This is a genomic window from Phycicoccus flavus (assembly GCF_004025965.2).
Taxonomy (GTDB): domain Bacteria; phylum Actinomycetota; class Actinomycetes; order Actinomycetales; family Dermatophilaceae; genus Phycicoccus; species Phycicoccus flavus.
Genome location: NZ_SAYU02000028.1, coordinates 1 through 47,737, shown reverse-complemented (window position 1 = coordinate 47,737; position 47,737 = coordinate 1). Strand labels below are relative to the sequence as shown.

At 74.9% G+C, this 47,737-nt stretch carries 49 protein-coding genes and 1 tRNA gene; 13 read left to right on the top strand and 37 right to left on the bottom strand.

Features of this window, described 5'->3' with window-relative positions; genetic code table 11:
- Positions 1–1,061, bottom strand: a 1,061-nt coding sequence (gene guaB, locus EPD83_RS10160) for an IMP dehydrogenase (RefSeq protein WP_235950479.1), incomplete at its 3' end; no start/stop codon positions are given.
- A 258-nt stretch (positions 1,062–1,319) separates the two neighbouring features.
- Here guaB and EPD83_RS10155 point away from each other — a divergent pair.
- Together EPD83_RS10155 and EPD83_RS10150 are read left to right on the top strand one after the other, a co-directional pair.
- Entirely contained in the window at positions 1,320–1,610 is a 291-nt protein-coding gene (locus tag EPD83_RS10155) for a WhiB family transcriptional regulator (protein WP_128367164.1), read from the top strand.
- Positions 1,611–1,916: 306 nt separating this feature from the next.
- Positions 1,917–2,147: an RNA-binding S4 domain-containing protein gene (locus EPD83_RS10150; RefSeq protein WP_205859491.1), complete on the top strand. Its 231-nt coding sequence runs from the start codon at positions 1,917–1,919 to the stop codon at positions 2,145–2,147.
- A gap of 37 nt (positions 2,148–2,184) precedes the next feature.
- Here the strand turns inward: EPD83_RS10150 and EPD83_RS10145 are convergent, their stop codons facing one another.
- The 3 genes from EPD83_RS10145 to groES all read right to left on the bottom strand — a co-directional run bounded on the left by EPD83_RS10145 (position 2,185) and on the right by groES (position 5,124).
- Positions 2,185–2,886, bottom strand: a complete 702-nt coding sequence (locus EPD83_RS10145; protein WP_165566548.1) for an aspartate/glutamate racemase family protein — start codon at positions 2,884–2,886, stop codon at positions 2,185–2,187.
- A 171-nt stretch (positions 2,887–3,057) separates the two neighbouring features.
- Positions 3,058–4,674, bottom strand: coding sequence for a chaperonin GroEL (groL, locus tag EPD83_RS10140; RefSeq protein ID WP_128366166.1), 1,617 nt, complete (start codon positions 4,672–4,674; stop codon positions 3,058–3,060).
- Positions 4,675–4,830: 156 nt separating this feature from the next.
- Positions 4,831–5,124 (bottom strand): co-chaperone GroES, encoded by a 294-nt coding sequence (gene groES, locus EPD83_RS10135; RefSeq protein WP_128366167.1) that lies wholly within the window; start codon positions 5,122–5,124, stop codon positions 4,831–4,833.
- A gap of 277 nt (positions 5,125–5,401) precedes the next feature.
- On the opposite strand from groES, the gene EPD83_RS10130 reads away from it, so the two are divergent.
- Positions 5,402–6,640 (top strand): class I SAM-dependent methyltransferase, encoded by a 1,239-nt coding sequence (locus EPD83_RS10130; protein WP_128366168.1) that lies wholly within the window; start codon positions 5,402–5,404, stop codon positions 6,638–6,640.
- 99 nt (positions 6,641–6,739) lie between these two features.
- Here the strand turns inward: EPD83_RS10130 and EPD83_RS10125 are convergent, their stop codons facing one another.
- The 4 genes from EPD83_RS10125 to EPD83_RS10110 are packed head-to-tail and all read right to left on the bottom strand — an operon-like array spanning position 6,740 to position 11,503.
- Positions 6,740–8,743: an acyl-CoA dehydrogenase family protein gene (locus tag EPD83_RS10125; protein ID WP_128366169.1), complete on the bottom strand. Its 2,004-nt coding sequence runs from the start codon at positions 8,741–8,743 to the stop codon at positions 6,740–6,742.
- Positions 8,744–8,801: 58 nt separating this feature from the next.
- Complete coding sequence (locus EPD83_RS10120) at positions 8,802–9,635, bottom strand: PfkB family carbohydrate kinase (protein ID WP_407676022.1); 834 nt, start codon at positions 9,633–9,635, stop codon at positions 8,802–8,804.
- Complete coding sequence (locus EPD83_RS10115) at positions 9,632–10,606, bottom strand: nucleoside hydrolase (protein ID WP_235950475.1); 975 nt, start codon at positions 10,604–10,606, stop codon at positions 9,632–9,634. Before EPD83_RS10115 ends, EPD83_RS10120 begins: the two co-directional genes overlap by 4 nt.
- Positions 10,607–10,624: 18 nt before the next feature.
- Positions 10,625–11,503, bottom strand: coding sequence for a nucleotidyltransferase domain-containing protein (locus EPD83_RS10110; protein WP_165566547.1), 879 nt, complete (start codon positions 11,501–11,503; stop codon positions 10,625–10,627).
- 237 nt (positions 11,504–11,740) lie between these two features.
- Between EPD83_RS10110 and EPD83_RS10105 the strand changes: the two genes are divergently transcribed.
- Complete coding sequence (locus EPD83_RS10105) at positions 11,741–12,988, top strand: glycoside hydrolase family 3 N-terminal domain-containing protein (RefSeq protein WP_235950473.1); 1,248 nt, start codon at positions 11,741–11,743, stop codon at positions 12,986–12,988.
- A gap of 46 nt (positions 12,989–13,034) precedes the next feature.
- Here EPD83_RS10105 and EPD83_RS10100 read toward each other — a convergent pair whose 3' ends face one another.
- Entirely contained in the window at positions 13,035–14,483 is a 1,449-nt protein-coding gene (locus EPD83_RS10100) for a nitroreductase family protein (RefSeq protein ID WP_164896767.1), read from the bottom strand.
- A gap of 73 nt (positions 14,484–14,556) precedes the next feature.
- Here EPD83_RS10100 and EPD83_RS10095 point away from each other — a divergent pair, with 73 nt between their 5' ends.
- Both EPD83_RS10095 and EPD83_RS10090 read left to right on the top strand, forming a co-directional pair.
- On the top strand, positions 14,557–16,263 hold the full coding sequence (locus EPD83_RS10095) for an FAD-dependent oxidoreductase (protein ID WP_165566546.1): 1,707 nt from the start codon (positions 14,557–14,559) through the stop codon (positions 16,261–16,263).
- A 21-nt stretch (positions 16,264–16,284) separates the two neighbouring features.
- Positions 16,285–16,497, top strand: a complete 213-nt coding sequence (locus EPD83_RS10090) for a DUF1877 family protein (RefSeq protein ID WP_165566545.1) — start codon at positions 16,285–16,287, stop codon at positions 16,495–16,497.
- A gap of 145 nt (positions 16,498–16,642) precedes the next feature.
- Here EPD83_RS10090 and tsaD read toward each other — a convergent pair whose 3' ends face one another.
- The 9 genes from tsaD to glmS form a co-directional block, all read right to left on the bottom strand.
- A complete protein-coding gene (gene tsaD / locus EPD83_RS10085; RefSeq protein WP_165566544.1) occupies positions 16,643–17,686 on the bottom strand; it encodes a tRNA (adenosine(37)-N6)-threonylcarbamoyltransferase complex transferase subunit TsaD in 1,044 nt (347 codons plus the stop codon).
- A complete protein-coding gene (gene rimI / locus EPD83_RS10080) occupies positions 17,679–18,188 on the bottom strand; it encodes a ribosomal protein S18-alanine N-acetyltransferase (protein WP_322095781.1) in 510 nt (169 codons plus the stop codon). The genes tsaD and rimI overlap by 8 nt, the downstream gene beginning before the upstream one ends.
- Entirely contained in the window at positions 18,185–18,856 is a 672-nt protein-coding gene (gene tsaB / locus EPD83_RS10075) for a tRNA (adenosine(37)-N6)-threonylcarbamoyltransferase complex dimerization subunit type 1 TsaB (protein ID WP_128368420.1), read from the bottom strand. The genes rimI and tsaB overlap by 4 nt, the downstream gene beginning before the upstream one ends.
- Positions 18,850–19,338, bottom strand: coding sequence for a tRNA (adenosine(37)-N6)-threonylcarbamoyltransferase complex ATPase subunit type 1 TsaE (gene tsaE / locus EPD83_RS10070; RefSeq protein ID WP_235950471.1), 489 nt, complete (start codon positions 19,336–19,338; stop codon positions 18,850–18,852). Before tsaE ends, tsaB begins: the two co-directional genes overlap by 7 nt.
- Positions 19,335–20,498, bottom strand: coding sequence for an alpha/beta fold hydrolase (locus EPD83_RS10065; protein WP_165566543.1), 1,164 nt, complete (start codon positions 20,496–20,498; stop codon positions 19,335–19,337). Before EPD83_RS10065 ends, tsaE begins: the two co-directional genes overlap by 4 nt.
- Positions 20,498–21,667 carry an alanine racemase gene (gene alr / locus EPD83_RS10060; protein ID WP_128367670.1) on the bottom strand — a complete coding sequence of 390 codons (1,170 nt, stop codon included), beginning with the start codon at positions 21,665–21,667 and terminating at the stop codon, positions 20,498–20,500. The genes EPD83_RS10065 and alr overlap by 1 nt, the downstream gene beginning before the upstream one ends.
- Before the next feature lie 139 nt (positions 21,668–21,806).
- Positions 21,807–23,267, bottom strand: coding sequence for a bifunctional ADP-dependent NAD(P)H-hydrate dehydratase/NAD(P)H-hydrate epimerase (locus EPD83_RS10055; protein ID WP_128367669.1), 1,461 nt, complete (start codon positions 23,265–23,267; stop codon positions 21,807–21,809).
- Entirely contained in the window at positions 23,264–23,626 is a 363-nt protein-coding gene (locus tag EPD83_RS10050; RefSeq protein ID WP_128367668.1) for a holo-ACP synthase, read from the bottom strand. Before EPD83_RS10050 ends, EPD83_RS10055 begins: the two co-directional genes overlap by 4 nt.
- Positions 23,627–23,639: 13 nt before the next feature.
- Positions 23,640–25,499, bottom strand: coding sequence for a glutamine--fructose-6-phosphate transaminase (isomerizing) (glmS, locus tag EPD83_RS10045; protein ID WP_128366869.1), 1,860 nt, complete (start codon positions 25,497–25,499; stop codon positions 23,640–23,642).
- Between the two features lie 212 nt (positions 25,500–25,711).
- Between glmS and coaA the strand changes: the two genes are divergently transcribed.
- A complete protein-coding gene (gene coaA, locus EPD83_RS10040) occupies positions 25,712–26,701 on the top strand; it encodes a type I pantothenate kinase (RefSeq protein WP_205859490.1) in 990 nt (329 codons plus the stop codon).
- 78 nt (positions 26,702–26,779) lie between these two features.
- Here coaA and EPD83_RS10035 read toward each other — a convergent pair whose 3' ends face one another.
- From EPD83_RS10035 to EPD83_RS10025, 3 genes are all read right to left on the bottom strand, one after another.
- The gene (locus EPD83_RS10035) at positions 26,780–27,508 is read right to left on the bottom strand and encodes an aggregation-promoting factor C-terminal-like domain-containing protein (RefSeq protein ID WP_128366871.1); all 729 of its coding nucleotides are present in this window, start codon (positions 27,506–27,508) and stop codon (positions 26,780–26,782) included.
- Positions 27,509–27,668: 160 nt separating this feature from the next.
- Entirely contained in the window at positions 27,669–29,009 is a 1,341-nt protein-coding gene (locus EPD83_RS10030; RefSeq protein WP_128366872.1) for a PhoH family protein, read from the bottom strand.
- A 191-nt stretch (positions 29,010–29,200) separates the two neighbouring features.
- The gene (locus tag EPD83_RS10025) at positions 29,201–29,965 is read right to left on the bottom strand and encodes an isoprenyl transferase (RefSeq protein ID WP_165566541.1); all 765 of its coding nucleotides are present in this window, start codon (positions 29,963–29,965) and stop codon (positions 29,201–29,203) included.
- 164 nt (positions 29,966–30,129) lie between these two features.
- Between EPD83_RS10025 and trhA the strand changes: the two genes are divergently transcribed.
- On the top strand, positions 30,130–30,846 hold the full coding sequence (gene trhA, locus EPD83_RS10020; RefSeq protein WP_165566540.1) for a PAQR family membrane homeostasis protein TrhA: 717 nt from the start codon (positions 30,130–30,132) through the stop codon (positions 30,844–30,846).
- 45 nt (positions 30,847–30,891) lie between these two features.
- Here the strand turns inward: trhA and EPD83_RS10015 are convergent, their stop codons facing one another.
- Positions 30,892–31,179, bottom strand: a complete 288-nt coding sequence (locus EPD83_RS10015) for a hypothetical protein (RefSeq protein ID WP_128366678.1) — start codon at positions 31,177–31,179, stop codon at positions 30,892–30,894.
- Entirely contained in the window at positions 31,176–32,114 is a 939-nt protein-coding gene (gene mca / locus EPD83_RS10010) for a mycothiol conjugate amidase Mca (protein ID WP_128366679.1), read from the bottom strand. Before mca ends, EPD83_RS10015 begins: the two co-directional genes overlap by 4 nt.
- A gap of 94 nt (positions 32,115–32,208) precedes the next feature.
- Here mca and EPD83_RS10005 point away from each other — a divergent pair, with 94 nt between their 5' ends.
- Together EPD83_RS10005 and greA are read left to right on the top strand one after the other, a co-directional pair.
- Positions 32,209–32,583, top strand: coding sequence for a DUF4307 domain-containing protein (locus EPD83_RS10005; protein ID WP_164896374.1), 375 nt, complete (start codon positions 32,209–32,211; stop codon positions 32,581–32,583).
- Positions 32,584–32,803: 220 nt separating this feature from the next.
- Positions 32,804–33,292, top strand: a complete 489-nt coding sequence (gene greA, locus EPD83_RS10000) for a transcription elongation factor GreA (protein WP_128366681.1) — start codon at positions 32,804–32,806, stop codon at positions 33,290–33,292.
- A gap of 89 nt (positions 33,293–33,381) precedes the next feature.
- On the opposite strand, the gene EPD83_RS09995 is transcribed toward greA, so the two are convergent.
- The 5 genes from EPD83_RS09995 to EPD83_RS09975 form a co-directional block, all read right to left on the bottom strand.
- Positions 33,382–34,392, bottom strand: a complete 1,011-nt coding sequence (locus EPD83_RS09995; RefSeq protein ID WP_128366682.1) for an alpha/beta hydrolase — start codon at positions 34,390–34,392, stop codon at positions 33,382–33,384.
- Positions 34,393–34,420: 28 nt separating this feature from the next.
- The gene (locus EPD83_RS09990; RefSeq protein WP_128366683.1) at positions 34,421–35,737 is read right to left on the bottom strand and encodes a glutamate mutase L; all 1,317 of its coding nucleotides are present in this window, start codon (positions 35,735–35,737) and stop codon (positions 34,421–34,423) included.
- Between the two features lie 42 nt (positions 35,738–35,779).
- Positions 35,780–36,754, bottom strand: coding sequence for an intradiol ring-cleavage dioxygenase (locus tag EPD83_RS09985; RefSeq protein ID WP_165566539.1), 975 nt, complete (start codon positions 36,752–36,754; stop codon positions 35,780–35,782).
- Positions 36,755–36,868: 114 nt separating this feature from the next.
- The gene (locus EPD83_RS09980) at positions 36,869–38,047 is read right to left on the bottom strand and encodes a cystathionine gamma-synthase (RefSeq protein WP_165566538.1); all 1,179 of its coding nucleotides are present in this window, start codon (positions 38,045–38,047) and stop codon (positions 36,869–36,871) included.
- A gap of 106 nt (positions 38,048–38,153) precedes the next feature.
- Positions 38,154–38,729 carry a hypothetical protein gene (locus EPD83_RS09975; protein WP_128367710.1) on the bottom strand — a complete coding sequence of 192 codons (576 nt, stop codon included), beginning with the start codon at positions 38,727–38,729 and terminating at the stop codon, positions 38,154–38,156.
- Between the two features lie 251 nt (positions 38,730–38,980).
- Here EPD83_RS09975 and msrA point away from each other — a divergent pair, with 251 nt between their 5' ends.
- On the top strand, positions 38,981–39,676 hold the full coding sequence (msrA, locus tag EPD83_RS09970) for a peptide-methionine (S)-S-oxide reductase MsrA (protein WP_128367711.1): 696 nt from the start codon (positions 38,981–38,983) through the stop codon (positions 39,674–39,676).
- An 82-nt stretch (positions 39,677–39,758) separates the two neighbouring features.
- Here msrA and EPD83_RS09965 read toward each other — a convergent pair whose 3' ends face one another.
- The 3 genes from EPD83_RS09965 to EPD83_RS09955 all read right to left on the bottom strand — a co-directional run bounded on the left by EPD83_RS09965 (position 39,759) and on the right by EPD83_RS09955 (position 42,365).
- Positions 39,759–40,226, bottom strand: a complete 468-nt coding sequence (locus EPD83_RS09965; protein ID WP_128367712.1) for a DnaJ family domain-containing protein — start codon at positions 40,224–40,226, stop codon at positions 39,759–39,761.
- A 56-nt stretch (positions 40,227–40,282) separates the two neighbouring features.
- Positions 40,283–40,882 carry a hypothetical protein gene (locus EPD83_RS09960; RefSeq protein ID WP_165566537.1) on the bottom strand — a complete coding sequence of 200 codons (600 nt, stop codon included), beginning with the start codon at positions 40,880–40,882 and terminating at the stop codon, positions 40,283–40,285.
- Positions 40,883–40,988: 106 nt separating this feature from the next.
- On the bottom strand, positions 40,989–42,365 hold the full coding sequence (locus tag EPD83_RS09955) for a cystathionine beta-synthase (RefSeq protein ID WP_128368218.1): 1,377 nt from the start codon (positions 42,363–42,365) through the stop codon (positions 40,989–40,991).
- 88 nt (positions 42,366–42,453) lie between these two features.
- Here EPD83_RS09955 and EPD83_RS09950 point away from each other — a divergent pair, with 88 nt between their 5' ends.
- Positions 42,454–43,287 carry a class I SAM-dependent methyltransferase gene (locus tag EPD83_RS09950; protein WP_128368217.1) on the top strand — a complete coding sequence of 278 codons (834 nt, stop codon included), beginning with the start codon at positions 42,454–42,456 and terminating at the stop codon, positions 43,285–43,287.
- A gap of 46 nt (positions 43,288–43,333) precedes the next feature.
- Here EPD83_RS09950 and EPD83_RS09945 read toward each other — a convergent pair whose 3' ends face one another.
- On the bottom strand, positions 43,334–43,720 hold the full coding sequence (locus EPD83_RS09945) for a thioesterase family protein (protein ID WP_128368466.1): 387 nt from the start codon (positions 43,718–43,720) through the stop codon (positions 43,334–43,336).
- 133 nt (positions 43,721–43,853) lie between these two features.
- Between EPD83_RS09945 and EPD83_RS09940 the strand changes: the two genes are divergently transcribed.
- A complete protein-coding gene (locus tag EPD83_RS09940) occupies positions 43,854–44,933 on the top strand; it encodes an SGNH/GDSL hydrolase family protein (protein WP_165566536.1) in 1,080 nt (359 codons plus the stop codon).
- A 19-nt stretch (positions 44,934–44,952) separates the two neighbouring features.
- Here the strand turns inward: EPD83_RS09940 and EPD83_RS09935 are convergent, their stop codons facing one another.
- From EPD83_RS09935 to EPD83_RS09915, 5 genes are all read right to left on the bottom strand, one after another.
- Positions 44,953–45,312: a hypothetical protein gene (locus EPD83_RS09935; RefSeq protein ID WP_165566535.1), complete on the bottom strand. Its 360-nt coding sequence runs from the start codon at positions 45,310–45,312 to the stop codon at positions 44,953–44,955.
- Positions 45,309–46,178 (bottom strand): Bax inhibitor-1/YccA family protein, encoded by an 870-nt coding sequence (locus EPD83_RS09930; RefSeq protein ID WP_128368280.1) that lies wholly within the window; start codon positions 46,176–46,178, stop codon positions 45,309–45,311. The genes EPD83_RS09935 and EPD83_RS09930 overlap by 4 nt, the downstream gene beginning before the upstream one ends.
- A 274-nt stretch (positions 46,179–46,452) precedes the next feature.
- Positions 46,453–46,527, bottom strand: a tRNA-Leu gene (locus tag EPD83_RS09925).
- Positions 46,528–46,562: 35 nt separating this feature from the next.
- Positions 46,563–47,552: a hypothetical protein gene (locus EPD83_RS09920; RefSeq protein WP_128368281.1), complete on the bottom strand. Its 990-nt coding sequence runs from the start codon at positions 47,550–47,552 to the stop codon at positions 46,563–46,565.
- On the bottom strand, positions 47,549–47,737 hold a 189-nt coding region (locus tag EPD83_RS09915; RefSeq protein WP_164896749.1), incomplete at its 5' end, for a PadR family transcriptional regulator. The genes EPD83_RS09915 and EPD83_RS09920, both read right to left, overlap by 4 nt.

Genomic DNA, 47,737 nt, shown 5'->3' with positions numbered 1-47,737 from the left:
ACGCCGACGCCGGCGACGACGCGGGTGGTGCAGATCGAGCCCGGGCCGACCCCGACCTTGACCGCGTCCACCCCGGCGTCGACGAGGGCCTGGGCACCGGCGCGGGTGGCGACGTTGCCGCCGATGACCTGCACGTGCCGCAGCGCGGGGTCGGACTTGACCCGCTCGATCATCTCGAGAAGCAGGCGGGCGTGCCCGTGGGCGGTGTCGACGACGAGGACGTCGACCCCGGCCTCGACGAGCGTCGCCGCCCGCTGCCAGGCCTCGCCGAAGTAGCCGACGGCGGCGCCGACCATGAGCCGGCCGTCACCGTCCTTGCTCGCGTGCGGGAACTGCTCGGACTTCACGAAGTCCTTGACGGTGATGAGCCCGCGCAGCCGGCCGTCGTCGTCGACGATCGGCAGCCGCTCGCGCTTGTGCTGCCGCAGCAGCCGCGTGGCCTCGTCGTGCGAGATCCCGACGTGCCCGGTGATGAGCGGCATCGGCGTCATGACGTCGCGCACGAGGGTGTCGGCCCACTCGGCGACGGGGGTGAAGCGCAGGTCGCGGTTGGTGACGATGCCGAGGAGGCGCTCGGTCCCGTCGACCACCGGCAGCCCGGAGACCCGGTACTGGCCGCACCGCTCGTCGAGCTCCTCGAGGGTGGCGTCGGGGCCGATGACGACCGGGTTGGAGATCATCCCCGTCTGGGTCCGCTTGACGAGGTCGACCTGGTAGGCCTGGTCCTCGATCGAGAGGTTGCGGTGGAGGATGCCGAGACCGCCGTGCCGGGCCATGGCGATGGCCATCCGGGCCTCGGTGACGGTGTCCATCGCCGCCGACACCAGCGGCACCCGCAGCGAGATCTCCCGGGTCAGCCGCGCCGTGGTGTCGACCTCGCTCGGGATGACGTCGGTCTCGCCGGGCTGGAGCAGGACGTCGTCGTAGGTGAGGCCGAGCTCGGCGAACGGGCCGGCCGCGGCGGGCTCGGCCGAGGCGGCGGTGGCCGAGGCGGTGACAGGAGCATGCGCGGCACCGGCGGGCTCGGTGCGGGCGGTGGTCTCGTGGAGTCCGAGGCTCATCACCCGATTCTACGGGCCCGGCCGTCGGACCCACGACGGCGTGCCCGATCGTCGGCACGCTCGCCCGCGCGCGGGCGTCGCGCACCGGCGCGGCCCGGGAATGGCGTTCTCCGACGTCGGTTCTTTGCACCGCCTTTGCCTGCGAACTCCTACCTTGACCAAAGGCTTACCTGTGCATTGCCCTTCCCCGGGAAAAGCGACCATACGGTGATTTCCGTGCCGCTCGGGGAAGCGGTGGAATGACTCGTGGAGGTAGACATGGCCGAGATCACCCGGCTTCCGGGCCCCGTGGCCGATCTGTGGGACTGGCAGCTCGAGGGCGCCTGTCGCCGGGTCGGTCCGGAGGTGTTCTTCCACCCCGAGGGCGAGCGCGGCAGCAAGCGCCACCGCCGCGCCACCGCCGCCAAGGAGATCTGCCTCGCCTGCCCCGTCATCCAGGAGTGCCGCACCCACGCCCTCGCGGTCAAGGAGCCGTACGGCGTGTGGGGCGGCCTCACCGAGGACGAGCGCGAGTCCGTCTACTCCCGCGAGCGTCACATCGCGTCCTGAGGGACGCCACATCCGTCGGTGCCGACCACGAGGCACCGTCCCGGCCCCCGGGGGCCGAGAAGCAGGGTCACGGGCCGGGTCGTGGGGGCGAGAGCCCACGACCGGTCCGGAGGGTGGGGGCGAGAGCCCACCCTCCGAGACGTGACCCGCCCGGGTCGCGGGGCGGGTCGTGGGGGCGAGAGCCCACGACCCGCTCCGCGGCCACCGTGGCCTCCGCGTCCGGAGCGGTCGTGCTCCCGCCCGGACGCGGAGGCCCTCCCCGCCCACCGTCGCCACCGGCGGCCGTCGGCACCTAGCCTGGGCGGCGTGACCGGTCCCGACGCCCTCGACGTCCCCATCCGCGACGACGCCATCCGGCTCGGCCAGCTGCTCAAGCTCGCCGGGCTGGTCGACGACGGCGCCATGGCCCGCAGCGTCATCGAGGAGGGCCTCGTGAGCGTCGACGGCGAGGTCGACACCCGCCGCGGCCGGCAGGTGCGCGTCGGCGAGGTCGTCACCGTCGAGGGGGCGGGCTCGGTGCGGGTCGTCTCCGGCTGACGCCGCCGTCCTCCTGCCCCGGTCGGCGGGGCGGTGCTCAGGGGCCGGCGGGTGCGCAGAGCCAGTCGACGCCGGCCGCGACGTGCAGGGCGCTGGTGTCGTAGAGCGGGAGGTCGACGTCGTCCGGGCGCAGCAGGAGGCCGATCTCCGTGCAGCCGAGGACGACCGCCTCGGCGCCGTCCGCGGCCAGCCGGCCGACGACCTCGCGGTAGGCGCTGCGGGACTCCTCTCGTACGACGCCGCGCACGAGCTCGTCGTAGATGACGCGGTGGACGGTGGCGCGGTCGGCCTCCCCGGGCACGACGACGTCGAGCCCCCGCGAGCGCAGGCGCTCGACGTAGAAGTCCTCCTCCATCGTGAACCGGGTGGCGAGCAGCCCGACGCGGCGCCGGCCGTCGTCGAGCAGGGCCCGGGCCGTCGGGTCGGCGATGTGCAGCAGCGGCAGGCCGGCGGCGTCCTCGACCTCGTCGGCCACCTTGTGCATCGTGTTCGTCGCGACGACCAGCGCCTGCGCGCCGCCCGCCCGCAGCCCCCGGGCGGCGTCGGTGAGGATGCGCGCCGTGCCCGCCCAGTCCCCCACGTGCTGGGCCTGCGCCACCGGGGCGAAGTCGACGCTGTGCACCAGCAGCCGGGCCGAGTGCAGCCCGCCCAGCCGCGCCGCGACCCCCTCGTTGAGCCCGCGGTGGTAGACCTCGGTGCTCGCCCAGCTCATCCCGCCGAGGACCCCGAGCAGCCGCATGCCCCGGACCCTACGCCCCCGCCGTCCTGCGGGTCGGGTGCCCGGGTGGTCGCCGGGGCAGCCGGGCGGGCACCCGGCCCGGGGAGACGAGACACCGCCCGGTCCCTGGGGCGGGACCGGGCGGCGCCGGGTGTCGTGCGGTGCCGGGCGGTCCCGGCACGGAGGGGGAGGTCAGTGACCGTGGCCGTGGCCGTGGCCACCGCCGGACTCCGGCTCCTCCTCCTTCTTCTCGACGACGAGGGTGTCGGTGGTGAGCACCATCGACGCGATCGACGCGGCGTTGCGCAGCGCCGAGCGGGTGACCTTGACCGGGTCGATGACGCCGGCCTTGACCAGGTCCTCGTACTCGCCGGTGGCGGCGTTGAGGCCCTGGCCCGCGGGGAGGTCCTGCACCTTGGCGACGGCGACGTAGCCCTGCAGGCCCGCGTTGTCGGCGATCCAGCGCAGGGGCTCGGCGGCGGCCTTGCGCACGATGCTCGCGCCGACGGCCTCGTCACCCTCGAGCCCGAGGCCCTCGATGACGCCGACGGCCTGGATGAGCGCGGAGCCACCGCCGGAGACGATGCCCTCCTCGATCGCGGCGCGCGTCGCGGAGATCGCGTCCTCGATGCGGTGCTTCTTCTCCTTGAGCTCGACCTCGGTGTGCGCGCCGACCTTGATGACGCAGACGCCGCCGGCGAGCTTGGCCAGGCGCTCCTGGAGCTTCTCGCGGTCCCAGTCGGAGTCGGTGCGCTCGATCTCCTGCTTGATCTGCGCGACCCGCGACTCGACCTCGGAGGTGTCGCCGGAGCCGTCGATGATCGTCGTGTTGTCCTTCGTCACGACGACGCGGCGGGCCTGGCCGAGCGCCTCGAGCCCGACCTGGTCGAGCTTGAGGCCGACCTCCTCGGCGACGACCTGGCCGCCGGTGAGGACCGCCATGTCCTGGAGCATCGCCTTGCGACGGTCGCCGAAGCCCGGCGCCTTGACCGCGACGACGTTGAAGGTGCCGCGGATCTTGTTGACGACGAGCGTCGACAGCGCCTCGCCGTCGATGTCCTCGGCGATGATGAGCAGCGGCTTGCCGGCCTGGACGACCTTCTCCAGGATCGGCAGGACGTCGGCGATGGCCGAGATCTTGCCCTGGTTGATGAGCACGTAGGCGTCCTCGACGACGGCCTCCATGCGCTCGGGGTCGGAGACGAAGTACGGGGAGATGTAGCCCTTGTCGAACTGCATGCCCTCGGTGAACTCGAGCTCGGTGGACGCGGTCGAGGACTCCTCGACGGTGATGACGCCGTCCTTGCCGACCTTGTCGAACGCGTCGGCGATGGTGCCGCCGATCTCGCCGTCCTGCGCGGACAGCGCGGCGACCTGGGCGATCTCGTCCTTGGACTCGATCTCGCGGGCGTTCTCGAGCAGGCGCTCGGACACGGCGTCGACCGCCTTGTCCATGCCGCGCTTCAGGCCCGAGGGGGCGGCGCCGGCCGCGACGTTGCGCAGGCCCTCCTTGACCATGGCCTGGGCGAGGACCGTCGCGGTCGTCGTCCCGTCACCGGCCACGTCGTTGGTCTTGGTGGCGACCTCCTTGGCGAGCTGGGCGCCGAGGTTCTCGTAGGCGTCCTCGAGCTCGACCTCGCGGGCGATGGTGACGCCGTCGTTCGTGATGGTCGGCGCACCCCACTTCTTGTCGATGACGACGTTGCGGCCCTTGGGGCCGAGCGTCACCTTCACGGCGTTGGCGAGGGCGTCGACGCCCCGTTCCAGCGCCTTGCGGGCGGAGTCGTTGAACTCCAGTTCCTTGGCCATGGATGTCCTTTGCTGCGGTTGCCGCGGTTGCTGCGGTGACGGGTGGCGCGCGTCAGGCGCCGGCGTCCGTCGCGGGTGGGTGCGAACTCTGGGGGACCGGACGCGTCCCGGTGGCACGTGGCCACCGGGACGCGGTCACGGCGTCGTGCGGACGGGTCAGCCGACGACGGCGAGAACGTCGCGCGCGGAGAGGATGAGGTACTCCTCGCCCTGGTGCTTGATCTCGGTGCCGCCGTACTTGCTGAAGATGACGCGGTCGCCGACGGTGACGTCGAGCGGGACGCGGTTGCCCTTGTCGTCGATGCGACCCGGACCGACCGCGAGGACCTCGCCCTCCTGGGGCTTCTCCTTCGCGGTGTCCGGGATGACCAGACCGGACGCGGTCGTCTGCTCGGCCTCGAGGCTCTTGATGACGATGCGGTCCTCGAGCGGCTTGATGGAAACCGACACGGTGTGCTCCTCCACGGGATGGGATGAGTCGAAGTGGACGGGACTGCGCTGCCCGGGCCGCTCTCGCCGTCGCGGGGGTCGATCCCGACCCGGTGGCGCTGGCACTCACACGAGGTGAGTGCCAATGAGGTCAATCTAGGACCGCCGTTAGCACTCGGTCAACTCGAGTGCCAGCGGGCGTGGCGCCGGCCGCGTCCGGGGGCCGGTCCGGGACCGGCCCGTGCGGCTTGCTCGGGTCGCCGTACGGGGCGTGGTGCCGGGTGGCAGGATGCCCGCCGTGGATGTCGGCACCGTGCGAGCCCTGGCCTCGCCGGACGGACGTCAGCTGCTGCGCTCCCTCCCACCGTACGACGAGAACGAGGCGATCGGCCTTGCGGCCCGGCTGCGGCGCGAGGGCCATCCCCCCGAGCTCGTCGCCGCCGCCCTCACCCAGCAGCGCCTGCGCGCCCGGGCGGTGACGAAGTTCGGCGAGTTCGCGGACGACCTGCTCTACACCGCCGACGGGCTGGAGCAGGCCTCCCGGCTCGAGGTCGCCGCCACCCACGCCGGCCGCTACTACAACGCCTCGCTGGCCACCGTGCACGACCTCGGCTGCGGTATCGGCAGCGACGCCGTCGCCATGTCCGCGCTCGGCGTCACCGTCCACGGCGTCGACATCGACCCGGTCACCGCGGCCGTCGCCGACACCAACCTGCGCCCCTGGCCCGACTCCCGTGCCCGCGAGGGGATGGCCGAGGAGTTCGAGGCTCCGCGCGACCCGCTGCGGGCCCGGGTCGGGGTGTGGCTCGACCCCGCGCGGCGCGTTCCGGGGCACACCGGGCGGCACGGGCGGATCAAGCGGGTGTTCCGGCTCGACGAGATCCGCCCGACGTGGGAGTTCGTCCTCCAGGTCGCGACGGCGGTGCCGGCGACGGGGGCGAAGCTCTCGCCGTCGATGCCGCACGACGCCATCCCGCTCGGTGCCGAGGCGCAGTGGACCTCGTTCGGCGGCGAGGTGCTCGAGTGCGCCGTCTGGTGGGGGCCGCTGGCCCAGCGGCCCGGCCGCAGCGCCCGCATCCTCTCCGCGAGCGGCTCCCCCGTCGAGGTCGACGAGACGATGGCCGAACCGGACCCGCCGGTGGCCGAGAGCCCGTCCTCGCTCGGGGCGTGGCTCTACGAGCCGGACCGCGCGGTGACCCAGGCCGGCCTGCTCGGCGCCGTGACCGCGGCGACGCTGGGCTCCGAGGTCGAGCACGGGCTCGGGTACGTCCTGTCCGACGCCGAGGTCGACGTGCCGTTCGCCCGTCGCTTCGCCGTCCGCGAGGCCATGCCGTTCTCGGTCAAGGTACTGCGCTCGTGGCTCGTCCAGCACGGAGTCACCGGGCTGACGATCAAGAAGCGCGGCGTCCGGCTCGACGACGACGAGCTGCGCCGGCAGCTGCGGATCGGGCGCAAGGCCGGCGACGGCGCGCAGGCGACCGTCGTCCTCACCCGCGTCGCCGGCCGACAGACCGTCCTCGTCGTCGACCCCGCCTGAGCTCCCGGCGCGCCGGCCGGTGGGCTCGCGGCCGGCCCGACACCCCGGTTCGTCACCAAGACCCCGCTTGCGAACCGGGGGCTCGGTGACATTTCGGGGTCACCCCGAAATGTCCGCCGGGGGTGGGCCGACGAGGTCGTGGGCGCCGAGGGCCTCGGGCGGGATGCCGAACGCGGCGACGAGCTCGCCGGCGACCGGCCGGACCCGCCGCAGCAGCGCCGAGACCTCGCGGGTGATCGCCTTCGACCGCGGCGCCGACAGCCGCCCGTGCTCGAGGAACCAGCCGCGGTCGGCCTCGATCGTGCTCAGGGCGTACAGGTCCGACAGCGCCGTGAGGACGTCGCGGGTCGGCGACGCCGGCAGCGCGCGCACCCGGGCGACGAACGACTCCAGCACGAGCCGCTCGACGTGCGAGCGCGCCGCCGTGATGACGTGGTCCTGCACCTCGCGGAAGACCTGGCCCGACGGCGTCCCGGCGTCGACCCCGGCCTTGAGCCGGCGCGCGGCCCCGGCCAGCTGGTGCTCCTCGCGGAAGCGGAGCATGGCCAGCTGGTAGTCGGGGTCGAGCAGCCCGGCCTCCTGGTCCCAGCCGTCGCGGCCGCCGGGCAGGACGTCCCGGATGCGCTCGAAGAGCTGGTGGGCGGCGGTCCGCTCGATGACGGTCTCGACCGCCAGCCCGGTGACGAAGCGCACCATCCCGAACTGGTCGAGGTCCTCGAACTCCGAGGAGTAGTCGGTGAGCAGCCCCTTGGCGACGAGCTGCAGCAGGACGTGGTTGTCGCCCTCGAACGTCGTGAAGACGTCGGTGTCGGCCTTGAGCGCGGCGAACCGGTTGGCCGACAGGTAGCCCGCGCCGCCGCACGCCTCGCGGCACTCCTGGATGGTCTCGCTGGCGTGCCAGGTGAGGACCGCCTTGGTGCCGGCCGCCCGGGACTCCAGCGACCGCCGGGCGCGCTCGTCGGCGTCCGGGGTGTCCTGCGAGAACACCTCGTGCAGCTGCCGGGTGACCTCCTGCTGGGCGCAGGAGAGGGCGTAGGTGCGGGCCAGCAGCGGCAGCAGGCGCCGCTGGTGCATCCCGTAGTCGAGCAGCAGCGTCTCCTCGCCGGGCGTCCCGGCCTCGAACTGCCGGCGGCGCAGCCCGTACCGGACGGCGATCTCCAGGGCCACCTTCGAGGCCGACAGCCCCGCGCCGCCGACGCTGACCCGCCCCTGGACGAGCGTCCCGAGCATCGTGAAGAAGCGGCGGTCGGGGTTGTCGATGCTCGAGCGGTAGGCGCCGTCGTCGCCGATCTCCGCGAACCGGTCGAGGAGGTTGCCCCGCGGCACGCGGACGTCGTCGAACCACAGCCGTCCGTTGTCGACGCCCTCGAGCCCGATCTTGGCCCCGCAGTCCTCGACCCGCACGCCCGGCAGCACCTCCCCGTCGGCGCGGATCGGCACGAGCACGGCGTGCACCCCGTGCCGCTCCCCCGCGACCTCGAGCTGGGCGAAGACGACGGCCAGCTCGCCGTCGCGCGCGGCGCCCCCGATGTAGTCCTTGCGGGCGGAGTCGTCCGGTGTCGTCACGACGATCTCGTCGGTCCCGGCGTCGTAGCGCGCCACGGTCCGCAGCTCCTGGACGTTGCTGCCGTGGCCGGTCTCGGTCATCGCGAAGCAGCCGAGCAGCCGGCCCGCGACGATGTCCGCGAGGTAGGCGTCGTGATGGCGCCGGGTGCCGAGCTGGAGCACGGCGCCGCCGAACAGCCCGAACTGCACGCCGGACTTCACGAGCACCGACAGGTCGCCGTAGCCGAGGGTCTCGAAGGCCGCGACGGACGCGCCGATGTCGCCGCCGCCGCCGACCTCGGGCGGGAAGCCGAGCGCGGCGTGGCCCTGCGCGCCGAACTCGACGACGAGGTCGCGCACCCGCTCGCGCAGCTCCGCACGGGTGAGGTCGGCGGACTCGTCGAGGATCGCCGACTGGTCGGCGAGCCGGTCCCGGACCTCGTCGCGGACGGCGGCGTGGGGGCCGTCGAGGACGGCGCGCAGCGCGGCCGGGTCGGCGACGAGCGGCGGTGGGCCGGCGTCGAGGGGTCGGCGCGGGGCGGTCTCGGTGGTGGCCATGCGATCCACCCTCGCACGCGTCACCGCAGGTCGGAACCGCTCCCCGGGGAGAAGTTACTCACAGGTAGGGATCGGCCTGGGCGCCCTCGCGCAGGACCGCGTCGGCCCCGGCCCGCAGGGCGGCGTCCATCGCGGCCTCGCGGTCGGCACCGCCGGCGAGCGCCGCGGCCAGGGCCCCGCAGAAGGCGTCCCCGGCCCCGGTCGTGTCGACGACGTCGCCGGCGTCGACGGACACCGCCGGCCGGGTGACGCCGTCCCACGTCGCGCCGTTCGCGCCGAAGGTGACGAGCAGCGAGGCCGGCCGGGAGCCGGACTCGGCGAGCGCCTGCATCTCGTGCTCGTTGGCGACGAGGGGGTCGGCCAGGGCCACGACGTCCGGCGGCAGGGCGGCGTACGGCGCGATGTTGAGGACGACCCGGGCCCCGCGGCCGGCGGCGCGGCGGGCGGCGACGCAGACGACCGTCCGCGGCACCTCCAGCTGGAGCAGCAGCACGTCCCCCGGTCCGAGGTCGTCGACGGCCGCGACCTCGCGCTCGTCGGGCTCGGCGTTGGCACCGGGGACGACGACGATCGTGTTCTCGCCCGCGTCGGACACCTGGACCAGCGCCGTGCCGGTCGGCGTGCCGTCGACCGCGCGCAGCCGCGAGACGTCGACGCCCCGGGCCTCGAGCCGCGAGCGGTAGGCGTCCCCCTCGGCGTCGTCACCGACGCAGCCGACCATCGTCACCGACCCGCCGGCGGCCGCCGCCGCGACGGCCTGGTTGGCGCCCTTGCCGCCCGCCAGCCGCGCGAGCCCCTCGCCGGCCACCGTCTCCCCCGGGCGGGGGTGCCGCTCGACGCGCGTCACGAGGTCGACGTTGAGCGAGCCCAGCACGAGCACCCGGCCGCTCACCACGCGTCACCCCCGATGGCCCGCAGCCAGGTGTCGACGAGCAGGGGGCCGTCGGCCTCCAGCGCGACGTCGACCTGCGCGGGCGCGAGGCCGTGCGGGTCGTGGGCGAGGTCGCCGGTCCAGTCGCGGCGGTCGACGATGGTCCGGCCGCGGGTGAAGGAGCCGGTGAGCTCGACCCGGACCGGCAGCCGCTCGGTGCGGACCGCCTTGGGGCAGACGAGCATCGTCACGGCCCCGGCGTCGCCGATGGTCGCGCCGTCGGCGTCGAAGCGCCGGGCGTGGAAGGAGACCAGGGCGGCGGCCAGCTGGGCGGCGGCGGTGTCGATGCCGCGCAGCCGCTCGGCCTGGGCGTCGCTGACCCGCGGCGCGTAGAAGACGTCGAGGCCGTACATCGTCACCGGCACCTCGTGCGTCGCGCAGGCGTCCAGGACGATGGCCGCGGCCTCCGGGTCGTGGAAGACGTTGAACTCGGCAGCGGCCGTCGCGTTGCTGATCTCCGCCCCGCCGCCCATGAAGACGACCTGCCCGAGGCGCGCGAAGACCTCGGGGTGCAGCCGGGCGAACAGGGCGATGTTCGTCATCGGCGCCAGGGGGAGGAGGGTCGGCGGGGTGCCGGCGTCGGCGGTCGTCGCCACGGTGTCGCGCAGCACCTCGACGGCGGTCCGCCCGTCGGGCTCCAGCAACGGCGCGGGCAGCCCGAGATCGGCCATCCCGTCGGACCCGTGGACGTGGCGGGCGTCGACCGGCTCCTCGAGGAGCGGTCGGGCGGCGCCGACCCCGACGGGGACGTCGCGGACCTCGAGGAGGCCGAGGACGGTGAGGGTGTTGCGCACGACGTCGTCCAGCGGCGCGTTGCCGCCGACGCAGGTGACCGCCTTGAGGTCCAGCCCCGGGTGCAGCGCCGCGACCATCAGCGCGCAGGCGTCGTCCACCCCCGTGTCGACGTCGAGGATCACCGGCAGCCCCTGCACGCGCTCGATGATGGCGGATCAGCGCCCTTCGTGGGTGCCCGCGCGACGGGTCGGCGCGTCGGAGGTCCTCCCGCCGTCGACCCCGGGGTGTCCCGCCCCCAGGTCGACACCCAGCTCCTCGGCCCAGAGGCGCAGCGTGGCGGCCTCGAGGGCGTGCGGCCACTCCGCCCCGGTGCGCACGGCGAGCCGGCGGGCCCGGACGAGGTACTCGCGGGCCACGGCGGCGAGGACGTCCGGCCGGGCGGTGGGGTCGACGCCCACCGGGGGCAGCGCGCAGAGGGCGTCGACCTGCTCGTCGGTGAGGTACCGGCGCATCCGCCGCGCCCCGTCGCTCTTGCGGACACCGTTCTCGGCGAGCATGATCCGCACGAGCAGCTGGTCGCGCATGGCCGCGGCTCCGTGCGCCAGCGGCTGGGTCTCCTCGCGGCGGACGGCCGCGACCGACGCCCCGAGGACGTAGAAGAACAGCCGCACGTCGTCGTCCGGGAAGGTCGGCTCGCCGAACCCCACCGGCTCCCCCACCGTGTCGGCGAGCCCGCCGGTGCGGTCCAGCAGGACGCGGACGGGCCGGGCGGGGTCCGGCAGGGCGTCGGCCTCGTGCGCGACGACGTCGACGTGCACCCAGTCGGGGGTCACCGCGACGAGCGAGTGCGGAACCCCGGGGATCGGGTCGGCGAGGACGAGCGGGGTGACGGCGCCGAGCCAGGCCGCGGCGTCGAAGGCTCCGAGGTCCTCGACACCGAGGTGGAGGTCGATGTCGCTCCAGTCGTCGGCGGTGCCCCGGGCCAGGCTCCCGCCGAGCCAGGCCGCGGTCACCCGTGGGTCCTCGCGGGCGGCGTCGACGAGCCGCTCCAGGAGCGGCGCGAGCCGCGGCGGGACGGCCCGGCCGGCACTCATCGGGCCATCGTCGCAGGTCCGCGGCAGGCTGTGACGCACCGCACGCGAGGTCTCCCCGGCGAACCCCCTCCCCCGGTGCGCGTCGGACGGCGGGTCGTGTCAGAGTGGAGCGGCGGACGGGGACCGTCCACCCCTGCGGCCGGTCCCCGTCCGTCCACCCTCGGCCCGTGGCTCGTCGGCACCGGAAGACCACCCGCCGGTTTCGGGACGCGCCGGGCGGTGATCTAGCGTCGTGGGGTGACCTCCCGGACGCCCCGCCCCCGTCCCCGGGCCGCCGCCCTCCTCACCGGCACCATGGCCCTCGCGCTCGCCGGCTGCGCCGAGGGCGGGACCGGCGCCGCGCCGTCGACCTCGGCCCCCGGGACGTCGACGCCCTCGGCCACCGCGACGTCCGCCTCGCCCACGCCCACCCCCACGCCGTCGTGCGTCGAGACGACGCTGGACTCCCTCACCGAGAAGCAGCGGATCGGCCAGCTGCTCATGGTCGGCTTCGACACCAACGCCGCCCTCGACAGCCTCGACACGGCCATCGGCACCGACCACGTCGGCAACGTCATCTACCTCGGCGGCTGGGACGGCGCGGACAAGGTCACCGCCACCTCGGACCACCTCCAGGGCCTCGTGGACGACAAGGCCACCGGCGGGGTCGGGCTGCTCGTCGCGGCCGACCAGGAGGGCGGCGAGGTCCACCAGCTGCGCGGTCCCGGCTTCACCCAGCCGCCGTCGGCCAGCCAGCAGGCGCAGATGTCGTCCTCGGAGCTCGTGCGGGCGGCCACCGGCTGGGCGGAGGAGCTCAAGGCCGCCGGCGTCAACGTCAACCTCGCCCCGGTCACCGACACCGTGCCGGCCGACATCGGCACCGCCAACGAGCCGATCGGCAAGTACGGCCGCCAGTACGGCTCGGACCCGGCGACGGTGACGAAGGCGTCCCGGGCGTTCATCAAGGGCATGCGGGCCGGCGGGGTCGAGGCCACCGTCAAGCACTTCCCCGGCCTGGGGCGCATCCGCAGCAACACCGACTTCAGCGCCACCGGCATCACCGACGACACGACGACGGCGGACGACCCCTACCTGCGGCCGTTCGCCGCGGGCGTGCGCGACGGCGCGGGCCTGGTCATGGTCGGCTCGGCCATCTACAGCAGGCTCGACCCCGGCACCCCCGCGATGTTCTCCTCCGCCATCGTCACCGACCTCCTGCGCGGCGACCTCGGCTACGACGGCGTCGTCATCACCGACGACGTCAACGCCGCCGCCGTCGCGAGCACCCCGCCGGCCGAGCGGGCCACGAAGGTCATCGAGGCCGGCGGCGACGTCGTCCTCACCGGCGACGCGTCCGTGGCGCCCGAGATGGCGGCGGCGATCCGCAGCGCCGCGGACGAGGACCGCGGCTTCGCCCGCCAGGTCGACGCCTCCGTCGAGCGGGTGCTGGCCCTCAAGGACCGGATGGGCCTGCTCCCCTGCTCGAAGGGCGCCTCCCGCGGCTGACCCCCGCCGGCCCCGGTCCGGCGGGCGAGCACGGGTGGGCGGGACCTCAGCGGGGCCAGACGATGCTCACCTCGGCCGGCGAACCGGGCCCGCCGCTGCGCCTCGTCCGGTACTCGGGGACGCCGACGCAGGTCCACAGCAGCCCGGCCACGTCCTCACCCAGCAGCGCCCCGATGTCGCTGTCGCGGAACGTCATCCCGGACGCCCCGAGCCCGAGCGCCACGGCCACGAGGTGCAGACGCCCCTCGACGAGCCCGGCGTCCAGCTGCACCTCGCGGTAGCGGTGGTCGTCGACGGCGTCGAGGTCGACGCCCGAGACGACGACGAACGCGGCGTCCCCGGCCAGCCCCTGCTCCAGCGCGGCGCCGTACAGCTCGGCGCGCACGGTGTCCTCGTCGAGCGCCCGTACCGGCGCGTCCAGGTCGGGCCAGCGGTGGATACCGGTGGTGACCCCGTCGACGGCGCTCACCCCGACCCAGTGCGGGACGTCGACCCCGCGGGTGGCCACGGTCATCGCGTCGACGAGGGCGGCCCGCGGCACGGCCTCACCACGCCGCAGCCGGCGCATCGACCCCTTGCGCAGCACGACGTCCTCGACCGGGGCGTCCTCGGTGGACGTCACGAGGACGGGGGCGCCGCGGCGCCGCTCGGCCCCCAGGGCGACCCGACGGCCGGCCTGCTGCGCGTCGGTGACCAGCGGGAACACCAGGCCGTCCTCGTCGTACCGGCTGCCGGCGGCGTCGCCCGTCGGGTGCAGGGCGGGGTCGCCGGCCCCGAGGGCGACGACCGCCACCGGCCACTCGCGCACCCCGTCGGCGCCGACGAGCGCGCCGACCTCGAGGTCGGGGAAGGCGGTGAACAGGCGGGCGCCGAGCCCGGCGGAGTCGGCGGCCGCGAGCAGGTGCGACAGCATCGTCCCGGCGTCCCAGTACACGTGGCGGAAGCCGCGCTCCCGGTAGCGCCAGCCGGTGCGCCACGGCACCCCGGTGACGACGACGGCGGGCGCCTCGCCGGTCGGCGCCGGGCCGACGGTGACGAGCGCGTGCGCCTCGGGGTCGTACCAGTGCACCCCGGCCGGCAGCCCTCCGGCGTCGTCGCGCGGCACGGCGACGTAGAGCTCGAGCGGGAAGCGCGCCCCGGCCGACCCCGCGGCCCGGAACAGCTGGCGCACCCCGTCGCGGACCGTCGTGCGGGTCACCCCACCGGCGAGGAACAGCACCCGGGCCAGCGCGGCGAGGTCGGCCGGGGCGTGCGCGACGTCGGCCGTCCCGGCCAGCACGTCGAGGGCGGGCGCCGACGACCCCGGCAGGTCCGTCGGCAGGGCCAGGCGCGGCAGGTCGGCGGCGACGTCCGCGTACGGCATCGGCCGGTGCGCCTCGTCGTTCAGCGCGAACCCGCGCAGCACGCGCTCGTCGTCCAGCGGCTCGGTCCACTCCCGGTCGGGCTGGTAGGAGGTGAGCCGGTGCAGCAACCGGGTGGGCGTCTCGTCGCTCATCGCCCCATCCTGGACCGGGCCGGGGCCGACGACGCGGTTCTGCGACGGCGCCGGTGCGGCTTAGGCTCGTGACGTGACGGTCAGTCCCCCCGTGCCCTCCACCGCCCCGGCCATCGTCCTCGTCTCCGAGGAGCACGCCGACACCCTCCGCGAGGTCTTCTGGCGGTACTCACGCGAGTACGAGCTGCGGACGGCCACGTCCTTCCACGAGGCCTGCGAGGTGACGGAGCAGGTTCTCGCGCAGGGCCACCCGGTGGCCATGTTTGTGTCCGACTCGCGCCTTCCCGACGTCGACACCGTGCTGCGGGCGTTCGCCGAGTGGCGGACGCTCGTCCCGACGGCCCGGCGGCTCGTCGCCTCGCCCTTCGAGCGCTTCCTCGCCGACGCCCCCGGGCTGCGCGCCGGCATGGCCAAGGGCAAGTACGACGCCTTCCTCCTCATGCCGCGGGCCGACCGCGACGAGGAGTTCCACCACGCCGTCACCGACCTGCTCAGCGACTGGAGCTGGACGACCACCGACCCCGACGTCGTCGTCGCGAAGATCGTCGCGCCCGAGGGCGACCCGGTCGCCCAGCAGATCCGCGACTTCTTCGACCGGATGGGCCTGCCCTGCCGCGTCGCCACGCCGGACAGCGAGATCGGCCGGCACCTGGCCGACCACTTCCCCGCCGACGCCGGCTACCCGCGGGTCTGGGCGGTGAACCGGACGCCCATCGTCGCCACCTCGGTGCGCGACGTCGCCCGCTCCTTCTTCGAGACCGACGCCGAGCGCGAGCTCGACGCCCGGACCCGCACCGACGTCGTCGACGTCGCCGTCGTCGGCGGCGGCCCGGCCGGGCTGGCCACCGCCGTCTACGCCGCCTCCGAGGGGCTGTCGGCGGTCGTCCTCGACGGCAGCGCCATCGGCGGCCAGGCCGGCACGAGCTCGATGATCCGCAACTACCTCGGCTTCCCGCGCGGCATCTCCGGCATGCGCCTGGCGCAGCGGGCCCTCAACCAGGCGCTGCGGTTCGGCACGCGGTTCCACACCGGCTGGGAGGTCGACCGGCTCGTCGCCGGCTCGGGGGACGAGCCGCACCGGCTCGTCGGGGAGGACTTCGAGGTCTCGGCCCGCTCGGTCGTCGTGGCCAGCGGGGTGCGCTACCGCCACCTCGGCGTCCCGAGCGTCGAGGAGCGCGTCGGCCGCGGCGTCAACTACGGCGCGGCGATGTCGCTGTCGCGGGAGATGGAGGACCACGACGTCGTCGTCGTGGGCGGCGGCAACTCCGCCGGGCAGGCCGCCGTGCACCTGTCGCGGTTCGCCCGCTCGGTGACCATCGCCGTCCGGCGGCCGGCGCTGTCCGAGACGATGTCGGCCTACCTCATCGGCGAGATCGAGTTCAACCCGCGCATCAGCGTGGCGACGTGCACGCAGGTCGTCGAGGCCGGCGGCGAGCCCCAGCTGGAGTGGCTCGTCCTGGAGTCGACCGAGACCGGCGAGCGCCGACGGGTCCCCGCCCACGGGCTGTTCCTCCTGCTCGGCGCCGAGCCGCACTGCCACTGGCTGCCCGAGGAGGTCGCCCGCGACGAGCGCGGCTTCGTGCTCACCGGCCGCGACGTCCCCAAGGAGCGCTGGGCCGACGGCCTGCCGCCCGCCAACCTCGCGACGAGCGCGCCCGGCATCTTCGCCGCCGGGGACGTGCGGGCGGGCTCGATGAAGCGGGTCGCCGCCGCCACCGGCGAGGGCGCGTCCGTCGTCCCGCTCGTGCACGCCTACCTCGCCCCCGGCGACGACGCCTGACCCGCGGGTCGAAGGTCACCCATGAGCCTGGGCATGCACGTCGCGGTCACGGACGACGACGTCCGCGTGCTGCGCGACCTTAAGGGGGACGAGGTGGCTCTGGTCGAGCTCGTCCACGAGGAGGTAGAGGAACGTGACGACGGGTACGGCGTGGCGACCGACAAGGCGTGGGACCCCATCCATCGGAGCTCACCGACGGTCGCCTGCTCTTCGACAACGGCACCGACCCGTTGAACCTCGCGGTGCTCGGAGGCCGGTTGCTGACCAGCGGCGAGGACGAGATCGTGCTGCTGGTCGACCAGGACCGAGTGCCCGCCGTCGCCGCCGCCCTCGCCGATGTCACCGAGGTCGGGGTCGGGGTCGGGTGCTCAGGTGGGGGTCAGGCGGAGACTGTGGTGACCGGCATCGAGGAGTCGGCCGGGACGGCGAGGTCGGAGGCCGGACGGCCGCGCAGGACCATCTGGGCGCCGAGGGCGGCGATCATCGCGCCGTTGTCGGTGCAGAGCTTCGGACGGGGGACACGCAGCTCGATGCCGGCGGCGTCGCAGCGCTCCTGGGCCATCGCCCGCAGCCGGGAGTTGGCGGCCACGCCGCCGCCGATCTGCAGGTGCCCGACGTCGTTCGTGCGGCACGCGTCGACCGCCTTGCGGGTGAGGACGTCGGTGACGGCCTCCTGGAAGCTCGCGGCGACGTCGGCGACGGGCACCGGCTCGCCGGCGGCCTCGCGGGCGGCGACCCAGCGGGCGACGGCGGTCTTGAGGCCGGAGAACGAGAAGTCGAACCGGTGCCGCTCGGCGTCCCGGCCGCCGGTGAGGCCCCGCGGGAAGTCGATGACGACCTCGCCGTCGCGCGCCGCCCGGTCGATGTGCGGCCCGCCGGGGAACGGCAGCCCGAGGACCCGCGCGACCTTGTCGAAGGCCTCGCCCGCGGCGTCGTCGATGGTCGAGCCCAGGCTCCGCACGTCGTGGGTGACGTCGGGGACGAGGAGCAGCGAAGAGTGCCCGCCGGAGACGAGCAGCGCCAGCGTGGGCTCGGGCAGCGGACCGTGCTCGACGATGTCGACGGCGACGTGCCCGGCCAAGTGGTTGACGCCGTAGAGTGGCCGGCCGAGCGCCAGCGCCAGCGCCTTGGCCGACGCCACCCCGACCATCAGCGCGCCGGCGAGCCCCGGACCGGAGGTGACGGCGACGGCGTCGACGTCCCGCAGCGCCACGCCGGCCTCGCGGCAGGCCCGCTCGATCGTCGGGACCATCGCCTCCAGGTGGGCGCGGCTGGCGATCTCGGGGACGACGCCGCCGAAGCGCGCGTGCTCGTCGACGCTGCTGGCCAGGGCGTCGAACAGCAGCGTCTCGCCGCGGACCAGGCCGACGCCGGTCTCGTCGCACGAGGTCTCGATGCCGAGCACCAGGGGCTCGTCAGCCATCTCCGGCTCTCTCCCGTGACAACGTCTTCCGCAGGACGAGGGCGTCCGTGCCGTCCGGCCGGTAGTAGCCCCGGCGGCGCAACACCTCGGCGAACCCGCGCCTGGTGTAGAGCGCGAGCGCGGCCGTGTTGTCCGCCCGCACCTCGAGCATGAGGTGCTCGGCGCCGCGCGCGCCCGCCTCGTCCTCCAGCGCGTCGAGCAGCACCCCGCCGAGCCCGCGGCCCCGGTGCTCGGGCGCCACGGCCACCGTCATGACGTCGGCGACGTCACCGCCGTCGTCGAGCCCGGCGTAGCCCGCGACCTCGTCCCCGACGGTGAGGACGAGGTACTCGCGGCGCGGCCGGCCGGCGAGCTCGGACCACCACGACGCCTCGGACCACGCGTCGCCGGGGAAGAGCCGCGCCTCGAGGGCGGCCAGCGGTCCGACGTCGCTCCAGCGTGCGCGGTGCAGGTGCGCCGGCGGCACGCCCGGGGACGACGGGGCGGACGTCACGGCGGTCACCGGGCGGCCCGCTCGGCGGTGGTCAGCGCGTCGGGGCGCCGCAGGTAGAGCGGCTCGACCGGGGTGGGCACGCCCTCGGCCGCGCGCCGGACCGCCAGCGCGAGCAGGACGGCGGGGTCGACGTCGAGCACCCCGTCCACCGGCGAGCACAGGGCCTCGGGGTAGAGCAGCGGCCCGCGTCCGGCGGTGGGCAGCCGCCGGGCGTCCTCGGGGATCTCGGCGGCCGGGCCGACGGCGGGCCCGGTCAGCGCCCGGGCGCCGTCCTCCCCGCGGGCGTAGCGCGCCCAGTAGACCTCGCGGCGGCGGGCGTCGGTGGCCACGAGGACCTCGGCGACGTCGGCGGAGTCGGTGGCGGCCAGCGCCTGCTCGGCGAGGACGTCGAGGCTGCACACGCCGTGCACGGGCACCCCGAGCGCGTAGCCCATCGTCACGGCGGTCACGAGCCCCACCCGCAGCCCCGTGAACGGTCCCGGGCCGGTGCCGACGGCGACCGCGTCGAGGTCCGCCGGGGAGACCCCGGCCTCGCCCAGGGCCTGCTCGACGAGCGGCGCGAGGTGCTCGGTGTGCGCCCGGGCGTCGAGGCGCACCGCCGTCACCGGCACCTCCCCGGAGCGCCCGACGGCGACGCCGATGGCGGTGGTCGAGGTGTCGATCGCCAGGGTCAGCACGGCACACCGCCGAGGGCGGCCAGCGCCTGCGGGTCGTCCACCCACCGCCCGCCGAGCCCGGTGACCGTCGCGGTCCGGGCCTCGGTCTCGACGTCGACGTCGAGCACCACCTCCAGCCGGTCGGCCGACAGCCCCTCGACGAGCCCGTGGCCCCACTCGACGACGGTGACGCTGTCCTCGACCGAGGCGTCGAGGTCGAGGTCGTCCAGCTCGAGCGCCCCGCCCAGCCGGTAGGCGTCGACGTGGACCAGCGGTGGCCCGTCGACCGTCGAGGGGTGCACCCGGGCGATGACGAACGTCGGCGAGGTCACCGCGCCGCGCACGCCCAGCGCCTCCCCGATCCCCTGCGTGAGCGTCGTCTTGCCGGCGCCGAGGGTGCCGGTGAGCACGACGAGGTCGCCGGCGCGCAGCACCCCGCCCAGGGCGGCCCCGAGCGCGCGGGTGTCGCCGGGCTCGGGCAGGTCCACCCGCACACCGCTCACGACGCCCTCCCGCGGCCGGACGACGCACCCGAGCGGGCGCGGCGCTTCTTCGACATGTCCCGGACGGTGCGGCGCACCCGCGGCTTGTCCCCGACGGCGACCCCCTCGACGACGGCCCGCTGGGCGCGGCTGATGAGCGCCAGCAGCTGCTCGGTGACGAGCTCGGGGTGCTCGAGCATGATGATGTGCCCGGCGTCCTCGACGACGACGTGCTCGGCGCCGGGGACGTGCCGCACGATCTCCTCCGAGTGCGAGGCCGGGGTGATGAGGTCGCCCGCGCCGTTGAGCACGAGGGTCTCGACGCCGGTGAGCGGCCCGAGGAGCGGCGCGAGGTCGAGGGCGTCGATGTCCGGCAGGAACGCGGCCATGACGTCGAAGGGGGTGGAGAAGATCATCTCGGCGACGAGGTCGACCGTGGAGCGGCTGACAGGCGAGTCGAAGGCCCAGCGCGCGACGACGACGTCCTGGACGCCCTTGCCCATCCTGCGCAGCACGCCGATGGGTCCGGCGTGCCGCGAGAGCCGGGTGAGGACCCCGGGGCCCACGGACCCCACGACCTTGCCGACCATCGGGCCGAGCCCGAGCTGGACGACCTCGTGGCCGCCGGCGCTCGTCGACACGAGGGCGACGGCGAGCACCCGGTCGCGGACGAGGTCGGCGTGCCGGCCGACGAACGACATGACGCTCATGCCACCCATGGAGTGCCCGACGAGGACGACCGGGCCGCTCGGGCAGGTGGCCGCGAGCACCGAGGCGAGGTCCCGGCCCAGCCGGTCGACGGTGCACGCCGACAGGTCCGGCATCCCCGACCGGCCGTGGCCGCGCTGGTCGTAGGCGACGACCCGGAAGCCGGCCTCGACGAGGGCCCGGCGCTGGAGCACCCACGACTGCATGGTCAGGGCGAAGCCGTGCACGAGGACGACGGTCGGCGTCCGGCCGGCCAGGTGCCGACGGCTGCGGCTCGCGCCCCGGGGCGCGTCGATCTCGACGTGGAGGGCGACGCCGTCGTCGGTGGACACGGTGAGTGCCTCGGTGGGGACGTGCGTCCAGCCGGCCGGGCCGTCCGGGTCCGGGTGGGCCCCGCGGGTGCGGCGGACCCGGGCCCCGACGGACTCGGCGGCGGCCGCCCCGAGGGCGACGGCCTTGGGCAGCCGCGCCATCAGCCCGCCTCCCTGACGACGACGCGCGGCAGGCGGGGGCCCATCCGGGTGACGATCTCGTAGTTGATGGTCCCGGCGGCCTCGGCCCAGTCCTGCGCGGTCGGCTCGCCGTCGGCGCCGACCCCGAGGACGACGACCTCGTCGCCGGCGGCGGCGTCGGTGTCCGGGCCGAGGTCGACCATCACCTGGTCCATGCACACCCGGCCGGCGACCCGCTCGCGGCGGCCACCGACCTGCAGGGGTCCGCGGTTGCCGGCGTGCCGCGGAATGCCGTCGGCGTACCCCATCGGCACGAGGCCGAGGACGGTGTCGCGCTCGGTCGTGTACTCGTGCCCGTAGCTGACGCCCTGCCCGGCCCGCGCCCGCTTGACCAGGGTGAGCCGCGCCGTCACCCGCATTGCCTCCCGCAGACCGAAGTCGGCCGGGGCGCCGAGGTCGGGCACCGGCGAGAGGCCGTAGACGGCGAGGCCCGGCCGGACGAGGTCGAGGTGCGCGTCGGGGTTGGTCAGCGTGGCGGCGGAGTTCGCGAGGTGCCGCAGCCGCGGGTCGACCCCGGCGCGCCGGAGCTCGGCGACGGCGTCGGCGAAGCGCTGCTCCTGGGCGCGGACGGTGGGGTGCTGCGGGGCGTCGGCCCAGGCGAAGTGCGACCAGGTGCCGGTGAGCTCGACCGCGCCCTCGGCGACCGCGGCGGCCAGGGCTCGCGTGAACTCCGTCCAGTCGGTGAGCACCCCGCCGCGGCCGAGCCCGGTGTCGACCTTGGCCTGCACCCGGGCCGGGCGCCCACGCTCGCGGGCGGCGTCGACGACCGCGGCGAGGCTCCAGGCGCTGCCGACGGTGACGTCGACGCCCGCGTCCACGGCGGCCCCGACGTCGCCCTGCGGCGGGTAGATCCAGGTGAGGACGGGAGCGTCGATGCCCGCGGCCCGCAGCGCGAGGGCCTCCTGCAGCTGGGCCACGCCGAGCCAGGCGGCCCCACCGGCCAGGGCGGCCCGGGCGGCGACGAGGAGCCCGTGCCCGTAGGCGTCGGCCTTGACGACGGCCATGACCTGCGCCGGCGCGGCCCGCTGCACGAGGGCGGCGACGTTGGCGCGGATGGCGGCGGCGTCGACCGTGACCCACGCCGAGGCCCCCGCCGTGGCGGGTGCGGGGGCGGACTGGGTCTGCGTCATGGGCCGGACCAGTCTAGGTGTCGGCGTGTCGCCCGTCCGGCAGTGGGCGACCGGCGTGCCCGTCCGGCCGGTCCTGCCCTCCGAACGTGTGTGAACACGCCGGTCTTCTCCGGCGTGTTCACACACGTTCGCGGGAGGGTCAGGGGTGGCGGCGCAGGAGGGCGGCGACGGTGGCGGGGACGGCCTGCGCCACCGCGAGCGCGCGCACCGGCCCGCCGGGGTTGGCCCGGTCGGCGGCGACGCCGTGCACCAGCGCCCCGAGCGCCCCGGCCTCGTCGGCGGGCAGCCCGCCGGCCACGAGCGCCCCGAGCAGCCCGGCGAGCACGTCGCCGGCCCCGGCGGTGGCGAGCCACGCGGGCGCGTCGGACTGCGACCACACCGGGGCGCCGTCCTCGGGCGGGACGACGAGCGTCGTCGACCCCTTGAGCAGCACCGTGGCGCCGGTGAGCCCGGCCAGCCGGCGGGCGTGCTCGAGCGGCGCGTCCTCGACGGCCGCGCGCTCGACCGGCGCGTTCCCGAGCCGCGTGAGCAGCCGGGCGCACTCCCCCGCGTGCGGGGTGAGCAGCGTGACCCGGCCGGCGCGGCGGCGGATGACGGCGGCGTCCAGCAGATCCAGGCCCCCGGCGTCGAGGACCACCGGCTCCTCGCCGGCCAGCGCGTCGCGCGCCACGTCCAGCTGCGCCTTGGACCCCGCCGCCCGCGAGGCGGTGTCCAGCCCCGGTCCGACGACCCAGGCCTGCACCCGCCCGGGGCCGTGCGTGGCCTCGGGCACGGCCGCCCGGACCAGCCCGTCCGGGGTCGGCGTGCCGACGTACCGGATCATCCCGACGCCGGCCTCGGCGGCCGCGGTGACGCACAGGACGGCGGCCCCCGTGTACGACTCACCCCCCGCGACGATCCCGACGACGCCGCGGCCGTACTTGTCGTCGTTCGGTCCCGGCACCGGCCAGACGGAGGCGACGTCGTCGTGGTCCAGGCGCCGCACGACCGGCTCGCCCTCGGCCGCGACCCCGATGTCGACGACGGTGAGCAGCCCGCAGGCGGGCTCGGTGGCGGGCAGCAGGTGGACGGGCTTCGCGAGGGAGAACGTCACCGTCTCGTCGGCGAAGACCCCCGCCTCGTCCAGCGTGCCCCCGGCGGGGTCCTGCCCGGACGGCAGGTCGACGGCCAGCACGTAGGCGCCCTCGGGCACCGCGGCCACCCAGGCGGCGGCCCAGTCCGGCAGCCCCGGTCGGGCCCCGATGCCGAGGACGCCGTCGAGGACGAGGTCGGCCTCGCCGAGCATCCGCGCGTCGGTCGTCAGCAGCACCCCGGCGGCCTCGGCCGCCTCCCGGGCGCCGTCGTGGACCGTCTCGTGGTGCACGGCGACGGCGGCGTACCCGGCCTCGGCCAGCCGGGCCAGCGCGTAGAGGGCGTCGGCGCCGTTGTTGCCGGGGCCGACGAGGGCGGCCGCCGACCGCCCGTCGCGCTCCTCCAGCCGGGCCGCGGCGACTCCGGCCAGCCCTTCGACCGCGCGGGCCATGAGCTCGCCGTCCTCGAGCGTGGCCATGAGCGCCTTCTCGGCGGCGTAGACCGCGTCCGTCCCGAACGCCTCGATCATCGCGGCTCCTCCCGTTCGGCGACGACGACCGCGGAGGCGATACCCGCGTCGTGCGAGAGCGACACGTGCACGCTCGTGATGCCGAGCGCCTGCACCTGCGCGGCCACCGTGCCCCGCAGCACGAACTCGGGGCGCCGGCCGTCGCCCCGGTGCACCTCGGCGTCGTGCCAGGCGAGACCCACCGGGGCGCCGAGTGCCTTGGCCAGCGCCTCCTTGGCGGCGAAGCGGGCGGCCAGGGAGTTCAGCGGCAGCGCGCGCTCGGCGGGGGTGAAGAGCCGCTCGGCCAGCGCCGGGGTGCGCTCGAGGGACGCGCCGAAGCGGGCGACGTCGACGACGTCGATCCCGACGCCGACGATCACCGGGGGACCCGGCTCACTCGACGGTGACCGACTTGGCCAGGTTGCGCGGCTGGTCGACGTCCAGGCCCTTGGCCGACGCCAGGTGCAGCGCGAAGACCTGCAGCGGGACGACCGCGAGCAGCGGCGCGAGCATCGGCGAGCACTGCGGGATGCGGATGACCTCGCTGGCGAACGGCACGACGTCCTCGTCGCCGTCGTGGGCGATGACGATGGTGCGCGCGCCGCGGGCCCGGATCTCCTGGATGTTCGACACGACCTTCTTGTGCAGCTCGTGCGGGGTGTCCGGGCCGGGGACGACGACGAACACCGGCTGCCCGGGCTCGATGAGCGCGATGGGCCCGTGCTTGAGCTCGCCGGCGGCGAAGCCCTCGGCGTGGATGTACGCGAGCTCCTTGAGCTTCAACGCCCCCTCCAGCGCCACCGGGAAGCCGACGTTGCGGCCGAGGAAGAGGATGGCCCGGCTGTCGGCCATGAACCGCGCCATCTCGACGACGCGGTCCATCCGCCCGAGCAGCTCCTCGACCTTGTCCGGCATGTCGCGCAGCTCGGTCATCACCGACTTGGCGTCGTCGGCGTAGGTCTCGCCGCGCAGCTGCGCGAGGTAGAGGCCGAGGACGTAGCAGGCGGTGATCTGGGCCAGGAAGGCCTTCGTCGAGGCGACGGCGATCTCCGGGCCGGCGTGGGTGTAGAGCACGGCGTCGGACTCGCGCGGGATGGTCGAGCCGTGGGTGTTGCAGATCGAGAGGGTCAGCGCCCCGAGCTCGGTGGCGTGCTTGACGGCCATGAGCGTGTCCATCGTCTCGCCGGACTGGCTGATCGACACCACGAGGGTGCGCTCGTCGACGATGGGGTCGCAGTACCGGAACTCGTGGGCCAGGCTCACCTCGACCGGGATCCGGGTCCAGTGCTCGATGGCGTACTTGGCCACGGTGCCGGCGTACGCGGCGGTGCCGCAGGCGACGACGGTGATGCGGTCGATGTCGCGCAGCCGCTCCTCGGAGATGCGCAGCTCGTCGAGCACGAGCTCCCCGTCGTCCTTGGTCCGCCCGAGCAGCGTGTCGGCCACGGCGTGCGGCTGCTCGTGGATCTCCTTCTCCATGAAGGTGTCGTAGCCGCCCTTCTCGGCGGCCGAGGCGTCCCAGGTCACCTCGTAGGCCTTGCCCTGCGCGGGCTGGCCGTCGAAGCCGACGACCTCGTAGCCGTCGGGGGTGATGGTGACGATCTGGTCCTGGCCGAGCTCGACGGCGTGCCGGGTGTGGCCGATGAACGCCGCGACGTCGCTGCCGAGGTAGTTCGCCTCGTCGCCGACGCCGACGACGAGCGGGCTGTTGCGGCGGGCGCCGACGACGACGCCGGGCTGGTCGGCGTGCACGGCGAGCAGCGTGAACGCGCCCTCGAGCCGCGCGACGGCGGCCCGCATCGCCTCGGTGAGGTCGCCCGTGCGGTCGTACTCCCGGCCGACGATCTGCGCGGCGACCTCGGTGTCGGTCTCGGAGCGGAACTCGGCGCCGTCGGCGAGGAGCTCCTTCTTCAGGGCGTGGAAGTTCTCGATGATGCCGTTGTGGATGAGGGCCAGCCGGTCCTCGCGCCCGCCGAGGTGCGGGTGGGCGTTGCCGTCGGTCGGCCCGCCGTGGGTGGCCCAGCGGGTGTGGCCGATCCCGGTCGCCGCCGGCGCCATCGGGTGGGCCGCGAGCGCCGAGCGCAGGTTCTCCAGCTTGCCCGCCCGCTTCTCGGTGGCGACGCCGTCCGGGGTGACGAGGGCGACGCCGGCCGAGTCGTAGCCGCGGTACTCCAGGCGCGCCAGACCTTCCATGACGACGTCGAGCGCCGTGCCGTCCGTGGTCCGGCTCACGTAGCCGACGATTCCGCACATGCGCGCCAGCGTAGCCCGTGGGCAGGGCCCCTCCCGGACGCCCCGCGCCGCCGCCCCGGGCCCAGCGGGCGCCCCCGCCGGGGCCGCGCTGCGGCACCGGCCCGCGACGCCGCGGACGCCCTCCGCCGCCGGGGGACCCGACCCGTGCGCGACGGCGGGGTGGCGGGGTGTCGCGCCCTCCCCACCGGGCCCCGGGCGGGCGCGGTGCGATGATGTGGCGCGTGACCGCGGCCGAGGAGGCGATCGCGCGTCTCCTCGGCGGAGACGGCGCGCTGCCCACCCCCTACGTCGAGCTCGACCGCGACGCGTGGTCGCGGCTGCGCGAGAACCACCCGATGAGCCTCACCCAGGACGACCTCACCCGCCTGCGGGGTCTCGGGGACCGGCTGGACCTGCGCGAGGTCGAGGACGTCTACCTCCCGCTCTCGCGGCTGCTGCACTTCTACGTCGAGGCCGTCCACGGGCTGCGGCTGGCCACGAGCGAGTTCCTCGGCGACCGGCCCCGGCGCGTGCCCTTCGTCGTCGGCGTCGCCGGGTCGGTGGCCGTCGGCAAGTCGACGACCTCCCGCATCCTGCGCGAGCTCATGTCCCGCTGGCCGCACACCCCGCGCGTCGAGCTCGTCACCACCGACGGGTTCCTCTACCCCAACGCCGAGCTCGAGCGCCGGGGCCTGCTGCAGCGCAAGGGGTTCCCCGAGTCCTACGACCGGCGCGCGCTGCTGCGGTTCGTCGCGGACGTCAAGTCCGGGATGCCGGTGGTCCAGGCCCCGCAGTACTCCCACCTCACCTACGACGTGCTGCCCGAGCAGACCGCGATCCACCGCCCGGACGTGCTCATCGTCGAGGGCCTCACCGTCCTCCAGCCGCCCGGGGTCCGCGCGGACGGCGGCTCGGCGGCCGCGGTCTCGGACTACTTCGACTTCTCCGTCTACGTCGACGCCCCGCTGACCGACGTGCGCCAGTGGTACGTCGAGCGCTTCCTCCGCCTCCGGGAGACCGCCTTCGCCGACCCGCAGTCCTACTTCCACCGGTACGCGGGCCTGAGCGACGCCCAGGCCCGCGAGACCGCCGCCGGCATCTGGGCGGCGATCAACGAGCCCAACCTCGTCGAGAACATCCAGCCCACCCGCGACCGGGCGACCCTCGTCCTCACCAAGGGCCAGGACCACGCGGTGACGCGAATCCGGCTGCGCAAGATCTGAGCCCGGAGACGGGACGACGCCCCGGACCGGGCGGTCGGGGCGTCGGGGGCGGGAGCGCCGGGAGGCGGCGGCCCGGGCTCAGTACCAGTGCGGCGAGCGGGCCTGCCACTGGTCGAGCGCGTTGCACGGCGTGCCGTACGAGCTGCGAATGTAGTCCAGTCCCCAGCGGATCTGGGTCACCGGGTTGGTGCGCCAGTCCGAGCCGGTCGAGGCCATCTTCGAGGCCGGGAGGGACTGCGGGATGCCGTAGGCGCCGGACGAGGAGTTCGCCACCCACCAGCGCCAGTCGCTCTCGCCGATCCACAGCTGGTCCAGGCACGGCCACTGCTCCTGGCCGAACCCGTACTCCGGCAGGAGCATCTGCGCGACGGCCTTGGGGTCGGCCTGGGCGTTGCCGATGATCCGCTCGCGCTCGGCCGCCCGGGCCGCACGCTCCTCCTCGGCCTGCCGCTTCTTGGCCACGGCGGCGGCCTTGGCCCGCTCGGCCTCGGCGGCCTGCGCGGCGACGACGGCCTTCTGCGTGTTCGTCGCCGACCGGTCGGCGGCCACGCGGACGTCGTCGGCGGTGGCCAGACGGACCTCCTGGGTGGAGGTCGTCGTCGTGTGGTCGTCGACCGCGAGGGTGAGCGGGGTGTCGGCGTTCGCCGTGTCCTCGAGGTTGCCGTTCATCGCCATCGCCCCGACGACGGCCGCCGCCACGAGACCGGTGGAGACGACGGGCTTGCCGACCGACGCCAGGGCACCACGGCCGGGCGCTCGACGAGGAGCGGCGTGGCGCGGGGCGTGACGAGGCGTGTAGCGAGCCATGGGAACGGGGGCGGGGCCTTCCGGGTGGGGTGGGCCGGGGCGTGCGAGAGACGCGCCGGTCGTTACGGAATCGAGACCATACTGTAGGGGGAACCGCGCGCGGGTCGAAATGCGGACCTGAGCGAACGCTCAGCCGATGCGCGGAACCGCCTGTCGGCGGTCAGATCTCGATGCCCTCCAGCAGGTCGGTGACGAGGGCGGCGATCGGGCTGCGCTCGGACCGGCTCAGGGTCACGTGGGCGAAGAGCGGATGACCCTTGAGCGCCTCGACGACGGCGACGACGCCGTCGTGCCGGCCGACCCGCAGGTTGTCCCGCTGCGCGACGTCGTGGGTCAGCACGACCTTGGAGTTCTGCCCGATGCGCGAGAGCACGGTGAGCAGGACGTTGCGCTCGAGGCTCTGGGCCTCGTCGACGATGACGAACGCGTCGTGCAGGCTGCGCCCGCGGATGTGGGTGAGCGGCAGCACCTCGAGCATCCCGCGGTCGAGGATCTCGTCGACGACCTCCCGCGAGACGAGCGCCGAGAGGGTGTCGAACACGGCCTGGCCCCACGGGTTCATCTTCTCGGCCTCGGAGCCCGGCAGGTACCCGAGCTCCTGGCCGCCGACGGCGTACAGGGGCCGGAAGACGACGACCTTGCGGTGCTGGCGGCGCTCCATGACGGCCTCGAGCCCGGCGCACAGGGCGAGCGCCGACTTGCCGGTGCCGGCGCGCCCGCCGAGGCTCACGATGCCGACGTCGGGGTCGAGGAGGAGGTCCAGCGCGATCCGCTGCTCGGCGCTGCGGCCGTGCAGGCCAAAGGCGTCGCGGTCGCCGCGGACGAGGCGCACCTGCTTGTCGGCGCCGACCCGGCCGAGCCCCGAGCCCCGCGGGCTCATGAGCTTCAAGCCGGTGTGGCACGGCAGCTCGGCGGCCTCGACGTTCTCCAGCCGGCCGTACTCGTAGAGGTGGTCCATGTCCTCGACGCTGACGTCGAGCTCGGCCATGCCCGTCCAGCCGGAGGCGACGGCGAGCTCGGCGCGGTACTCCTCGGCCTCGAGGCCGCAGGCCGACGCCTTGACCCGCATCGGCAGGTCCTTGGAGACGACGGTGACGAGGCTGCCCTCGTTGGCGAGGTTGCGGGCGACGGCGAGGATGCGCGTGTCGTTGTCGCCGAGCCGGAAGCCCGCGGGCAGCGAGGTCGGGTCGGTGTGGTTGAGCTCGACCCGCAGCGTGCCCCCGGCGTCGCCGATGGGGACGGGGGCGTCGAGCCTCCCGGCGCTGACGCGGAGGTCGTCGAGCATCCGCAGTGCCTGGCGGGCGAAGTAGCCCAGCTCGGGGTGGTGGCGCTTGGCCTCGAGCTCGGTGACGACGACGACGGGCAGGACGACCTCGTGCTCGGCGAAGCGGTTGATGGCCCGCGGGTCGGACAGGAGGACCGAGGTGTCGAGGACGAAGGTCCGCCGCGGCTCCTCCCCCGCTGCTGGCGTGCTGCCTGCCGGTCGCGTGCTCGAGGCCATCTGCGCTCCCTGGGTGGTCGGTGAGGAGGAACCGTGGGATCGACGCTACGACCGCCCGACGCCGACGCGGCGCAGTGGCCCGTCGGCGTGTCGAGACTCGTGTGACTCGTGTGACGTCAGGTGCTCGTGGGGGCAAATGTCACCCGTTCGACACACTCCCCGTCGCCCCTCGACCCGGGGACCGACCGGCGTCAGGCCCCGAAGCGGCGGTGGCGCTCGCCGTAGGCGCGCAGGGCCCGGAGGAAGTCGACCTTGCGGAAGTCCGGCCAGTACGCCTCGCAGAAGTAGAACTCGCTGTGCGCGCTCTGCCAGAGGAGGAACCCGGAGAGGCGCTGCTCCCCCGAGGTGCGGATGACGAGGTCGGGGTCGGGCTGACCCTTGGTGTAGAGGTGCTCGGCGATGTGCTCGACGTCGATGACCTCGGCGAGCTCCTCGATGCTCGTGCCGCGGGTCGCGTGCTCCTGCAGCAGGCTGCGCACCGCGTCGGCGATCTCCCGCCGGCCCCCGTACCCGACGGCGATGTTGACGAGCATGCCCTCGACGTCGGCGGTCCGCTCGGCCGCGCCCTTGAGCCGGGCCGCGGTCCCGGCCGGCAGCAGGTCCAGGGAGCCCACGGGGTGGATGCGCCAGCTGCCCGTGGCGGCGAAGGAGTCGACGACGTCCTCGATGATGCCGAGCAGCGGGCGCAGCTCGGCCTCGGGGCGGGTCAGGTTGTCGGTCGAGAGCAGCCACAGGGTGACGACCTCGACCCCCACCTCGTCACACCAGGCCAGCACGTTGCCGATGTTGTCCGCGCCCGCCCGGTGCCCCTCCTCGGTCCCGGCGCCGCGACGCTTGGCCCAGCGGCGGTTGCCGTCGACGAGCACCCCGACGTGCCGGGGCACCGGGCTGGACCCGAGCTGGCGGGTCAGGCGCTTGGCGTACGCCGCGTAGAGGACGTCCGTGACACGCCGCATCGGCCCGGGCCCTCCCGCTCGCTCGTCGTGGCCACGTCCGGGGCCGGACGCCGCGGCTCCACGCTACTCCCGGCACCCCGGTCCACCCCGGGAGCGGATGTGCGGGTCCTGTGGAGAAGCGCCGGGGGCTCGTAACCTACGCTCGCGTAGGTTACGCTGGCTCGATGGAGGCCCCGGACCAGCACCCCCCGCCCGCCGCCGGCCCCCCCGAGCCGGCCGAGACCCTCGTCGGCGCCGCGATCCAGCAGGTCAAGCCCCATCTGCGGGGCTGGCTCCACGCCGGGATGACCCCGCTGGCGCTCGCCGCCTCCGTCGTCCTCGTCGTCCTCGCGACGACGACCACCGGCAAGGTGTCGGCCGCGGTGTTCGGCACCACCGCGGTCCTGCTCTTCGGCACCTCGGCCGTCTACCACCGCGGCACGTGGTCGCCCCGCGTGGCGACGGTGCTCAAGCGCCTCGACCACTCGAACATCTTCCTCATCATCGCCGGCAGCTACACGCCGTTCGCGCTCATGCTGCCGTCCGGCCAGGCCCGCACGCTCCTCGTCATCGTGTGGAGCGGAGCGCTGCTCGGCGTGCTGTTCCGGGTGTTCTGGACCGGCGCCCCCCGCTGGCTCTACACGCCGGTCTACGTCCTGCTCGGCTGGGTCGCGGTCTTCTACTTCGGCCCGCTGCTCGAGCACGTCGGCGGCACCGTCATGACCTGGGTCGTCGTCGGGGGTGTCCTCTACAGCCTCGGCGCCCTCGTCTACGGCACCAAGCGGCCGGACATCTCCCCGCGCTGGTTCGGCTTCCACGAGGTCTTCCACGCCCTCACGGTGCTGGCCTTCACCGCCCACGTCGTCGCCGCGTCGCTCGCGCTGACGGCCACCGCGGCCTGACCGGCGTCCTTTCCCGGTCCGGGTGACCTCCGGGACGCCTGGGGCTCAGCCGCGCGGACCGGGCGGCTCGTCGCCGCGGAAGGCGTCGCCCTCGTCCCGGGGCTGACCGGACGCCTCGGGCTCGGCGGGCTCGTCGGCCACCGCGTCCTCCGGCCCGGCCTGCGGCTCGTCCCGGCCGCGGCGGGCGGCCTGCTGCCGGTAGGACATCCGCCGCATCCGGTCGTTCATGTTCCGCATGAGGAACCACAGGGCGAGCGCGAGCAGCGCGAAGGCGACGAAGGCGAGGAAGCCGGGCAGGGCCGAGGTGGTCCCCGCGTCGGCGGCGCCGTTCACGCCGCGCGCTCCGTCCGGGTGTCGTGGGTGAGCCGCAGCCCGTCCGAGGTCGCGAGGGCGTCCGCCTCGGACACCTCCGCCGGGATCCCCGCGAAGAGGTCGTCCTCGCCCTCGGCGATCGGGACGTAGGAGGCGGCGGCCTCGTACTCCTCGACCGACCAGACCCGCTGCTGGATGTCGCGGCCGACCTTGAAGAAGTTGCCGTCCGGGTCGACCTGCGTGGCGTGCGCGAGCAGCGCGGCGTCGCGGCGGTCGAACCAGTCACCGCACTCGACGCGGGTCGTGACGACCCGGTCCTGGCGCTCCCACTTCTCGAGCCACTCGCCGTACGGGCTCTCCTGGCCCAGCTCGGTGAGGGCGGTGTGGAAGGCCTCGATGCGCGCCCGGTTGAACGTCTGGTTGTAGTAGAGCTTCAGCGGCTGCCAGGCCGGTCCGGCGTCCGGGAAGCGGGCGGGGTCGCCCGCCGCGGCGAACGCGGCCACCGACACGTCGTGGCACATCACGTGGTCGGGGTGGGGGTAGCCGCCGTTCTCGTCGTACGTCGTCATCACGTGCGGCCGGAAGCGGCGGATCTCGCGGACGAGCGCCTCGGTGGTGACCTCGAGCGGCGCGAGCGCGAAGCACCCGTCGGGCAGCGGGGGCAGGGGGTCGCCCTCGGGCAGGCCGGAGTCGACGAACCCCAGCCACGAGTGCTGCACGCCGAGGATCTCCTGGGCCCTGGCCATCTCCAGCCGGCGGACCTCGGCGAGGTCGCGCAGGATGTGGACGTCGTCCTGGAGGCGGGGGTTGAGGATGCTGCCCCGCTCGCCGCCGGTGCACGACACGACGAGGACCTCGTGGCCGGCGTCGACGTACTTCGCCATCGTCGCCGCGCCCTTGCTCGACTCGTCGTCCGGGTGCGCGTGGACGCACATGAGCCGGAGCCGTTCGGACATCGCGGACCCTTCGCTGCGGTGGGCTCGGGGCGTCCCCGAGAATGGACCGGCGCCATTCTGTCACCCGGCGCCGACCGCCGACCGAGGAGCACCCGTGCCCCTGCCCGACCCCCGCGACCCCGCCGGCCGCCGGACGCTCCTCGGCGTGCTCGCCGTCGTGCTGGCCGTCGCCGCCGTCGCCTGGTACGGCTGGACGAGCACCGCCGGGCAGGTCCGCCCCACCGTCACCGGGTACCAGGTGGGCTCGGACTCCCGCATGACCCTCGAGTACGACCTCGTGCGGCCCGAGGGGGTCGGGGTCACCTGCCGGGTCAGCGCCCTCGACGGCGGCAAGGGGCGCGTCGGCACCGTCACCGACGACGTGCCGGCCGGGGCGTCGGTGGTGCACCGCGTCGTCGAGGTCCGCACGAGCGCCCGGGCCGTGACCGGCGTCGTCGAGTCCTGCGTCCGCGACGCCACCACGGGCTGAGGACCGCCCGCGACGGTCGCCGGCGACGGCGGGACGGGCCCCACCCCCCGCGAACGGGTGTGCTTCCCGGGACGGCCGTTGCTAGACTGCTGGCTTCACGTTCGGGTCCGTGCCGACGAGAGCGCCGAGAAGAGGCGGTCGGCCGGGCCCGTTGCCGTATGACCCTCGGCGCCACCCGCGAGGGTCCGGCGCCCCACGCACCAGCAGGAGTCGACCACCGATGACCGAGACCACGACGAACCAGAGCTACCTCACCCAGGGGGCCTACGACCGTCTGAAGTCCGAGCTCGAGGAGCTGTCGGGCCCGGGTCGCACCGAGATCGCCAAGCGCATCGAGGCCGCCCGCGAAGAGGGGGACCTCCGCGAGAACGGCGGCTACCACGCGGCCAAGGAGGAGCAGGGCAAGATGGAGGCCCGCATCCGCCAGCTCACCCAGCTGCTCGAGAACGCCATCATCGGCGAGACGCCGAAGGACAACGGCGTCGTGGAGTCGGGGATGGTCGTCACCGTCGAGATGTTCGGCGATCAGGAGGAGTTCCTCCTCGGCTCGCGCGAGATCACCGACTCCTCGATGCAGGTGTTCTCCGAGAAGTCCCCGATCGGCGAGGCCGTCAACGGTCACAAGGTCGGCGACACCGTGAGCTACGAGGCGCCGAACGGCAAGGAGATCGAGGTCAAGATCCTCGGCGCCACGCCCTACACCGGCTGAGTCCCCCCGGCACGTGACGACGGGCCCGGTCCTCCCCCCGGAGGTCCGGGCCCGTCGTCGTGCGGGCGGTGGGGGCGCACCGCCCCCGGTCAGCGCAGCGCGTCCAGCAGCACGGGGTAGGTGACGTCGACCTGCCCGGTGCGCTGTCCGACGTCGACGACGTCGTGCGGCAGGTCCAGGTCGGCCGGGAAGGTCTCGGTCCGGACCGTGGCACCGCGCTCCTGCCAGCGCTGCGCGAGCCGTGCGGTCTCGCCGTTGTCGACCTGGGTGTCGGCGTCGTTGGTGACGACGACGACCTCGGTGGTGCGCGGCGCCTCCACCTGCGAGTCCTCGATGACCTCGCGGCCCAGGCGGAACATCTCCGCCGCCCCCGCCGGGGACTCCCCCGCGTAGGAGTGGTCGAGGGTCGGGTCGGTGTGGACGACGAAGTGCGGCAGCCGGGAGAACAGGTTCGGGAACCACCAGTCGACGATCCCCGGCATCCGGTGGAGCGTGAGGGCCGGGGCGACGAGCACGGCCCGCCCGACCTCACGGTGCTGCGCGGTCCAGGCCGCCGTCGCCCCACCCATCGACAGCCCCAGCACCCGGACCTCCTCCCCCAGCCCGGCGGCGATGTCCACCGAGGCGTCCGACCAGTCGCGCATCTCCTCGGCCGTGAACGCGCCCGCGAAGGACACGTCGCCGATCCGCTGCCCGTCCGGGGTCGCGCGCCCGTGCTCCGGCGCGCGGAGCACGACGACGTTCATCCCCTCGTCCCGCAGCGTCTCGGCCATCTCGCGGAACTGGCGTGGGCAGTTGGTGAGGCCGTGGAAGAGGACGACGGCCACCTCGGTCCGGGCCCCGGTGTCGTACAGCGCGCTGCGGCAGGGCTCGAAGACCCCGAGGGCGGTCTCGTCCTGCGCCCACTCCTCGAACCGCTCCTGGGCCTCCTCGTACGACGACGCCGGCCGCGCGTCGGCCGCGTGCAGGTCCTCCAGCGGCACCGGCCAGGAGGCGATGGCGACGAGGATGACGAGGACCAGGGCGAGCGCCAGCCCGGCGACGTGCAGGGCGGTCCGCAGCGCGCTGCCGCGGGGGTGCACCACGCGGCCGGCGTCCATGCCCGGGAAGGCTAGTGGTCCGGGCCCGTCAGGACCAGGGGAGCAGGGTGGCCGCGAGGCGCCGGGCGGCGGCCGGGCGGACCTCGGCGAGCAGCCCGACGGCCATGAGCACGTGGTCGCCGTCGAGCACCGTCCGGGCCCGGTCCGGCACGCGCCAGCCGCCGCCGTGGTCGGCGAGGACGGCGCCGCCCACCCGGTCGGCCGTCGCCGGGTCGGCGTGCCGCAGCACCCCGCCGGAGCCGACGACCAGGCCCACGTCGGCCAGCGGTCGGGGCCGCTCGCCGGCGGCGGCCGGGCGTCCGTGCCGCCGGACCGCGACGGTCACGGCCGCGGTGGCCAGCGCCTCCTCGGCCGCCCACTCGGCCGCCGTCGCCGCGACCCGGCCGGGGTCGGCGGCCACGGCGCCCGCCCACCGGGTCGCCGTGCCGTCGAGGGGGATGCCCTCGCGGGCGGCGGCCTCGAGCACGCCGAGGGCGTTCCAGCGCATCCCGAGGTCGGCCTCGACCGTGCGCGCGTGCCACAGGGTGCCGACGACCTCGCGCCGCAGGCTCGCGTCCTCGCCCTGCGGGGTGAGCACGGAGTAGACGTCCGTCGTCGCTCCCCCGACGTCGACGACGAGCACGTCGCGGCCGGCGACCTCGGCGAGGACCTCGACCCCGCGCAGGACCGCGTCCGGGGTCGCGGCCCGCACCAGGCGGGCGAACCCGCGGCCGCGGGAGAGGCCCTTGCCGCCGATGACGTGCTCGAGGAACACCTCCCGGATCGCCGACCGGGCACCGTCCGGGACGACCTCGCCGATGCGGGGCAGGACGTTGGCGGTGACGACGTGCCGCCGCCCCGTCGACCCCAGGACGGCGGTGACGTCGGGGGCCGCGTCGGCGTTCCCGGCGACGACGACGGGGGCGGTCACGCGCGTCCGCGCCAGCCGGCCGGCGTTGTGCCGCAGGACGTCGGCGTTCCCGCCGTCGGTCCCGCCGACGAGCAGGACGACGTCCGGACGGGCGGCCCGCAGGGCCGCGACGTCGGCGGTGCTCATCGCCCCCGAGGCGACGTGCACCACCCGGGCGCCGGCCGACAGCCCGACGCGGTGGCCGGCCTCGGCGGTGACCTCGCGCTCGTAGCCGACGACGGCGAGCCGGAGCCCGCCGCCGGCGCTGGAGCACACGAGGACGTCGCCGGCGGTGTCGGTCCCGCACAGGGCGGCCCGCACCGCGTCGACGCCGTCCATGACGTCGGTGCCGACCGTCGTCGGGTGCGACGCCCGGCCGAGCAGCGTGCCGTCCTCGCCGATCAGGAGCCCCTTGGTGAAGGTCGACCCCACGTCGACGATGAGGACCGCACCCACCCGCCGAACCCTAGTCCGCGGGCGGGTGCGGCCGGCGCCGGGTCAGCTCGACGGCGGTGCGGGCGGCTGCCCGCCGCCGGGGGCGCCGCCGGCCGTCGGGGCGGTGGCGGTGTCGATGGGCACGGAAAGGGCGACGGTGTAGCCCGAGGTGTCGCCGGTGACCGTCGCCAGCTGGTGGACGCCGCCGTCGTCGCCGAAGACGTTGTCCCCCGTCAGCGACATCGACGACAGGTTCTGCGCCGAGCCGGGGTAGTCGTCCAGGGCGTAGACGGCGTCGGACGCATCCTTCGGCAGCGCGACCTGCGAGGTGCAGATGGCGTTGGACGCGTCGGTGATGTCGTCGACCGAGGGGTAGACCTCGAAGTGCACGTGCGGCCACCGGCCGGAGTAGCAGCCGGGGAAGACGCTCGTGAAGGTCACGGCGCCGGTGTCGTCCGTGACCTGCACCCCGCGCAGGTAGTTCTCCCCGACGATGGCCTGGCTGTACATCGAGTACTGGCCGAGCGCGTCGCAGTGCCAGACGTACACGGCCGCGCCGGTCATCGGCGCGCCGCCGCCGGCGATGTCGAGGAGGGTGAGCGTCAGGGTCATGGGGATGCCGGGCGCCGTGGCCGAGGCGTCGCCGAAGCTCGCGGTGATGTCGGACCGGACGACGCCGCTCTGCTCGAGCACGTCGGCGCCGTTGGAGCCGTCCCCAGGGTAGGGCCCGGCCGTCTCGTCGGGGATCTCGGTGAGCGTGGTGTCCGCGGCGTCCGCCGCGCCGGCCGTGGCCGTCGCGGACGCGGTGGCCGAGGCGGACGCCGTGGCGGTGGCGCCGCCGCCGGAGGAGGTGCCGCACGCGGCGAGCACACCGCCGGCCGCGCCGATGCCGAGCACCTGGAGCGCACGGCGCCGGTCCAGCAGGGTGCCGAGGTCGAAGGCAAGCCCCTGGTCGACGACCTCCTCGTCGGGTCGGGGCAGCACACGCCCCTCGTAGGTGGGGCGGTCGGTCTGCAGGCGAGGGCTGCGGCGGGTCATGGGGTCCTCCCGTGGTCGATGGCGTTCACCGTCGACGGTAGGCAGCGGCCCGATGCCGCCGATGTGCCCGCGCTGTGCGCCCTCTGTGCCCCGGCGCCGCCCGCGCCGACGTCGTCAGGTGAGCCGGTCGAGGGCCTGGCGCAGGTCGGCGACGAGGTCGGTGACGTCCTCGATGCCAACCGAGAGCCGGACGAGGTCGCCCGGCACCTCCAGCTGGGTTCCGGCCACCGATGCGTGGGTCATCCGGGCCGGGTGCTCGATGAGCGACTCCACCCCGCCGAGCGACTCCCCGAGGGTCCAGATCTCGGTCGCGCCGCACACCTTGGCCGCGACGTCCTCGCCGCCGCGGACCCGGAAGGAGACCATGCCGCCGAAGCGGCGCATCTGCCGGGCGGCGACGTCGTGGTTCACGTGCTCCGGCAGCCCCGGGTAGAGCACGGACGTCACCCCGGGGTGCGCGGTGAGCAGGTCGACGACGGTCTCGGCGTTGTCGCAGTGGCGCTCCATCCGCACGGCGAGCGTCTTGAGGCCGCGCAGCACGAGCCAGGAGTCGAAGGGCCCGGCGACCCCGCCCATCGCGTTCTGGTGGAAGCCGATCCGCTCGGCGACGGACTCACCCTCGCGCGTCGTGGCTCCGGGCGCGACGACGACGGCGCCGCCCACGACGTCGCTGTGCCCGCCGGCGTACTTCGTCGTCGAGTGCACGACGACGTCGGCCCCGAGCGCGATGGGGCTCTGCAGGTACGGCGAGGCGAAGGTGTTGTCGACGACGAGCAGCGCGTCGGCGGCGTGGGTGACCTCCGCGATGGCCTCGATGTCGGCGATGCCGAGCAGGGGGTTGGTCGGCGTCTCGACCCACACCACCCGGGTCTCGGGGCGGATGGCGGCGCGCACCGAGTCGACGTCCGCGACGGCGGCGACGTCGTGCCTGGCCTGCCACGGCTCCAGCACCTTCGCGAACAGCCGGTAGGTACCGCCGTAGGCGTCGGACGGGACGACGACGTGGGCTCCGGGCGCGAGCAGCGCCCGGAGCACGGTGTCCTCGCCGGCCAGGCCGCTGGCGAAGGCGTACCCCCGCTCCCCGGCCTCCAGCGCGGCGACGCACTCCTCGAGCGCGGTCCGCGTCGGGTTGGCCGACCGGGAGTACTCGTAACCGCCGCGCAGCCCCCCGACGCCGTCCTGCTTGTACGTGCTCACCTGGTGGATCGGCGGCACGACGGCCCCGGTCGTGGGGTCCGGCTCCTGGCCGGCGTGGATGGCGCGGGTGGAGAAGCCGTAGGAGGGAGTCGTCATGCCCCGAGGGTAGGTGGTCGGCCCGACCGGCCGGGCCACCCGGCCTCCGCTGCGGCGGGCGGCCGGCGTGACGGCGACCCGCCGGGCCGCCGCCCGTCACGATCCGCTACTTGGCGCCCCAGTACGACGTCACGGAGGTCGCCGTGCCGGCCGTCGTCTGGCCGCACGAGGTCGTCGAGTAGGAGACGAGCCGCGCGTCCAGCCGCAGCCTCGTTGCACCCACGCCGGTCTCGCTGTCGACGAACCAGTCGGCGGTGAACGTGGCGCCCGGCGGGAGGGCGGCCGGCAGCACGACGGAGTACGTCTTCGACGCCACGGCGCCGCCGGTGCCCGAGGGGTTGAAGCGCGTCGTCCCGGTCGGGGTGATGCCGGGGGAGGTCTGCGGGGTGACGAGGACGTCCTTGGCCGTCGTGCCCGGGGACTTCTCGGCCGTGATCGTCACCGTGTACGTCGTGCCCGCCGGCAGCGTCGTCGTGCCGTCGTTCCTGATGGCGAAGTAGAAGTGCCCGATGGTGTGCCCGTTGACGTCCTTGGTCGTCGTCGAGCTCGAGATGGACAGGGCCGGCGTGTACGTCGTCACCGGGCCGGAGCACGCGGCCCAGGCGGCCGGCGACCCGACGACGACGAGCGGGACGGTCCAGGCCGTGGCCGCGACGACACGGCGGCGGTCGATGGTGGTCATGGGTCCCCTGCTCCTGGTCTCGAGGCCGCCGTCGCCCGGTCCGGGTGCGGCGACGGCGGAAAATCCGAGGGGAACGATATACGCGCGCTTGACCATCTCTTGACCTTTTCCGACCCGGCGCGACGCGTCCGTCCGAGCGTCCGACCCGGACCGTCCGTTCGGCCGAGACGCCCGCCGCGTGCGGTCCGGCACCGGCTGCAGGGCCGGCGGACGGCGGGATGATCGCCGCGCCCACACGCGTTGGACCCGGCATGCTCTTCGGATCGCGCGCCAAGTCCACCCTCCCGACCAAGGACGAGGCCCTCGCGGGCCGCGAGCACCGGATCTTCCCGGTGCCGGTGACCCACGAGGTGCTCGGCACCCCGCTCGAGGGGCCCTGGCCGGACGGCACCGAGGTCCTGTACGTGGCGATGGGCTGCTTCTGGGGCGTCGAGCGCATCTTCTGGTCGCTGCCCGGGGTGGTCACGACCGCCGCCGGCTACATGGGCGGCTACACCCCGAACCCGACCTACGAGGAGACGTGCACCGGCCGGACCGGCCACGCCGAGACCGTCCTCGTCGCCTACGACCCCGCCCGGACCAACCCCGAACTGCTCCTCAAGGCGTTCTGGGAGAACCACGACCCGACGACCGCGAACCGGCAGGGCAACGACGTCGGCACGGCCTACCGGTCGGCGGTCTTCACGACCACCCCCGGCCAGGCCGATGCCGCCGAGACGACGAGGGCCGCCTTCCAGCGGGTGCTGACCCAGGCCGGGCGCGGTGAGATCTCGACGACGATCGCGTCCGCCGACACGGCCGGGCCGTTCTACTACGCCGAGGACTACCACCAGCAGTACCTGCACAAGAACCCGTACGGCTACTGCAACCACGGCCCCAACGGGCTGACCTGCCCGGTCGGCGTGGCGAACCTGCCCGCCCAGACGGACGTCGCGCCGCCCGCCTGACGTCGCGCGTCCGGTCGGCCGGGCCGACCGGGGTCCCCCTACGTCCGGTGCGGTCGTCGGCGCCCCCGCTGCGGTGGCCCCGTCAGCGCCGCCGGAACCACCGTCGTCGGCGGCGCGGCTCCGGGGCCGACGGCTCGGCGAGGGGAGGCCCGGCCGCGGCGCGCAGCTCGCGCCAGCGGGCGAGGAGGTTCTCGACGTCCACGGTCGGGGCGAGCAGCTGCGGCATGCGGGGGTCCGGCGGGCGCAGGCGGTCGCGACGGACCCGCAGGTTGTAGTCCTCGAGGACCGCCCGCACGGACTCCTCGGTGCGCAACGCGGTGAGGGACTCGGGGAAGGTCGCAGCCTCCTTGCGCAGGGCGACCGCGGGGGGCAGCGCACCGGTGAAGTCCAGCTGTTCGCGCTCGGCCAGCCTGCGCACCCACCACATCGGGTCGCTCGTGTCGCCGAGGTCCAGCGGCTTCCCCGCGCCGGGCAGGTTGTCGAACTCGCCGCGCTCCTGGGCCTCGCGGATCGCGCGCTCGACGGGGGACTCGTAGCGTGGCCGTTCCACCCTCCCAGTGTCACCCGCCCGGCGGCGTCATGGCGGACCGGGGGCGACCGGAGCCGTCAGTCGCGGGGCAGGTCCTCGAGGGTGGTGGCGAGCACGCGCAGCAGCGGGTCGGTGGCGGGGAACTCCACCGTGCAGCTCGCGGCGGTCCGCAGCCGCCCGTCGACCCGCCAGGACACGACGACCTCCTGGCCGTCGTAGGCGGTGGGGCAGGTGCCGTCGAACGCGGACGCCTCGCCCAGCCGGGTGTCGCCGACAGCCCGTCGGAGCGCCTCGAGCTGAACGTCGGTGAGCTCGCCGGAGCCGTCCTGGGCCTTGGCGACGCCGGTGCGCGTCCAGGTCCCGTCGGCGGTGACGACGAGCGAGCTGCCGCACGGGTTGTCGGGGCACATGCCGCCGCGACGCTGCAGCGCGGCGAGGACGTCGGGCCGGTCGATCAACGGGTCGGGGGCGGCCGTCGGCGGCGCGGCGGTGCCGGACGGCGGTGGCGACGGCGTCGTCGTCGAGGGGGCGGGGAGCCGGCCGGACGGGGCCGGCGTCGCGGGCCCCGCCGGGGACGCCGTCACGGTGTCGGTCGGGGCGGTGGGGTCGCCGGAGCCGCAGGCGGGGAGCGCCAGCAGGGCGGCGCCGGTGAGGACGGACGTCACGGCACGTCGCACGGTGGACCTCTCGTCGGGGACGTGGGGGTGGGACGTCGCGGGACCCGTCACGGTTCCGTCGGCGCCGCCCCGGGGCCCTGCGGGCCACCCGGGCCGTGCGGCGGGCTCAGACGGCGAGGAAGGAGAGCAGGTCGGCGCGGGTCAGCACCCCGACGGGCTTGCCGTCCTCGACGACGAGCACCGCGTCCGAGGACTCCAGCTCGTGGCGGGCGGTCGAGACCGGCTCGCCCGCCCCGACGAGGGGCAGCCCGGGGCCCATGTGCTTCTCGACGCTGTCGGCGAGGTGCGCGGCGCCGGTGAACAGCGCCTCCAGCAGCTCCCGCTCGGACACCGAGCCCGCGACCTCGCCGGACACCACCGGCGGCTCGGCCTTGACGACCGGCATCTGCGAGACCCCGTACTCGCGCAGGATCTCGATGGCGTCGCGCAGCGTCTCGCTGGGGTGGGTGTGGACGAGGGCCGGCAGGTCGCCGGCCTTGGCCCGCAGGACGTCGCCGACCGAGCGCTCGCCCGCCGCCTTCATGAAGCCGTAGGACGCCATCCAGTCGTCGTTGAAGATCTTCGAGAGGTAGCCGCGCCCGGAGTCCGGCAGGAGGACCACGACGACGGCGTCGTCGGGCAGGCCGCGCGCGACCTCGAGCGCGGCGACGACGGCCATGCCGCACGAGCCCCCGACGAGCAGCCCCTCCTCCCGGGCCAGGCGCCGGGTCATCTCGAAGGAGTCGGCGTCGCTGACGGCCACGACGTCGTCGACCTGGTCGGGGTCGTAGGCCGAGGGCCAGAAGTCCTCACCGACGCCCTCGACGAGGTACGGCCGGCCGCTGCCGCCGCTGTAGACCGACCCCTCGGGGTCGGCGGCCACGACCCGCACCCGGCCGCCGTCGCGGTCGGCGCTCACCTCCCGCAGGTAGCGGCCCGCGCCGCTGATGGTGCCGCCGGTGCCGGCGCCGGTGACGAAGTGGGTGATCCGCCCGTCGGTGTCGCGCCAGATCTCCGGGCCGGTGGTCTCGTAGTGCGACAGCGGCCCGTTGGGGTTGGAGTACTGGTCCGGCTTCCAGGCCTTCGGGGTCTCGCGCACGAGCCGGTCCGAGACCGAGTAGTAGGAGTCCGGGTGGTCCGGCTCGACCGCGGTCGGGCACACGACGACCTGCGCGCCGTACGCCCGCAGGACGTTGCGCTTGTCCTCGGAGACCTTGTCCGGGCACACGAAGACGCAGGTGTAGCCCTTGCGCTGGGCGACCAGCGCGAGCCCGACGCCGGTGTTGCCCGAGGTCGGCTCGACGATGACGCCGCCGGGCTGCAGCTCGCCGGACTCCTCCGCGGCCTCGACCATCTTCAGTGCGATGCGGTCCTTGACCGACCCGCCGGGGTTCAGGTACTCGACCTTGGCCAGGACGGTGGCCCCGATGCCCTCGGTCACGGACTGGAGCCTGACGAGGGGGGTGTTCCCGACGAGGTCTGCGATGTGCTCGGCGTACTTCACGTCCGTCATCCTGTCACGGCGCGCCGGGCCGGTCCGCCGCCGCGGAACCCGCTGGCGGTCGCCGGCCCGTTCGGCTTCGATGGGCCCCATGGGCGACCCGGAGGAGTACCTCGAGGCCAACCGCGCGAACTGGGACGACCGGGCGGCCGCGCACGCCGCGAGCGCCGACTACGCGCTCGGGCGGTTCGTCGCCGAGCCCGACTTCCGCAGCGCCACGGTCCGCTTCGACGAGCCGCGCCTCGGCGACGTCCGTGGGCTGCGCGGGGTCCATCTCCAGTGCCACCTCGGCACCGACACGGTCTCGCTGTGCCGGCTCGGCGCGTCGATGACCGGGGTCGACCTGTCTCCGGTGTCGCTCACGCACGCGCGCGCGCTGGCCGAGGCCACCGGGGCCGACGCCCGGTTCGTCCTCTCCGACGTCTACTCGGCGCCGGCGGCCCTCGAGGGCGCGACGTTCGACCTCGTCTACACCGGCATCGGGGCCCTGAACTGGCTGCCGGACATCGACCGCTGGGCCGGCGTCGTCGCGTCCCTGCTGGCTCCGGGCGGCCGGTTCTTCATGCGCGAGGGCCATCCCGTGATGTGGGCGGTCGACCAGGAGCGCACCGACGTGGTCGCCCTGGAGTTCCCCTACTTCGAGACCGCGGAGCCGCAGGTCTGGGACGAGCCCGGCACCTACGTCGAGACCGACGTCGAGATCGTCCACACCCGCACCCTGGAGTGGAACCACGGCCTCGGCGAGGTCGTCGGCGCGCTGCTGCGGCACGGCCTGCGCGTCACCATGCTCGAGGAGCACCGCTCGGTGCCCTACGAGGGCGTGCCCGGGCAGATGGTGCGCGACGCCGACGGCGAGTGGTCGCTGCGCGAGCGCCCCGAGCGGATGCCGCTGACGTACACCCTGCAGGCGGTCCTGCCGTCCTGACCCGCCGAGGCCGCGGGCGCGGCAGCGGTCGGTGCGGGAGGGCCGGTCAGGGGCGCGCGAGGCGGGCGGTGAACCGCACCTCGTCGACGACGGCGCGGGTCACGGTGCCCCGGGCCAGGACGTCGCCGTCCGGCGAGGTCGCCTCGACGTCGAAGGTGAGCCGGCCGTCCTCGACCCCGGTCAGCGTGGCGAGCACCGTGACGACGTCGCCGAGCGCGCTGGGCGCCAGGTGGCGCAGGTCGACGTGGGTCCCGACGCTCGTGGCACCGGCGTCCAGCGCCCCGTCGAGGGCGGCGACGGTGGCGCCCTCCACCCAGGCGAGGAGGCGCGGCGTGCCGAGCACCGGGAGGCTCCCGGAGCCCAGCGCGGCCGCGGTGTCCTCGGCCCCGACCGCGTGGGTGCGCTCCGCCGAACGGCCCGGTGAGAGGTCCATCCGGCCACCGTAGCGGGGGTGACGGACCTTCCGGTCCGGGCGTCGGCGGCCCGCGTTACCGTGGAGGTGAGCGCCGTCGGGGCACCCGGGTCGGCGCCCGCAGCGAGCGCAGCGAGGAGGCGTGGCAGGGGTCATGGGACGAGCACGTCGGGCACGCCGGATCGCCGCCACCGCCGCGTACGGCGGTGGGGGTCTCGCCGCGGGGGTCGCCGCGCTCGGGGCCGTGGGGTACGGCGTCATCAAGGCCGAGGCCGCACTCGCCCGGCGGGTCATCGGGACCCCCTTCGACGACTCGCCCGACGACAACGGCACGTACGGCGCCGGACGTGGCGAGCCCTACGAGCTCGTCGTCCTCGGCGACTCCTCGGCCGCGGGGATGGGCGCCGACCACGCGCGCGAGACCGTCGGCGCCATCGTCGCTTCCGGCGTCAGCGCCCTGACCGGCCGTCCGGTCCACGTGACGAACCGGGCCGTCGTCGGGGCCGAGAGCTCGGACCTCGAGCGGCAGCTGGCCAACGCCCTCGAGGACGTGCTGCGGCCCGACGTCGTCCTCGTGATGATCGGCGCCAACGACGTCACCCACCGCATCGACCGGTCCTCCTCCGTGCGCCACCTCGAGCTCACGGTGCGCCGGGCCCGCGCGCTCGGCGCCGAGGTCGTCGTCGGGACGTGCCCGGACCTCGGGACCATCCAGCCCATCCGGCAGCCGCTGCGCGCGCTCATGCAGCGCTGGTCGCGCGACCTCGCGGCGGCCCAGACCGTCGCGGTCGTCGAGGCCGGCGGGCGCACGGTGTCCCTCGGTGACCTCCTCGGCCCCGAGTTCGCGGCGGCGCCGCTCGAGATGTTCAGCAAGGACCGCTTCCACCCCTCCGCGGTCGGCTACGCGCGGGCGGCGGCGGCGCTGCTGCCGTCGGTGTGTGCCGCCCTCGGGGTGTGGGGCACCGACACGGTCGACCGCGCACCCGAGCCCCGCCGCGGCGAGGGCGTCGGACCCGTCGCCGTCGCCGCCGGTCAGGCGGTCCGCGAGGCCGGCACCGAGGTGTCCCCCACCGAGGTCGGCGGCGAGTCCCGCGGCCCCCGCGGTCGGTGGGCGGTGCTCCTGCGGCGCCGTCCGTCCCGGGTCGCGTCCCCGGGTCCTTCCGGCCTTGCGGCGGGTCCGCCGTCCGAGGGCTCGCAGGGTCCCGCGGACCCCACCGCCACGACGGCCTCCTGACCCCGGTCCCCCGGAGGGCTCAGGGCAGGGAGCGGCGCAGGCCGGTGAGCAGCTCCGCGACGCCGTCGGCGCGGCCCGCGGCGTAGGCGTCCCAGACGACGACGGCGAGCTGGTCGGCGAGCACGGCCGGCCCGAGGTCGGGCACGGTCGTCGTCGCCGGCGGGACGGTACGGGCGGCGACCTCGTCGACGACCCGGCGGACGTCGGCGGCGGCGGCCTGCGCCTTTGCCAGCGGCAGCTCGGACCAGCGCCGCCGGATGCGGTCGAGCTCGGTGCGGGCGGCGGCGTCGACGACGTCCGCTCCCGGGCCTCCCGGCGCAGACGGCGACGCCGGGACGGCCGTGGCCGCCCCGGCGTCGCCGGTGGTGGGGTCGGTCACTCGCGCAGTCGCGCGAAGAGCCGCAGGAACTCGATGTACAACCAGACGAGCGTGACGATGAGCCCGTGGGCCAGGAGCCAGGAGTACTTCTGCGGGGCGCCGGTCCGGATGGCGTAGTCGATCGCGTCGAAGTCCAGGGCCAGCGTCACGGCCGCGAGGCCGACGGCGAAGAGCGAGATGCCGACGCCGAGCATGCCCGTGCCGCCGATGCCGAAGGCGGTGTTGGTCCAGACGGCGTAGCCGAAGTTCACGACGGCGAAGATCGCGTAACCGAAGACCATCATCGTGACGATGCGGCGGAACTTGGCCGTGACCTTGATCAGGCCCGTCTTGTACGCGATGAACATGCCGGCGAAGGTCGCGACCGTCGCGAGGACGGCCTGGGCGACGATGCCCTGGAAGGCCGGGGTGTTCGGCGGGTCGAAGTACGCGGCGAAGAACTGGCTGACCGCGCCGATGAACAGGCCCTCGACGACGGCGTAGCCGACGATGAGCGGCACGCTGAGGGTCTTCTTGAAGGCGATGACGAGCCCGAGGACGAGGGTGGCGACCATGCCGCCCATCCACAGGAGGAGACCGAGGCCGTCGTTGGCGGCCGCGACACCCCAGCCGACCGCACCCATGACCAGGACGATGGCGAAGAGGGTCAGCGTCTTCATGACGACGTCGTCCATGGTCACGGCCCGGTCGGTGCCCGGGCGCACCGCGGACGGGGCGCTGTACATGTCCTGCAGCTGCTGGGCGCTCAGCTGGTCCGTCGTGCCGTGGGTGGCGCCCGACCCACCCTGGGGGCCTCCGGTGCGGAAGCCCGCGTAGCCCTGTTGGGCGTCCTTGCTCAGCCGGTTGAAGGCCGGGTTGCTGGCCATCGATCCTCCGTGATGGTCGAGGCGGTGACGGTCACCGCCGCTCTCACAGCGTAGACGCTCGGGCCCGCTCCTGAGTTCCCGCTGAGAGCCCCTGTGGACCGCGACGCAGCGGACATTTCGGGGTGACCCCGAAATGTCCGCAAGCCCCCGGTTCGGAACCGGGGTTTCAGGGACGTTCCCGTGTGTCTCCCGCCCGGGGCGCCGGCGCGCCGGCGACGGGAACCGTCGGCCTCACGTCGTTCGGGCCTTCCCGACTCCCCCGGGTGCGCTGGCGCGCCCCCGACGGGAGTCGAACCCGCACCTGGAGCGATTTTAAGTCGCCTGCCTCTGCCGGTTGGGCTACGGGGGCGGGCACCACTGTAGGGCTGCTCGCCCCCGTACCTCTCAGTCCGACGGTGTCACGGTCGGCGTCGGCGTCCTCTCCGTGGTCGGCGGTGCCGACGGCGTCGCCGAGGCCCCGGGCGAGGCGTCGTCTGGCGGTCGGACCGGCAGTGGCGCCAGCGTCAACGGCGGCGTCCACTCGCCGCTGGTCGGACCCCAGGGGTCGGCCTCACCGATCTCGAGCGGGAACACGTCCGTCGCGAACGGGAGCGAGCCGTCGGGACGCACCGGCACCTCGTCGCCCGCCATGTCGAACCACGACCGGTCGACGTACATCTCCTGCCCCGTCTGGTCGAAGACCCGGGCCCGCTGCACCCGTTGCCCCTGGGCGTCGTAGACGAAGAGGTTCGAGACCTCCTCCCCCGCCCGCGTCATCCCGGACGGCGACCAGGCCTCGCTCTCGACGTACTCCGTCGGCGTGCCGAGGGCGACGACGAGGACGGGGACGACCGCGACGGCGGCGGCGAGGTTGGCGACGAGGATCATCCCGGGCCACGGACCTTGCGTGCGCCCGACGCTCCACCGGCCGACGAGGAAGGACAGGACCGCACCGACGAGAGCCGCCGCGACCGGACGCGTCGACCCGGCCATCGCGCCGAGCACCCAGAGGAGCGTGAAGCCCCGCGCCAGCCACCACGCGGCCCGCAGGTCCCGGACCCACGGCCAGCGCTCGAGGACCGAGTCGCGCAGGCGCTGCCAGTCGGCGCGGAACTGCGCGAGGTGACCGGGCCGGGCCGGCTCGTCCGGCGGGCGCCGGGGCGGCAGGCCCGCGGCAGACCGCAGCTCGGCGGCATACGCCTCGGGCTCGCCGAGCAGCGGCCACAGCCGCTCCCCCGACTCGGCCGCCCTCTCCGCGAGGTCGGCCTCCATCCCGAGGGTCAGCTCGTCGGCGTCCTCCGACGGCAGGTCGTCGAGCCACAGTCGGACCGCGCGGACGTACGCCCCCGCGTCGTCCGTCCCGGGGCCGACCACGGGCTGGGTGGGGACGCTCATGAGGCCACCCCCGCCGCGTCGAGCAGCCCGTCCATCGTCCCGGTGAAGGCCCCCCACGTCTTGGCCTGGGTCTCGAGCATGTGCCGTCCCTCCGTCGTCATGCCGTAGTACTTGCGGTGCGGACCCTCCTCCGAGGGCACGACGTACGAGGTGAGCGCCCCGTTCGCGAAGAGCCGGCGCAGCGT

Coding starts and splice junctions, on each gene's coding strand:
- EPD83_RS09950 (WP_128368217.1), top strand. CDS start 42,454: ATGGGCGACCCGGAGGAGTACCTCGAGGCCAACCGCGCGAACTGGGAC.
- EPD83_RS09975 (WP_128367710.1), bottom strand. CDS start 38,729: ATGACCACCATCGACCGCCGCCGTGTCGTCGCGGCCACGGCCTGGACC.
- EPD83_RS10145 (WP_165566548.1), bottom strand. CDS start 2,886: ATGCGGCTGCTCGGGGTCCTCGGCGGGATGAGCTGGGCGAGCACCGAG.
- EPD83_RS10025 (WP_165566541.1), bottom strand. CDS start 29,965: ATGCGGCGTGTCACGGACGTCCTCTACGCGGCGTACGCCAAGCGCCTG.
- EPD83_RS09985 (WP_165566539.1), bottom strand. CDS start 36,754: ATGACCCGCCGCAGCCCTCGCCTGCAGACCGACCGCCCCACCTACGAG.
- EPD83_RS10110 (WP_165566547.1), bottom strand. CDS start 11,503: ATGAGTGCCGGCCGGGCCGTCCCGCCGCGGCTCGCGCCGCTCCTGGAG.
- EPD83_RS10030 (WP_128366872.1), bottom strand. CDS start 29,009: ATGGCCTCGAGCACGCGACCGGCAGGCAGCACGCCAGCAGCGGGGGAG.
- EPD83_RS10035 (WP_128366871.1), bottom strand. CDS start 27,508: ATGGCTCGCTACACGCCTCGTCACGCCCCGCGCCACGCCGCTCCTCGT.
- EPD83_RS09980 (WP_165566538.1), bottom strand. CDS start 38,047: ATGACGACTCCCTCCTACGGCTTCTCCACCCGCGCCATCCACGCCGGC.
- EPD83_RS09930 (WP_128368280.1), bottom strand. CDS start 46,178: ATGGCCAGCAACCCGGCCTTCAACCGGCTGAGCAAGGACGCCCAACAG.
- groL (WP_128366166.1), bottom strand. CDS start 4,674: ATGGCCAAGGAACTGGAGTTCAACGACTCCGCCCGCAAGGCGCTGGAA.
- EPD83_RS10125 (WP_128366169.1), bottom strand. CDS start 8,743: ATGGCCACCACCGAGACCGCCCCGCGCCGACCCCTCGACGCCGGCCCA.
- glmS (WP_128366869.1), bottom strand. CDS start 25,499: ATGTGCGGAATCGTCGGCTACGTGAGCCGGACCACGGACGGCACGGCG.
- EPD83_RS10100 (WP_164896767.1), bottom strand. CDS start 14,483: ATGAGCGACGAGACGCCCACCCGGTTGCTGCACCGGCTCACCTCCTAC.
- alr (WP_128367670.1), bottom strand. CDS start 21,667: ATGACGCAGACCCAGTCCGCCCCCGCACCCGCCACGGCGGGGGCCTCG.
- EPD83_RS10055 (WP_128367669.1), bottom strand. CDS start 23,267: ATGATCGAGGCGTTCGGGACGGACGCGGTCTACGCCGCCGAGAAGGCG.
- EPD83_RS09995 (WP_128366682.1), bottom strand. CDS start 34,392: ATGGACGCCGGCCGCGTGGTGCACCCCCGCGGCAGCGCGCTGCGGACC.
- msrA (WP_128367711.1), top strand. CDS start 38,981: ATGCTCTTCGGATCGCGCGCCAAGTCCACCCTCCCGACCAAGGACGAG.
- EPD83_RS10090 (WP_165566545.1), top strand. CDS start 16,285: ATGAGCCTGGGCATGCACGTCGCGGTCACGGACGACGACGTCCGCGTG.
- EPD83_RS10065 (WP_165566543.1), bottom strand. CDS start 20,498: ATGGCGCGGCTGCCCAAGGCCGTCGCCCTCGGGGCGGCCGCCGCCGAG.
- coaA (WP_205859490.1), top strand. CDS start 25,712: ATGTGGCGCGTGACCGCGGCCGAGGAGGCGATCGCGCGTCTCCTCGGC.
- trhA (WP_165566540.1), top strand. CDS start 30,130: ATGGAGGCCCCGGACCAGCACCCCCCGCCCGCCGCCGGCCCCCCCGAG.
- EPD83_RS09940 (WP_165566536.1), top strand. CDS start 43,854: ATGGGACGAGCACGTCGGGCACGCCGGATCGCCGCCACCGCCGCGTAC.
- mca (WP_128366679.1), bottom strand. CDS start 32,114: ATGTCCGAACGGCTCCGGCTCATGTGCGTCCACGCGCACCCGGACGAC.
- greA (WP_128366681.1), top strand. CDS start 32,804: ATGACCGAGACCACGACGAACCAGAGCTACCTCACCCAGGGGGCCTAC.
- EPD83_RS09945 (WP_128368466.1), bottom strand. CDS start 43,720: ATGGACCTCTCACCGGGCCGTTCGGCGGAGCGCACCCACGCGGTCGGG.
- EPD83_RS10155 (WP_128367164.1), top strand. CDS start 1,320: ATGGCCGAGATCACCCGGCTTCCGGGCCCCGTGGCCGATCTGTGGGAC.
- EPD83_RS09920 (WP_128368281.1), bottom strand. CDS start 47,552: ATGAGCGTCCCCACCCAGCCCGTGGTCGGCCCCGGGACGGACGACGCG.
- tsaD (WP_165566544.1), bottom strand. CDS start 17,686: ATGGCTGACGAGCCCCTGGTGCTCGGCATCGAGACCTCGTGCGACGAG.